The organism is Pseudomonas sp. GM78, assembly GCF_000282475.1.
Lineage (GTDB): Bacteria > Pseudomonadota > Gammaproteobacteria > Pseudomonadales > Pseudomonadaceae > Aquipseudomonas.
The window spans coordinates 1-57,241 of sequence record NZ_AKJF01000070.1; the positions used below are offsets into that span (position 1 = coordinate 1).

Genomic DNA, 57,241 nt, shown 5'->3' on the forward strand with positions numbered 1-57,241 from the left:
TGGGGTTTATGGAGCGCTTACGTTCTGACGGGCGCGCCGGGCTGTTGGATCCGGCGTTCAAGCAGAAGGTTGTGATCACACCTAAGCTTTTGGATCAGGAAGGCGTGTTGATTGGGTGGTGAGTTGGATCGGGAGCAACAGGATAAAAAATGCTGGCACCCACCTATGGTGGGGCCGGCACGAGTGACTACTGGTCCGATATCCGATATTTGCGATCGACTTTTTTATTTCTCCCGGAAGGAGAGGTGCCTGTGACCGAGGTAGCTGGTAAAGACCGGGACAACCACGCCTACCGCATGCGAAATCTCTTTGGCGAGGAGCGTGATGTTCAGTGCCGGCAGTAAGTAATAGGCCATGCCTAAACTGATGAAGTAGGTCTGCAATACCGCGACCACATTAACCAGCACAAAAAACAGAATCGAATGTTTCAGCGGCTGAGTGCTCTCTTTGAAGACGAACGCCTTGGCCAACAAAAACGCTGTTACCATGCCTGTTATATAGGCAAGTATCACCGCCGTGGAAAAATTCGTCCACTGGTTGTAAAGGATGCGCGAAAAGAAGTTGACAGCAGCCGCGGTCCCCCCGGTAACAAGAAATATTATAAATTGCTTGTTCATGAACATTTTGGTCAAGAAACTGCATCCTTCGCCAATTTTCGTCCAAAATCGATACTTTCAGAAATTCCGCGGTCTTCGGGGTAGTAATAAGATGTATCGGCTACCCATAGGCCTTTCACGGGTAGCTTGGCGTCCGGAATGGTGTCCAAGTATTCCGGGCCACAGATCGGCTGGGCATGGCGATAACGGCTCGCTCGAACATCCAGGAAGTCATCATCGCTAAGCGAAGGGTTGATTTTCTTGAGGTACTGCTTGACCTTGTTGATGAAAATCTCATCAGATTCCTGAAATTTGGGGTGTTCACCCGGCATGTAGAAGGGCACATAAACGATATGCTCGTTCAGCGGGCGAAGATTTGAATACTCCACTAGGCCCGGGATATCCATTTCAGGGTCATTGGTGTTGAGCCAGAAATTTTCAGTGACGGCTTTTTTCAATTTCGCGATCACACAAACCACGGCGATGTTTTTGGTGTTCTCGAATTTCCTGAGGATGTCCGCAGGCAGATCCGGCATGATACTTGGGATGTAGGGCAGTGGAATGGTGCTGATAACCTTGTCAAAGCTCTCCAGTTCGCCATTGCTCACGACGCCCTTGACATGACCCGATTCAATGACGACCTTTGAGATTCTGCTTGAGAGTCTAATTTCGCCACCGGCTTGTTTGATGGCTTCTGACATCGCATCGAGCAAAGTCGTGGAGCCACCATGCAGATACCCCAGTTTCTCTTTGAAGAGGCTGTAACGGGAGCGTCCGATACGGCGAATCCGGCTCCAGATCCACGCGGCGGACAGGTTGTCTTTGAAGTCGTAGAATTTGAAGTCGAACAGTCGGCGCCATAGCACCTCATAGGCCTCTGCACCCACCCAGCGCTTGATCCACCCAATTGCTTCCAGGTTGTCCAGAGGCTTCCAATCATTGCGCTTGGTGCACAGAAAGGCGTGTAGCCCGTACCGAAACTTGGCAAGTAGGCTAAGCCCGCGGAATTTCAACAATGCAGTGGGATTGCCCCAGGATTGCAATTCATTCTGATACCAATAGCCCATCTTGGTTTCGACCCAACGCATCTTGTTTTCGATGCCAAGCTCTTGCAGCATTTGCAGGAACGCGTGGTCCGAGATGCAATGGAAATGATAGTAGCGCTCAATGGTCAAACCAGAGAAATCGAAACCCGCGGTCATGCCGCCGACACGATCATCCGCTTCAAAAATGACCGGGTGCTTACCTTCTTTGGTCAACTGATAGGCAACCGCCAAACCCATTGGGCCCGCCCCCAGTACTGCAACGCGCTCTCCCATGATTAAAACTCCAGAATATATTTGCTGTACGTAGGGTCGTTGAATGTTTCGTTCAGCGCGTTTGAAAACGAAGTGCAGGGCACGTTGAAGATGGACGGCCAGTCAATCACTTCGAACTCATCCTTGGCGCTCAGCGCTTGAAGTTGCTGAGTGGTGAACGGAGGATTTTTGTCAAACAGCGACCAGGTCCAGATCAGGGAGTAGAAAAGGCCGTAAGGGATTCTCAGAATGATCGTGTTCGCGTGGATGGTTCTTTTGATTTCGCGAATGATATCGATGTAATCCACCTTCTCGTGCCCGGAGATGTTGTAGATCTTGTTCTCAATGTCATTTTCTATACAGCTGATAATGACGTTGCAAAAATCGCCGACATAGAGCGGTTGACGCATGTACTTGCCATTCCCTGGGATCGGGAATACAGGTACTTTTTTCATAAAGCGTGACAGCCATCCTAAGTGCTTTCTGTCGAACCAGCCGAACATCAGTGTCGGGCGCAGGATCGGGCATTTTACATCGCTTGCCAGAACCATCTGCTCTTGTGCGATTTTTGAGCGTGTATAAAAGTCATCTGCGACAGATTCGACAACTGACGAGCTGATATGAACGGTTTTGGTAATGTTGTATTGCTTGATCAGACTTAAGATGTTGTGCGTCGAATCAACATTGTTTTCAATGAATTCCTGGTAGTCCAAGCCGCCAATTTGTGCCTGCAGCATGACAACGACATCAGCATTCTCGAAATGACGGGCCCATTCACCCGGCTTCGCCAGATTGGCGAAGTGTGCCTCTATGCCGGGGTATGCCTGGCGCAGCACTTCAAGGTTTTTTTGGTGTTTGTCGATGACGACAATATTAGTGTAACCCCTGTCTTTCAGGCGAGCGACCAAGTTTTGACCCACCAGGCCGGCGCCGCCCGGTAGTACAATTTTCGATGACTTGTTCATTTTCATTCAGCTCCTACTTGCACACCGTACAGCGCCACACCCAGTTTTCTTGGGTCATCTGATAACCCTACCTCCCGGGGTGATACCGGTTTTTCTACATTGATGCTCAATTGAATCGTCTTGTACGCCCCATCTTTCACGTTAAAAGATATCTTTTGACGGGCGGTACTATTGTTGAATGTTTGAGTAGCCACAACTTGGTTGTCGTGATGGATCTCAACGTGTTGGCTGATTTTGGAATTGGGAACAAAGGCCCCTAAGTCTAGTGTGATTAGGCCTTTAAACCCTTCTGGCACCGGTATGCTGAGGGTGGCGATCTTGCTCATGGACCAGACGAAGTCTTGCTCAACTGCTGACCAGCCAGTGTCAAGAATATAGCGATTGAAAAGTTCCTGGTTTCCGTTAACGGTTATGAGGCCCTTGCCTGCAAAGTTAGGTGGCGTCATTTCGATAAAGAGCAAGCCTGGCGTACGGATGGCGACCTTTTCTACGCGCTGTGTCTCTGGGGAATTGCTCGTTACAAAGAGTCGCATGTTGTCTCTGACTTCGGCAGGTGTGCACATGGCTTCGTGAGTGAATAAAATATGCCAGTTCTTACTGATGCAGAAAAGTGATTTATTATTCCGGCGAGCATAGTTTTCTATGCCAACAACAGTCGACCATAGATAGTCCCAGTCATTTCCACTGTCGAGATCGAATACCATGCGCTTTGGATAGTTGAATTCTACGAGTGCATTATAGGACTCTATAATGTAGTCGTTTGTAGAGCTTGGCGGTTTGCTGATGTTATGGAGGGTCAGGGCGATACAAATGACAATCGCGACGATTGACGCGCTCTGCTTCTTGCTTTCTGGCACCAGTCCGCGGCAGACAAAGCACAGAATGGCCAGCGTCATGGCGGGTACTGAGTAGTAAAAGAAGCCGATGTAGGCGTGATCGAGCATGTCCACACCGTATTTTGCATAAAACAAAACGGCGCATGTTGCGGCTATGAAGGCTAGGCTGAGGGCTCTGATCCAATGGCTCTTGGCGTTGGATAGTTTTGTGTTGGCGAAGATCAGCGCTGATGCGCCTATCACGGCGGGCAGGATGCCGCCCCAGTAGACCGAGGTGAAACTGATGGCTTCACGAAGTGTATTCGGAGCACGCCCACCGCTGAAGGCGGCGTACGCCGCGATAGGACCAGGGAAGTGGATGAAGGTTTCTATCGCAAGAGGGACGAAAAAGAGTGCCAGGGTCACGATGCTGAGCAGAATGGGTCTGATGTTGTTCTGCACGAAGTCCTTGCTAGTGATGACCTTGGCGCGATCGCTTCTATAAAAGGCGATTCGGTTGAAGGCCAGTAGCAGAATGAGTGTGATGCCCAGGATGGCTACGAAGGAAACGTGACCGTTGACGAGAAAGCCGGAAGATAATGCCAGAGACTGTAGGGCATCTGTTCGTCCGTTAAACAGCGTCGAAATCGATATGACCATGACCGCGAAAGGCAGCATGTACAGGTGTGGGAACCACATGCCGGTCAGAAAGTTGGAGTCGCAAAACGTGATTACAGCGAGGAACAGGGCGGTAATCACTGCTGCATCACTCAGTTTTCCGGTGAGCTTTGTCAACAGTTTCAGGAGGAGGGTGATCCAGAAGGCGGAATACAGTGCGACTGCCAGCAATTGTCCGGAAATTGGCGAAGGCACGACTTTCAGGGTGTCGAAAAATACAAACTCACCAAATGCCAATACATACAGGATGGCGGGGCCGGGATGGTTAAAGCCTACCCGTGAGTAGTTGCCAACAAACAGCGCGAACTCTTTGGCTTTTAGGATTAATAGGCTATTGGCCGCCAAGTCGCTGGTTTCAATGGTATGCGTGCTGATAATCGGCCAATTCGAAACGGCTAGTACGACGGCAAGAACTGAAAAAAACAGAACGAACCAACCATTACTGACTTTCTTTTCAGTAGAGGAGAGTGTGGTGCTCAAGGTCAGGGCCTCAAATTCAAAGGTGAAAGTATAATTTTTATTAAAGGCTCAAACGCTTGAATACAAAATCAGGCACGCATTTAATAATCATCATGATTAATCGCCAGAAAGAAGGGGCGTAAACCACGGCTTTGCGATGATCAATACCGCGAAGGATGATTTCTGCGACGGTTTCCGGTTTGGCGACCAGTGCACCTGGCAATGGCAGACCTTGGGTCATTGGGGTGTCAACAAAGCCCGGCTTCACATCCATGACGTGTACACCCACTTTGAACATGCGAACCCGCAGGCCTTGGCAGAAGGTGGAAACAGCTGACTTTGCTGTTCCATATAGATAGTTGGATTGGCGCCCGCGATCGCCGGCCACGGAGGAGATAACGGCGATTATGCCGCATCGCTGCTTTTCGAAGTGGTTGCTGAAGTGAGTCAGCAGCGAAATCACAGACGTTCCATTTGCGGAGAACTCTGCAAGTGCTTTTTCCACTTGGCTTTCACAAGCTTTCTGATCTGGCAACGTGCCATGAGCGATCAAGAGCACGTCGATTTGATTCAGCGTATTGACAGCTTCTTGAAGCAAAGCGGCATGAAGGCTGTAATCGGTTACATCCTGGGTGCGATAGTGAACCGTTTTCGCACCACGCCCCAACAGGTCAGATCCTGTTTGATGCAACTTTTCCTCATTGCGCCCGACCAGAAAAAACTCCGCCCCCTGTTTTGCCCAGAGGCGTGCACACGCAGCGGCAATGGCGGACGTGGCGCCAACGATTACAATACGTTTCATTGAGTTACTCGTTTCCAGAAGAGGGAATTTAAATGCGGCGCGCGTAGGGCTTCCAGTTGTTCCCAGTTCGGGAAGAACGCCTGGAAGTCTGAGGCCGTCATATGAGCGTCTTTGGCGGGATAGAGCCGTCCCCCAGCTTCTCGAACGATGTGATCGAGTTTTGGGAACACGTGGTCGACGACTGACTTTTTCTGCGCGAAGTCCAGCGCCAAGGAAATACCAGGCATCGGGAAGGACAGTAGCCCAGGTGAGATGATGTCGCCGCAGCGCTTCAATACAGCCAAAAACGAACCTTCACCTGATTGTGAAATGCACTTGAGTATTTCATGCATCGCCGAGGAGGCGACCACCTCGGGGATAACGCACTGGTATTGCTGAAAGCCATTGCGCCCATAGATCCGGTTCCAGTTGGTCAGGGTGTCCAACGGGTAGAAAAAGGGTTCGTAATTGGAGCGGCCGAGGGCCAATGTCTTGGGGTGTTTATGCCAGTACAGGGTGTTGAATGCATGCAGTGAAAGATTGTTGATCAGCGAGAACGGTGCAGTGAGGGGGACATTGGTCTTTTTGGCCGTGCCCAGGGTTTTATCGCCGTATTCGGCGTGGTCGCCGACAAAAAAAACACCCCTTCCAATCTGATCGCCTTTGGCCACGCAGTCTATCCAGGCAACGCTGTACTCATGTTGCCTGTCGAGTTCGTTTGACAGGAGGAAAAAATCATTTAAGCAGTTGAATCGAATCGTTTTGGTGTTGATTTGTGCAGACTGGATCGGTGTGAGCTGGAATTCAACCCAAGTGATAATGCCGGTAAGGCCTAGGCCTCCGATGGTCGCGTTGTACAGTATTTCGTTTTCGGTAGGTGAGCAGGTGATTTGTTCTTCAGCGCTGCGCAGCAATCCAAACCTAAGCGTATGGCACCCAAAGGTACCTTTAACATGATGGTTCTTGCCATGGACGTCATTGGCAATTGCACCTCCAACTGTCACGAACTGAGTGCCTGGCGTGACCGATAGGAACCAGCCTTGAGGGACGATAATCTGCAGAATTTCGTTCAAGGTAATGCCAGATTCAACCGTCAGCCTCCCTGTCTCGGGGTCAAAGTGGATGACCCGATCCATACCGCGCATGCAAATGACATGTCCGCTAGCAGCCAGGCAGCTGTCGCCATAACTACGCCCACTGCCATAGGCTAATGTCGTTTCGTGTTGGGCAATGACGTCGTTGCTGACACGGCCAATGTCGGCTCGCCAGTGAGGCGAATGTCCGGACTGGGGAGCATTTGGGACGCGCCCCCACGATTTGATATTGTTCATCAGGCGGCAATCCAGAACACAAGGCAGAACAATGCTCCAACAACAAGACTGGTTCTATCTTTTATCGCAAAGACGACTGGGTCATCGTGCATTTGTCCGCGGTGCGTCAATACCCAGACTCTCGTTATCCAGAACAGCAGCAGAGGGCACGCCATCCAAATGATTTGGGGGTGTTTATAGAGTTCGACTGTGACGTTGTCGTGAATGTACAGCGCGAGCACCATAATGGACAGGTAGCCCGCCGCAGCCCCGAGCGATGAGATCATTTCAAGGTCGTCAGGGTAATAACCACGCCCTCGGGTTTTTTCTTTGTGACCTTTTTTATGTGCCTCGCGAAGTTCAGCGTAGCGCTTGACCATTGCAAGGCTGAGAAACATGAACATGGAGAATGCGAGCATCCAGAACGTAAGGGTAAGTGCTAGGGCTGTGGCGCCGGCAATTATTCGAATAGTGTAGAGAAGTGCTAGTGCAATGACGTCTACTGCCATTATCCGTTTGAGGGAAAGTGAGTAGGCGAGTGTCAAGATATAGTAGGCGAACAGGGCGCCAACGAATTCCAGTGGCATCAGGAATAGGGCGCCACCGAACGCCAGGATCAGTAGGGTCGGAAACACCATGATCCCGGATTTCAAGCTTAAGCGACCCGCGGCAAAGGGGCGATTTTTCTTGGTCTTGTGATGCCTGTCGTCGGCAAGGTCAAGTAGATCGTTGAGCAGGTAGACGCTGGATGCGCAGATGCCAAATAATACGAATGCGATGACTGCCTTAAAAAGTAGCGAAAAATCACCTATTTTATGGGCGGCCAGCAAAGGAACGAAAATAAGCAGATTTTTCATCCACTGGTGCAGTCGCAAGGCTTTGAGCCAGTCTTTCAGCGGGGCGCGCGGAGTGCTGATCGTGAGGGCTGTTTTTTGCAGTTTGTTCGCGCGTTTTTCAACGCCATATTCAGGTTCGACGATATAGGCGTGACGTGCCGATTCCCAGACGATCAGGTCATCGCTGGAGTTCCCCAGGTAGTCATAGCCTTCTTCCCCGTAAAGTTGTACGAGCAGGTCACGCTTTTTATGGGCGCTCAGGTTGGTCTTGTCGTCGCTCGCCAATACCCCATGAAAGAGGTCGAGATGATCGGCTATTTTTTGCGCGAGACTGTGATGGGTTGCGGTAGCAAGTATGATTTGGCGCCCGGCCAGCTTTTCGGCTTTCAACAAATCCAGCACAGCGGCGTTATAGGGAAGCAGTGCCATGTCGATTTGGGTTGCCTGCGCCAGCTTTTCCTTAAGGACGCATTTGCCTTGCATCATCCACAAAAACGGGTTAAGGCAGCTCAGGGGCCGGGCTCGGACAAACGCCATGCCGGTTTCAAGCAACATGTCCGATGAGAGTAAAGTTCCGTCAAGATCTACGACGAGCGGAGGGGTATTCAAAACAAATGCTTCCCTGAAGTATGGATACCGTCGATATCAAGTGCGTGGATACAGAAAAGCCTACTAGCGTGGCTGAACTAGGAACTTGTCCAAATCGACACAAGGCTTTCATTTGGCCGCAAAACTAACATAAATGGTTATCAAAGCCCATACTGAGGGGGGGCTGGCATTTTGCTTCATCGAATAGTGCGCGCCGCCGATGCCCGCCGCCAACGTCCCGGGCTGGGTCGCGGGATTTGTCGCGCCTGCGCGATGGCGGGTGGCAGATTCAGCCGCCCGCGGTCATGGCCTGGCTTCAGCCTTGCCGCCCACGTAAAGGCGAATGATGTCATCGATTTCCCCTGACATCTTCATGCGCAGCAGGGTGCGCAGAATGCGCTGCACCGGCACCTTGGGATCGTTGCGTACGTAACAGCCGACGCGTTGCTCCTGCAGGAACGCCACGCCTTGCAGTTGCTGCTGCGGCAACAATCGCTGGTTGAACCAGTCCAGGGTCCATTGGTTGCTGACCGCATAGCGGTTGCGTCCGGCATGCAGCTTCTCCAGCACCTGTTCCTGGTTACGGGCGTCGTCCCGATACAGCCGGTTGGCGTCGAACAGCGGCTGCAGGGTCGGGTAGCTGTAGCCCAGGACCGTGCCGATCGATTGATGGGGCAAGTGTGCCGGGTTGACGGAGTCCTTCGCGTCAGGCCGGCTGACCAGCAGGTCGGGTTGAGTCCAGAGCGGAATGCTCCAGATATAGTCGCCGGACTGGTTCGGCGTCCAGGACTGTGCGGCGTAGCAGCGAATGTCGACCTCGCCCTGTTCCATGGCGTTCTGCACCCGGCCGCGGGGCAATACGTGGAACTGCGCCGGTACACCGACCTGGGTCGCGAGGCTGAGCATCACGTCATACAGGATGCCCTGGGTCGGTCGGCCACGCTCCAGTTGCACCATCGGCATGGCCCAACTGTCAGGCACTACGAAGCGCAACGGCGTGTCAGCGGCCACCCCGTCCAGGCTGATCAACAGCAGTGCCCCCCAGGCCAACCGCATAAACGCTCCACTATCCTTGAAGCAAAAGGCCCGCAAAATGCAGCTTAGCCAGATTAGACGAGCGCACCGGATGCAATTTGTGCCTTGCTCCGCTAGCATTAGCCGCTTCTGTTTCCTTCGCTGCGACGGTTTTCGATGAGTTATCAGGTTCTTGCACGTAAATGGCGTCCGCGCTCGTTCCGCGAAATGGTCGGCCAGACCCATGTGCTCAAGGCTCTGATCAATGCCTTGGACAGCCAGCGGCTGCACCACGCGTACCTGTTTACCGGGACGCGCGGGGTCGGCAAGACCACCATCGCGCGGATCATCGCCAAATGCCTGAACTGTGAAACAGGTATCACTTCAACGCCCTGCGGCGAGTGTTCGGTGTGCCGCGAAATCGATGAAGGCCGCTTCGTCGACCTGATCGAGATCGACGCTGCCAGCCGCACCAAGGTCGAAGACACCCGCGAGCTGCTCGACAACGTGCAGTACGCCCCCAGCCGCGGGCGTTTCAAGGTCTACCTGATCGACGAAGTGCACATGCTCTCCAGCCATTCTTTCAATGCGCTGCTGAAAACCCTCGAAGAGCCGCCACCCTACGTCAAGTTCATCCTGGCCACCACTGATCCGCAGAAACTTCCCGCAACGATTCTCTCGCGTTGCCTGCAGTTCTCCCTGAAGAACATGACCCCGGAACGGGTCGTCGAGCATTTGACCCATGTGCTCGGCGTCGAGAACGTGCCGTTCGAAGACGATGCGCTGTGGTTGCTCGGTCGCGCCGCCGACGGTTCGATGCGCGATGCCATGAGCCTCACCGACCAGGCGATCGCCTTCGGTGAAGGCAAGGTCATGGCCGCTGACGTGCGGGCGATGCTCGGCACCCTCGATCACGGCCAGGTCTATGACGTCCTGCATGCGCTGATCGAAGGCGACGCCAAGGCCCTGCTCGAAGCGGTCCGCCATCTGGCCGAACAGGGGCCGGACTGGAACGGCGTGCTCTCGGAAATCCTCAATGTGCTGCACCGGGTCGCCATTGCCCAGGCTTTGCCGGAAGGCGTCGACAACGGCCATGGCGACCGTGACCGGGTGCTGGCCCTGGCCCAGGCCTTGCCGGCCGAAGACGTTCAGTTCTATTACCAGATGGGGCTGATCGGCCGCCGCGACTTGCCGCTGGCTCCCGATCCCCGCGGCGGTTTTGAAATGGTGCTGTTGCGCATGCTGGCGTTCCGGCCCGCCGACACCACGGACGCGCCAAGTCAACCGCTAAAGCCAGTGGGGATCAGCCAGGCCACTGTTGATTCCGCCAAATCAGTGGCTGCCACGCCGGTCGTAGCAAAGGTCGTCGCTGCGCCCGTTGCACCTGTGGCGGCAGTGGCTCCGGCACCTGCGCCGGTTGCGCCTGTCGCAGCACTTCAGCCTGTACCTGAGCCTGAGCCGGTGGCCCCGGCAGTCGTGGTCGAAGAAGTGGTCGACCTGCCGTGGAATGATCCGGTCGAGCCAGCAGCCGTTCAGCAGCCAGCCGTCGAGCCGGTGCTGGAAACTGCCAGCGAGCAGCCCGAACTGCCGCCGATGCCGTTGCCGACCCCGGAAAGCGTGGTGCCGGACGCACCGGAGTGGGCCGCCGCGCCGATTCCGGAGCCGACGGTGGCCCAAGTCGATGCCGCCACCCCTGGCATGGACCTCGATGACGAGCCGCCGCTGGACGAGGATTACATCGAACCAGACATGGACTCGGCCTACAGCTACCTCGACGAATTGGCCAGTGAGCACGCCGCCGAGCCAGCCGCAGAACCCGAGCCTGAGCCCGCTGCAGCACCCGCCACGGGCCTGGCGCTGCAATGGCTGGAGCTGTTCCCGAAGCTGCCGATTTCCGGCATGACCGGCAGCATCGCCGCCAACTGCACGCTGATCGCGGTCGATGGCGACAATTGGTTGTTACACCTGGACCCGGCCCACAGCGCCTTGTTCAACGCCACTCAACAACGTCGTCTCAACGAAGCGTTGAACCAGTATCACGGGCGGACCCTGACCCTGACCATGGAGCTGATCAAGCCTCAGCAGGAAACACCGGCCCAGGCCGCGTCCCGTCGGCGTGCCGACCGTCAGCGCGAGGCCGAGGAATCGATCCACGGTGATCCGTTCATCCAGCAAATGATGCAGCAGTTCGGTGCGGTGGTCCGTAACGATACTATTGAACCTGTCGAGGCCCTGGCCAGTCAGGGCTAATAACTGAAGGCGCTTGCCCGCATGGGCGGGCGCCGTTTAATCCAAGTACTTTTGAGGTGATTCCCATGATGAAAGGTGGCATGGCCGGCCTGATGAAGCAGGCACAGCAGATGCAGGAAAAAATGGCCAAGATGCAGGAAGAGCTGGCCAACGCCGAAGTCACCGGTAAAGCCGGTGGCGACATGGTCACCGTGGTGATGACCGGTCGTCACGACGTCAAACGCGTGACCATCGACCCAAGCCTGGTCGAAGGCCTGAGCGAAGATGACAAGGAAATGCTCGAAGCGGTGTTCGCCGCGGCCGTCAACGACGCCGTGCGCAAGATCGAAGCCAACAGCCAGGACAAAATGGGCAGCATGACCGCCGGCATGCAACTGCCACCGGGCATGAAACTGCCATTCTGATTCGCCTTCAGGCGTCGGATGAGCTACAAAAAATGCCAGGCATCTTGCCTGGCATTTTTGTTTCTGCCTCACAGGGATGCGGCGCCTGTGAAGTCGCCTTCGCGGGCAAGCCCGCTCCCACAGGATTCGCGGCGTTCGCAAAACCTGTGGGAGCGGGCTTGCCCGCGATGAAGTCGCCTCGGTTCAACCGAATAGACATCGAACGCCAAACCAGTAAAAAGGTCTGCTCCCTATACCCCGTACCCATCGATCAAAGGAGACGCTGACATGTCCGACCCCATGACCCTCAACCAACGTATCGTCCTGGCCTCGCGCCCGGTCGGCGCACCGACGCCGGAGAATTTTCGCCTGGAGCGGGTCGCGCTACCCGATCTGGCCGAGGGTCAGGTGCTGCTCAAGACCCTTTATCTGTCGCTGGACCCCTACATGCGCGGGCGCATGAGTGATGCGCCGTCCTATGCCGCGCCGGTGGAGATCGGCGATGTGATGACCGGTGGTGCAGTCAGCCGGGTCGAGCGTTCGCGCCATCCCAAGTTTCATGAAGGTGACCTGGTGGTCGGCGCCACGGGATGGCAGAGCCACAGCATCAACGACGGTACCAGCATCATGGCGCTACCTTCGGGGCTGCCCAACCCCTCCATGGCCCTGGGTGTGCTGGGCATGCCGGGCATGACCGCCTACATGGGCTTGATGGACATCGGCCAGCCGAAAGAGGGCGAGACCCTGGTGGTGGCGGCAGCCTCGGGCGCCGTGGGGTCGGTGGTGGGCCAGGTGGCGAAGATCAAGGGCCTGCGCGTGGTCGGCGTGGCCGGCGGGGCGGAAAAATGTCGTTATGTCACTGAAGAGCTGGGTTTCGATGCCTGCATCGACCACAAGAGCCCGGACTTCGTCGACGAGCTGGCGAAGGCATGCCCCAAGGGTATCGATATCTATTATGAGAACGTCGGCGGCAAGGTGTTCGACGCCGTGGTGCCGTTGCTAAACCCCAAGGCGCGGATTCCGCTCTGTGGCCTGATTGCTTCCTACAACGCCAGCGAGGCACCGAGCGGCCCGGATCGCTTGCCGCAATTGCAGCGCACGTTGTTGACCAAGCGCGTGCGAATCCAGGGCTTTATCGTGTTCGACGACTACGGTGACCGTCAGCCGGAGTTCATCAGTGCGATGGCACCGTGGGTGCGTGATGGCAAGGTGAAGTTTCGCGAAGACGTGGTCGATGGCCTGGAGCAGGCGCCCGAGGCGTTCATCGGGCTGCTGGAAGGTCGCAACTTTGGCAAACTGGTGGTGCGGGTCGCGCCCAACGACTAATTGACGCTGTGAATTGACGCTCAACAGAGGCGCGGGTATAAACCGCGTCTCGTTGTTTTCGTCGGACTTTTCCCCATGAGCTTCAGCCCTTTGATTCGCCAACTGATCGACGCCCTGCGAGTTTTGCCAGGTGTGGGTCAGAAAACCGCCCAGCGCATGGCGTTGCAGTTGCTCGAGCGTGATCGCAGTGGCGGCTCGCGCCTGGCACTGGCCCTGAACCAGGCCATGGATGGGGTCGGTCACTGCCGTCAGTGCCGCACGCTGACCGAAGACGATCTCTGCCCGCAGTGCGCCGATACCCGCCGCGACGACACCTTGCTGTGCGTGGTGGAAGGGCCGATGGATGTCTACGCCGTGGAGCAGACCGGTTTCCGTGGCCGCTACTTCGTGCTCAAGGGGCATCTGTCGCCGCTCGACGGGCTGGGGCCGGAGGCGATCGGCATTCCGCAATTGATGGCGCGGATCGAGGAGGCGGGCACGTTCACCGAAGTCATCCTCGCCACCAACCCGACCGTGGAAGGCGAAGCCACTGCGCACTACATCGCCCAGCTGCTCAGCAGCAAAGGCCTGATCGCTTCGCGGATCGCCCATGGCGTGCCGCTGGGTGGCGAGCTGGAGTTGGTGGATGGCGGGACGCTGGCGCATTCGTTTGCGGGGCGTAAGCCGATCTCCCTCTAGTCCTGTAGCGCCTTCAGGGACGCCATCGCGAGCAAGCTTTGCTCCTACAGGTTTTGGGTTTGACTACTGTAGGAGCAAAGCTTGCTCGCGATGCAGGTGTCTCGGCATATCTGATTCACACAATCCTGTTGTAAACCAAGCAAGCGCTCGGTTAACTTCGCTGAACCCTTCAGTGGAGTTCGCCGATGCCTGCCTTCGAGGAATACTTCGACCCCAGCCACCAAATGGTCCGCGACAGCGTCAGGCGCTTCGTCGAGCGCGAGATTCTGCCGGGCATCGAGCAGTGGGAAGAAGCCGAAAACTTTCCCCGCGAGCTCTATCTGAAGGCCGGTGCGGCGGGCATCCTCGGCATCGGTTACCCCCAAAGCCTGGGCGGCAGCCACGAGGGCGATGTGTTCACCAAGATCGCCGCCAGCGAAGAGCTGATGCGCTGTGGCTCCGGTGGCCTGGTGGCGGGCCTGGGTTCGCTGGACATCGGCCTGCCGCCGATTCTCAAGTGGGCCAGCCCTTGCGTCCGTGATCGGGTGGTGCCACAGGTGTTGTCCGGCGAGAAAATCAGCGCCCTGGCCGTCACCGAACCCGGCGGCGGTTCCGACGTCGCCAACCTGCAAACCCGCGCCGTGCGTGAGGGCGATTTCTACCGGGTCAACGGCAGTAAAACCTTCATCACCAGCGGCGTGCGCGCGGACTACTACACCGTAGCGGTGCGCACCGGCGAGCCGGGTTTCGCTGGCATCAGCCTGTTGTTGATCGAAAAAGGCACCCCGGGTTTCACCGTGGGTCGGCAGTTGAAGAAAATGGGCTGGTGGGCGTCGGACACCGCCGAATTGTTCTTCGATGATTGTCAGGTTCCGGTAGGAAACCTGATCGGCAGCGAGAATATGGGTTTCGCCTGCATCATGGGCAATTTCCAGAACGAACGCCTGGCCCTGGCGTTGATGGCCAACATGACCGCGCAGCTTGCCCTGGAGGAAAGCCTCAAGTGGGCGCGCGAGCGTGAAGCCTTTGGTAAACCGATCGGCAAGTTCCAGGTGATCAAGCATCGCCTGGCGGAGATGGCCACGGCACTCGAAGTCTCACGGGAGTTCACCTACCGGCAGGCGGCGAAAATGGCGGCGGGCAAGAGCGTGATCAAGGAGATTTCCATGGCCAAGAATTTTGCCACGGACACGGCGGACCGGATCACCCACGATGCCGTGCAGATACTGGGTGGCCTGGGTTACATGCGTGAGAGCCTGGTGGAGCGGCTGTACCGGGATAACCGGATTCTGTCGATTGGCGGGGGGACGCGGGAAGTGATGAACGAGATTATCAGCAAGCAGATGGGGCTCTAGTGGGCGGTGTGGCGGATTACGCCATCGCTGGCGAGCCAGCTCCCACAGGGATCTGATGTGTACATAAATTCTGTGCACAACAAAGAACACTGTGGGAGTTGGCTTGCCAGCGATGGCGTCAGCACAAGCGCCGCTTACTTGTCGGAAAGGGCAAACTGCGTCAGGCAAAAAGTCGGAATCCCCATGTCTTCCAGGCGCTGCGAACCTCCCAGCTCCGGCAAATCGATGATCGCCGCCGCTTCATGCACCCGCGCGCCCATGCGTCGAATCAGGTTCGCCGCCGCAATCAGGGTACCGCCGGTGGCGATCAGGTCATCGAACATCACCACCGAATCGCCTTCGCACAGGCTGTCGGCGTGCACTTCAAGAAACGCTTCGCCGTACTCGGTCGCATAACCTTCAGCCAGAACGTCGGCCGGCAATTTGCCTTGCTTGCGAAACAGCACCAGCGGCTTGTTCAACTGATACGCCAGCACCGAGCCGATCAGGAAACCCCGGGCATCCATGGCGCCAATGTGGGTGAAATCCGCCTCGACATAGCGGTGGGCGAAGCTGTCCATCACCAGGCGCAGGGCCGTGGGCGACTGGAAGAGCGGGGTGATGTCGCGAAAGATCACGCCGGGCTTCGGAAAGTCGATCACGGGGCGGATGAGGGATTTGATGTCGAAGGAGTCGAAGACCATCGAAGGTGTCCTGGCAGGCTGCAAACGACACAGTATAACGGCGGCTGAACCGTTTCGCTCAGCCGCGATCGGCCTAATCAGCCTTCGAGGGAACCACCGGCCAGGGCGCACAGCTGGATCGGGTCGAGGATGCGGATTTCCTTGCCCTCGGCGGCGATCAGTTCGTTCTGCTGGAAGCGCGTGAACACCCGCGACACGGTTTCAACCGCCAGGCCCAGGTAGTTGCCGATTTCATTGCGCGACATGCTCAGGCGGAACTGATTGGCCGAGAAGCCCCGGGCACGGAAGCGCGCCGACAGGTTGACCAGGAAGGTGGCGATGCGCTCATCGGCGGTCTTTTTCGACAGCAGCAGCATCATCTGCTGATCGTCACGGATCTCGCGGCTCATCACGCGCATCAGCTGACGGCGCAACTGCGGCAGCTGCAGGGCCAGTTCGTCGAGGCGTTCAAAGGGTATTTCACAGACCGAAGTAGTTTCCAGCGCTTGCGCCGACACCGGGTGTTTTTCGGTGTCCATGCCCGACAGCCCGACCAGCTCGCTCGGCAAATGGAAGCCGGTGAGCTGTTCTTCGCCGGCATCGCTCAGGTTGAAGGTCTTCAGGGCGCCGGAGCGCACGGCGTAGACCGAGTCGAACTTGTCGCCCTGGCGGAACAGAAACTCACCCTTTTTCAGCGGGCGGCCACGTTTGACGATTTCGTCCAGCGCATCCATATCTTCCAGATTCAGAGAAAGTGGCAAACACAGCGGGGCCAGACTGCAATCCTTGCAATGGGCCTGATTGTGAGCGCGCAGTTTTACTGGCTCAGACATTTCTTCAATCCTTGTGGGAAATCACACATAAGACGTAAGGGTAACCCACTGCAGGACGTTGATGCCAGCACGCGGCGGATTTGCCGCAGGGTTTAGATCACTCGGGAAAACCGTTGGCGACTGTGTTGCTCGAAGTAGGCGTCAAACACCATGCACACCGAGCGCACCAGCAAGCGACCTGCCGGCAGCACAGTGATGCCCTGGCTATCCAGCTCAATCAGGCCATCCTTGGCCATGTCCTGCAGTTGTGGCCAAAGTTCGCCGAAATAACCTTGAAAATCGATATTGAAGGCCTGTTCGATCTGGGCGAATTCCAGGCTGAAATTGCAGATCAGCTGCTGGATCACCGCGCGGCGCAGACGGTCATCGGCGTTGCACGACAGGCCACGGCTGGTGGCCAATTGCGCAGAGGCCAAGGTGTTCTGGTATTGGGTCAGGTCGCTGTTGTTCTGGCAGTACAAATCACCGATCTGGCTGATCGCCGATACGCCCAGCCCGATCAAATCGCAATGGCCGTGGGTGGTGTAGCCCTGGAAGTTGCGTTGCAGGGTCGATTCCTCCTGGGCGATCGCCAGTTCATCGTCGGGCAGCGCGAAGTGGTCCATGCCGATGTAGCGGTAACCGGCGGCGGTCAGTTGCTCGATGGTGCGTTGCAGCATCTGCAGTTTTTGCGCCGGGGTCGGTAGCTCGTTGATATTGATCCGCCGTTGCGGCATGAAGCGGTCCGGCAGGTGCGCATAGTTGAACACCGAGAGGCGGTCCGGTTGCAGGCTGATGACTTCGTCGACGGTGCGGGCAAAGTTTTCCGGGGTCTGTTTGGGCAGTCCGTAGATCAGGTCGATGTTGATCGAGCGAAACTGCAGGGTCCGGGCGGCGTCGATCACCGCGCGGGTTTCTTCCAGGCTCTGCAGGCGATTGACCGCGCGCTGCACGGCCGGGTCAAGGTCTTGCAGGCCGATGCTGACCCGATTGAAACCCAGTTCGCGCAGCAGGCCCATGGTCGACCAGTCGGCTTCGCGTGGGTCGATTTCGATGCCGTAGTCACCGCTATCGTCATCGAGCAAGTTGAAGTGCTTGCGCAGGTGCGCCATCAGCTGACGCAGTTCGTCGTGGCTGAGAAAGGTCGGGGTGCCACCGCCGAAATGCAGTTGCTCGACTTTCTGCGCGGGGTCGAGGTGGCAGGCGATCAGCTGGATTTCCTGCTCCAGGCGCTGCAGGTAGGGCAGCGCCCGGCCGCGATCCTTGGTGATCACCTTGTTGCAGGCGCAGTAGTAGCAAATGTTCGCGCAAAACGGCACATGCACGTACAGCGACAGCGGGCGCACGGCCTTGCGGCTGTCGCGCAGGGCATGCAGCAGGTCGAACGGGCTGATCTGGCTGTGGAATTGCACCGCGGTCGGGTAGGAGGTGTAGCGCGGTCCCGCCAGGTCATAACGGCGGATCAGATCGGTGTCCCAACGAATGGCGTCGAGCATCATGCGGGCATTCCCCCGGATAGGCTGGCAGTGTTGGCCAGTCTAGGGGGTGGGGGATTTGGGGGTCTTGATTTACGTCAAGGGTGCAGAGTTGTGTCGTCTGTGCGGGCCTCTTCGCGGGCAAGCCCGCTCCCACAGGTTTTGAGTGAGCACAGGATTGTGGTTCAACGCCAACCCTGTGGGAGCGGGCTTGCCCGCGATGGGATCACCGCCGATCTAATGCCCCATGAGCCAATGCTGATGCGGCCCCGGTAAAGTCCAGATGCCAAACAACATCACCAACAACCCGCCCGCCATGCGCACACTGCGTTTACGCAACAACGCCGTGACTCGTTCAGCCGCCAACCCCGTGGCGAGCAGTACCGGCCAGGTGCCCAACCCGAACGCCAGCATCAGCAACGCACTGTCCAGCGCATTGCCCTGGCTGGCCGACCACAGCAGGGTGCTGTAGACCAGGCCGCACGGCAACCAGCCCCAGAGCCCGCCCAACAGCAGCGCACGGGGCAGGCTCGAGACCGGCAGCAGTCGGTTGGCGATCGGCTGGATATGCCGCCACAGGCCGCGACCGAGGCTTTCGATGCGCGTCAGCCCGCTCCACCAGCCGGCCAGGTACAAGCCCATGGCGATCAGCAACAGTCCGGCTAGCACGCGCATGAACATCGCCGCCGGGCTGTTGGCCACCGCCCAGCCGGCCAGGCCGATCAAAAGGCCCGCAGCGGCGTAGCTGAGGATGCGCCCCAGGTTGTACGCCAGCAGCAGGCGAAAGCGCCGGCTGCGTTGATCCTTGGGGATGGCCAGGGTCAAAGCGCCCATCAAGCCGCCGCACATGCCCAGGCAATGACCGCCACCGAGTAGACCAAGGATGACCGCCGACACCAGCAGCGGCGCCAATTCAAGCATGGGGCGGCGCCTTGTCGTCGGGTTTGGGCGGATGGCCGCTGGCCTCGTCGACCGCCGCAGTGTGGTTCGGATCCTGGTCGTCGAACAGGATGCTGTGGGCCGGGCCGTCAAGGTCGTCGTACTGACCGCTGTCGACTGCCCAGAAGAAGATGTAGACAGCAATGGCCACGATCAACAGCGCGGCCGGAATCATCACGTAGAGAGCTGGCATCTGGACTCCATGCCCGCGCGGCTCAGGCCGGCAGCGGGCGGGTTTCTGGCGTGGTGCGTGCAGCCGGCGCGCTCGGCAGGCGAGTCAGGCGCAGGGCGTTGAGCACCACGGTCAACGAACTGAGCGACATGCCGACCGCAGCCCACACCGGCGTGATCCAGCCGAGGGCGGCGAACGGCAACATGAGACCATTGTACAGCGCGGCCCACAGCAAGTTCTCGATGATCACCCGACGGGTGCGTCGCGCCAGGTTGAAGGCTTGCACCAGGGCATCGAGGCGGTTGGACAGGAGAACGGCGTCGGCGCTGGTTTTCGCAAGATCTGTGGCCGAGCCCATGGCCACGCTGATGTCGGCGGCGGCGAGTACCGGTACATCGTTGACCCCGTCACCGAGCATCAACACCTTGCGACCTTCCTTGTGCAGTTGTTGCAGGACCTGCAGCTTGTCGTCCGGACGCAAGCCGCCACGGGCTTCATCGATGCCCAGTTCGGCCGCGACACTGGCGACCATCGGCGAGCTGTCGCCGGACAACAACAGGGTGCGCCAGCCGCGTGCCTTGCAGGCCGCCAGCAGGTCGGGGGCATCGGCGCGCAAACGGTCGTCGAGAACCAGCCACGCCAGCGGCCCCTGGCTATCGCCGAGCAGCAGCCATTGGCCGGCTTCGTCCGGCATTGATGGCACCGCCGCGCCGCTGAGTGCGCAGACAAAACCGGGCTGGCCGATTCGCAGGCGCTGTTCGCCAACCCGTCCTTCAAGGCCAAGTCCCGGCGTGCTGTGCACTTCCTCGGCGGCCAGGGGCGCGCGGCCAAAAGCGCGGGCAATCGGGTGTTCGGAGCGGTTCTCAAGCGCGGCGGCGAGACTCAGGCATTGATCGCTGCCGAGGGCGCCGAGGGGGCGGATCGAGCGCAGCGCCAGGCGGCCTTCGGTGAGGGTGCCGGTCTTGTCGAAGATTACCGTGTCGATCTGGTTCAGGCCTTCCAGCACGTGGCCGCGGGTCAACAACAAACCCAGTTTGTGCAGGGTGCCGGTGGCGGCGGTCAGGGCGGTCGGCGTGGCCAGTGACAGGGCGCACGGGCAGGTTGCGACCAGCATCGCCAGCACAATCCAGAAGGCGCGTGACGGGTCCAGCTCCCACCACAACAGGCCAATACAGGCGCAGGCGATCAGTGTCAGCAACAGGAACCATTGTGCTGCGCGGTCGGCGATTTCCGCCAGCCGGGGTTTTTCCGCCTGGGCGCGGTCGAGCAGGCGCACGATGGCCGAAAGACGGGTGTCATGCCCGAGGGCCAGGACTTCAACGGTCAACGGGCCTTCCACATTCAGCGTGCCGGCGGTGACGGCGTCGCCCGGCGTGCGTGGCTGCGGCAGGTATTCGCCGGTCAACAGCGATTCGTCGATGCTCGACTGGCCATCGAGGATTTTGCCGTCGGCCGGGAGGATCGCCCCCGGATGCACCAGCACTTGATCACCAACCCGCAGTTCACTCAGCAGGATGCGCTCACTCTGGCCATCGGCGCCCAGGCGCAGGCAGGAAGCGGGGAGCAGGTTGACCAGTTGCGCGGTCGCGGCGGCGGTGCGCTCCCTGGCTCGTCGTTCCAGGTAGCGCCCGGCCAGCAGAAACAGGGCGAACATGCCGACGGCATCGAAATACAGCTCGCCGACGCCGGTGATCGAGGTCCAGATCCCGGCGATGTAGGCACTGCCTATGGCCAGCGACACCGAAACATCCATGGTCAAGTGTCGTGTGCGCAGATCGCGCATGGCGCCCTTGAAGAACGGTGCACAACTGTAGAATACGATCGGTGTGGTCAGGAATAGCGCGACCCAGCGCAGGATGGCGTGCAGCTCGGGGCTGAGGTCGATATTGAATTCCGGCCAAGTGGCCATGGTCGCCATCATCGCCTGGAACCACAGCAGCCCGGCTACGCCGAGCTGGCGCAGGGCCAGGCGGTTTTCGCTGGCCAGTTGTTCGCTGGCGCGGTCGGCCTGGTAGGGGTGGGCGGCGTAGCCGATGTGGCGCAGCTCGGCGAGCATCCGGCTCAGCGGCAATTGCCCGTCGGCCCAGCGCACGTGCAGGCGATGGTTGGACAGGTTCAGGCGCGCTTCGGCAACGGCGGGCAAGGTGCGCAGGTGTTTCTCGATCAGCCAGCCGCAGGCGGCGCAACTGATGCCTTCCATCAGCAGTGTGGTTTCGGCCAGTTCGCCTTCGTGGCGAACGAAGGGTTGCTGCACGTCGGCGCGGTCGTACAGCGCCAGTTCATCGACCAATTGCACTGGCAGCGCTTCGGGGTTGGCCGAGGCTTCGCTGCGATGCTGGTAATAGCTTTGCAGACCGCCTGCGACAATGGCCTCGGCCACGGCCTGGCATCCCGGGCAGCAGAATTCCCGTGACTCCCCGAGTACGACGGCGGTGAAGCGGCTGCCGGTGGGGACGGGCAGGGCGCAGTGGTAGCAGGGAAGTGGGGTGGTGGTCATGGAATATTCACTAGTACTGCTGAATCTCTATCGTCGGATAGGGCCTCTTCGCGGGCAAGCCCGCTCCCACATGGATCGGCGGTGAACTCAACTTCTGTGTTCGACCGTGATCACTGTGGGAGCGGGCTTGCCCGCGAATGCGCGAAGCGCGGCTTTTTATTTTTTCAGGTCTTCCGCGCCTTGCAACGGTTCATCACCGAGCAGCAATTCCTTGTCGTGGTTGACCAGTTCTTCCTCGAACATGCGCCAGATGTCGTCGTCCTGGCTGCCGAGCAATTCGATGAAGCGGCGGCCTTCGATCTTGTCGCTCAACTGGCCGATGTAGCGGCCCTGTTCGGTGTCGCTGCGGGTGAGGGTGATCTTGCGATCCTTCTCCGGTTGCGTTGGCGAGATCAGGTTAAGCTCAAGCGTGGCAGGCTGGCTATTGCCGCTCAGGCGCAGGTCGACTTCACCGGTCACGTCATCCAGATGAATGCTGGCGCGCATCAGCAGGGTCTGCGCCAGCAGTTCACGGTCCAGGGAGCGGTTGATGCCTTTGCCAGCCTCGTAGTAGTTGTCGTTGACCAGGTTGTCCGGGTTCTTAACCGCGATGGTCACCATGGACAAGGTCAGGGTCACCGAGCAGGCCAGGATCCCGATGATGATCCACGGCCAAAGGTGCTTGTACCAGGGACTTGCGGCAGTTGCTGCGGGCATGATCACTTCTCTCAACGATTTTGTGGGCCGATGAATCGGCTCTTGGCTTCAACGTGGATGCTGGCGTCATCGGCGTCCTTGAGGATGAATTTCACCTCGTTGGTGCTCGATGGCAATTGTTCCGGCGCCACCGACAGTTCCACCGGCTGGCTGATGATATCGCCGGCCGCGACCTTGATCTCGCGCCGGCCTTGCAGCTTGAGGTCCGGCAGGCCGGTGGCCTCGAGCACATAGGTGTGGTCGCGCTGGTCTTTGTTCATGACTTTCAGGCTGTAGACGTTTTCGATCCGGCCTTCGGCGTTCTCACGGTACAGCACGCGATCCTTGCTGACGTCGAAACCGACCAGCGAACGCATGAAGAACGCGGTCACCAGCGCCCCGATCATCACCATCAGCACCACGGCATAGCCGATCAGGCGCGGGCGCAGTTTATGGGTTTTCTGCCCGGACAGGTTGTGTTCGGTGGTGTAGCTGATCAGGCCGCGCGGGTACTCCATCTTGTCCATGATGGCGTCGCAGGCATCAATGCACGCCGCGCAGCCAATGCACTCGATCTGCAGGCCGTCGCGGATGTCGATGCCGGTCGGGCAGACCTGGACGCACATGGTGCAGTCGATGCAGTCACCCAGGCCCTGGGCCTTGTAGTCGATGCCTTTCTTGCGCGGGCCACGGCTTTCGCCACGGCGCGGGTCGTAGGAGACGATCAGCGTGTCCTTGTCGAACATCACGCTCTGGAAGCGTGCGTAAGGGCACATGTAGATGCACACCTGCTCACGCAGCCAGCCGGCGTTGCCGTAGGTGGCGAGCGTGAAGAAACCGACCCAGAAATACGACCAGCCATCGGCCTGGCCTGTGAAGAACTCGATCACCAGTTCGCGAATCGGCGAGAAGTAGCCGACGAAGGTCATGCCGGTGACGAAACCGATCAACAGCCACAGGCTGTGCTTGCTGAACTTGCGCAGGAACTTGTTGGCGCTCATCGGCGCCTTGTCGAGTTTGATGCGTTGGTTGCGGTCGCCTTCGGTGATCTTTTCGCACCACATGAAGATCCAGGTCCAGACGCTCTGCGGGCAGGTGTAGCCGCACCAGACGCGGCCGGCATACACAGTGATGAAAAACAGGCCGAAGGCGGCGATGATCAGCATGCCGGACAGCAGGATGAAATCCTGTGGCCAGAAGGTGGCGCCGAAGATGAAGAACTTGCGCTCCGGCAAGTTCCACCACACGGCCTGGTGCCCGCCCCAGTTGAGCCACACCGTGCCGAAATACAACAGGAACAGGAAAGCGCCGCCCGCCATGCGCAAGTTGCGAAACAGGCCAGTGAAGGCGCGGGTGTAGATTTTTTCCCTGGAGGCGTAGAGGTCGACGCTGTTGTTCGCGTTCTTGTTGGGTGGGGTGACGTCGTGTACCGGAATCTGGTTGCTCATCATTGCATCCCACGGCAGTGGAAAAATGCCTCGGTCAGTACGTGCCGACCGCGGTCAAAAAGAGGTGTTGCAGTGGCGCAATGATACGCCTGTCGCTCTAGCTCAAGGGTGCGACCTTTGGTCGCGTTGGGGAAAAAAACCGAATGGTGTAGCGAATGTAACAAAACATGATGCAGGTCAATTGACTATAGCTCACCGGTATTGCACGGCCTGGCTTCGGAGCGCAGCGGATGTCCGCTGCGCTCACGGGTCACGGCTTAAGGTTAGTCAATCCGCCACGAGCTTTCGTGCCCGCTACCCTCGCCTTCGGTGGGGGCGGCAAAGTTGGCACGACGCTGCGCAGGTTTCTCAGGTGCAGGCACCTCGGGTATCTCGCACTCGGTGATGACGCGCTCAACGGTCGGTACGATTTCTTCTTTGGTAGGCTCGGGTATTACCGGGCCCCTGCAGTCGTCGACGATGTGTTCTTGATCAGACATGGTATGCATTCCTTGTGTAATGACGTTTAACTTCCTTGTCCTGGCCAGCCCGCCTCATGCAGGTTGCCAGGTCAGACGACATTACCCCTGACCGGCCCGCAGTCCCATCGAATATAGGTTTCAGATTATGAAACAGGCGCCCAAAACAAAACGGCCCCGCCATTTTTCATTGGCGGGGCCGTTCGTTTTCGCGTCAGGCGTATGCCTTACTGGGCGTCCGCCACTGGTGCCTTCTCGCCATGAGACAGGCTGTAGACGTAAGCGGCCAGCAGGTGAACCTTGTCATTACCCTGCATTTGCTCTTGCGCAGGCATCTGGCCCTGACGGCCGTAACGGATGGTCTGCTGCAGTTGAGCGAAGCTCGAGCCGTAGATGAACGCGGCCGGGTGGGTCAGGTTGGGTGCGCCCATCGCCGGAGTACCTTTGCCTTCCGGACCGTGGCAAGCCACGCAGTTGGCCGCGAACAGCTTGCCACCGGCAACCGGGTCGGCTTTGGTGCCTTCCGGCAGCTTGCGGCCATCGAGGTTGGTCAGGACGAAAGCGGCAACGTCCGCCACGCCTTGCTCGCCAATCACTTCGGCCCACGCCGGCATCACCGCGTGGCGACCGCCCATAATGGTGGTCTTGATGGTTTCCGCTTCACCGCCCCAGCGCCAGTCGGCGTCGGTGAGGTTAGGGAAGCCGTAGGCACCCTTGGCGTCGGAACCATGGCAGACCGAGCAGTTGGAGGCGAACAGGCGGCCACCCATTTTCAGCGCTTGTGGATCCTTGGCCACTTCTTCGATTGGCATGGAAGCGAACTTGGCGAAGATCGGACCGAACTTGGCGTCCGAGCGGGCCATTTCCTTTTCCCATTCGTGAACGCCGGTCCAACCGGTCTGGCCGTTGGCGAACGCGGTCTGCTTCTCGTTATCGAGGTAGTTGTAGCCCGGCAGCAGGCCTTTCCAGTTACCCAGGCCCGGGTACAGCACCAGGTAGCCCAGGGCGAAGATGATGGTGCCCACGAACAGCATGAACCACCATTTCGGCAGGGGGTTGTCATACTCCTCGATCCCGTCGAAGGAGTGGCCAACCGTCTCTTCGGTCGACTCGGTGCGCTGGCCCTTGCGGGTCGACAGCAGCAGCCAGGTCAGGGAAAAGATCGTACCGAGACTGAGGACTGTGACATACAGACTCCAGAATGTAGTCATTCTTTGTTACTCCTAGAAGCTTGCTCGACGTGCTTGATGGCTTCGGGATCATCCGCGAAAGGCAGCAAGGTGGCGTCTTCAAACTCCGACTTGCGCTTGGGGCTGAACACCCACAAGGCCAGACCGACAAAGGCCACCATCACAACGACGGTGCCCAGGCCACGAATCATCCCGATATCCATTTAGATCACCGTTTGCTTTTGATGATGGTGCCCAGGCCTTGCAGATATGCCACCAGCGCGTCCATTTCGGTTTTGCCCTTCACGGCATCCTTGGCACCGGCGATGTCTTCGTCGGTGTAAGGGACGCCGAGCGCGCGCAACACTTCCATTTTCTTGGCGGTGTCTTTGCCGTCGAGCTTGTTTTCCACGAGGAACGGGTAGGCCGGCATTTTCGACTCAGGCACCACGTTGCGCGGGTTGTACAAGTGCGCACGCTGCCAGTCATCGGAGTAACGACCGCCGACACGGGCCAGGTCCGGACCGGTGCGCTTGGAACCCCACAGGAACGGGTGGTCCCACACGCTTTCACCGGCGACCGAGTAGTGGCCGTAACGTTCGGTTTCAGCACGGAACGGGCGGATCATCTGCGAGTGGCAGCTGACACAACCGTTGGCGATGTACACGTCCCGGCCTTCCAGTTCAAGGGCAGGGCGGGGCTTCATGCCCTCGACCGGCTTGTTGGTGACGTCCTGGAAAAACAGCGGAACGATCTGGGTCAGGCCGCCGACACTGACGGCGATAACCATGAAGAAGGCCAGCAGGCCAATGTTCTTCTCGACTGCTTCATGCTTCATCAGTGAGCTCCAACTACGGCAATCTGTTCGGCGGCTTTGGCTTCAGCCGGGTTCGAGGCGCGTACGGTACGCCATACGTTGTAGGCCATGAACAGCATGCCGGCGGCGAAGAATGCACCGCCCAGGGCGCGAACGATGAAGCCAGGGTGGCTGGCTTGCAGCGCTTCGACGAACGAGTAGGTGAGGGTGCCGTCATCGTTGATTGCACGCCACATCAGGCCTTGGGTAATGCCGTTGACCCACATCGAGGCGATGTACAGCACGGTACCGATGGTCGCGAGCCAGAAGTGCGTGTTGATCAGGCCGATGCTGTGCATCTGCGCGCGACCGAACAGTTTCGGGATCATGTGGTAGATCGCGCCGATCGAGATCATCGCTACCCAGCCGAGTGCACCGGCGTGTACGTGGCCGATGGTCCAGTCGGTGTAGTGCGACAGCGAGTTGACGGTCTTGATCGCCATCATCGGACCTTCGAAGGTCGACATGCCGTAGAACGCCAGGGACACCACCAGGAAACGCAGGATCGGGTCGGTGCGCAGCTTATGCCAGGCGCCCGACAGGGTCATCATGCCGTTGATCATGCCGCCCCAGCTTGGCGCCAGCAGGATGATCGACATGGCCATGCCCAGGGACTGAGCCCAGTCCGGCAGTGCGGTGTAGTGCAGGTGGTGCGGGCCGGCCCAGATGTAGAGGGTGATCAGCGCCCAGAAGTGCACGATGGACAGGCGATAGGAATAGATCGGACGCTCGGCCTGTTTCGGCACGAAGTAGTACATCATCCCCAGGAAGCCCGTGGTCAGGAAGAAGCCTACGGCGTTGTGGCCGTACCACCACTGGATCATCGCGTCGGTCGCGCCCGAGTAGGCCGAGTAGGACTTGAACAGGCTGACCGGCAGCGACATGTGGTTGACGATGTGCAGCATCGCGGTCACGACGATGAAGGCACCGTAGAACCAGTTGCCCACATAGATGTGCTTGGTCTTGCGCTTGACGATGGTGCCGAAGAACACCAGGCCGTAGGTGACCCAGACAATGGCCAGCAGAATAGCCAGCGGCCATTCCAGCTCAGCGTATTCCTTGGTGGTGGTGTAACCCAGCGGCAAGGTAACGATGGCGCCGACGATCACAGCTTGCCAACCCCAGAAGGTGAAGGCTGCGAGGCTGTCGGAAATCAGTCGCGTTTGGCAGGTTCGCTGCACGACGTAATAGGAAGTGGCAAACAGTGCACAACCACCGAAGGCAAAAATCACCAGGTTGGTGTGCAACGGGCGCAGGCGTCCAAAGCTCGTCCACGGCAGACCGAAGTTCAACTCCGGCCAGACCAGTTGCGAGGCGATGAAGACACCGAGCCCCATGCCAAGGATCCCCCAGACCACCGTCATGATGGCGAACTGGCGGACTACCTTATAGTTATAAGCAGTCGGACTGATTGCTGTGCTCATTCTAAGGTTCCACGGTTTGGGTGTTTTATTAGGATTAAAAATCGGCCGCAAGTATGGAGAAAGCAGGGGGTCATTGCAACGCGCCATGACCTGGGTCAATGCGTTCAAATGCTGATTCTGCGGCCTTTCCATGCGCCGCGTAAGGACAAAAATGGCCTCGGACAAAATGTCGCAGCGAACGGAAAAAGCGAGGGGGTTCAGGTCACTTGTAACGGGGTGTGTTCAAAAGCCCTGATCGGCGACCGACGGCATTTGGCACGACAGCCGGTATCTACCAGCGTTTGCGGCCTGTCAGTCAGCCGATGGGGCGAGCACATCGCGCAAGGATGACCTGGAACCGGCACGGGCCAGTTCGCATCGACCAAGCGTAGACCCGAATCCGGGGATTCGAAAGGTGAGGTTTGCAAGGGTGCGACAATGGGTCGCAAAGGGGAGGGGAACTACCGCATTCGAAAGAATGCGGTAGTGCCGGTGTTGCGGATCATTACTTTTTGCTTTCGACTTGCAGGTTTTGTGTATTCAGTCCGTGCGATAGGCTGTACACATAAGCAGCTAGCAATTGTACTTTGTCGTTGCCGAGCAACTCATTTTGCGCTGGCATGTGGCCTTGACGGCCGTGGCGGATGGTCTGCTCGAGCTGGGTCAGGCTGGTGCCGTAGATGAAGCCGGCCGGGTGCGTCAGGTTCGGTGCGCCCATGGCAGCAGTGCCTTGGCCGTTTGCACCGTGACAGGCGGTGCAGGTGGTGCTGAACGCTTGTTGTCCGGCTTGCAGATCCGCCTTGTTGTCCGCCGGCAATGGCAGCCCGGCCAGTTCGTGGCGCACATAGGCGGCGACGTTTTTCACCCCCGCGTCCCCCAGTACTTCGCCCCAGGCCGGCATCGCCGCCATGCGTCCACCCAGGATGGTGGTCTTGATGGTGTCGGCGTCGCCGCCCCAGCGCCAGTCACTGTCCGCCAGGTTGGGGAAGCCGAATGCACCCTTGGCATCCGAGCCGTGGCACACCGAACAGTTGGAGGCGAACAGGCGCCCACCCATTTTCAGCGCTTGCGGGTCCTTGGCCACTTCCTCCACCGGCATGGCGGCGAATTTGGCGAAGATCGGCCCGAATCGGGCGTCGGCCCTGTCCATCTCCTTTTCCCATTCGTGCACGCCGGTCCAGCCGTTCTCATAACCGGGCAGGATGCCTTTCCAGTTACCCAGGCCGGGATAGAGGATCAGGTAGCCGACGGCAAACACCAGGGTGCCGGCGAACAGCATGAACCACCATTGCGGCAACGGGTTGTCGTACTCCTCGATGCCGTCGAAGCTGTGGCCCATGGTCTGGTCGACGCTGCCCTTGGTTTCGCCCTTGCGGGTGCCGATCAGCAGCCAGGTCAGGCCGATCAGGCTGCCGATGGTCAGTACGCAGATCCACGTACTCCAGAAAGTGGTCATGGCCGGGTGCTCCTTGTGGCGGATTCTTCGGGGGTCTCGGCTTGTGGTTCATCGGCGAACGGCAGCAGGCGCGCTTCGGCGAATTGCGGGCTGCGCTTGGCGTTGAACACCCACAGCGTCAGGCCGACGAAGGCCACGAACACCACGACGGTGCCCAGGCCGCGGATCATTCCAGTACTTATTTCAACGACCATGGCTCACCTCTTGCTCTTGATCGCAGTGCCGAGCACTTGCAGGTAGGCGACCAGCGCGTCCATTTCGGATTTGCCCTTGAGCGAAGCGACGGCGCCGCTGATGTCTTCGTCGGTGTACGGCACACCCAGGGTGCGCATCGTCTTGAGCTTGGTTTCGGTGTGGCCGCTGTCGACCGGGTTGGCCACCAGCCACGGGTAGGCCGGCATCTTCGATTCCGGCACCACGTTGCGCGGGTTGTACAAGTGCGCGCGGTGCCAGTCATCGGAGTAACGCGCGCCCACCCGGGCCAGGTCCGGACCGGTGCGTTTCGAACCCCAGAGGAACGGGTGATCCCACACGCTTTCACCGGCTACCGAGTAGTGTCCGTAGCGTTCGGTCTCGGCGCGAAACGGGCGGATCATCTGCGAGTGGCAACCGACACAGCCTTCGCGGATATAGATGTCGCGACCTTCCAGTTGCAGTGCGGTGTAGGGCTTCATGCCTTCCACAGGTTTGTTGGTCACGTCCTGGAAGAACAGCGGGACGATCTGGGTCAGGCCGCCGACGCTCACGGCGAGGATCATCAGTAGCAGCAACAGGCCGACGTTTTTCTCGATTGTTTCGTGTTTCATGGCGGACTCCTCAGGCCATCTGCGCGGCAGCGACGACGTCGGCAGGCTGCGAGGCCCGCACGGTGCGCCAGGTGTTGTAGGCCATCAGCAACATGCCGCTGAGGAAAATCGCCCCGCCCACCAGCCGCACGACGAAGCCCGGATGGCTGGCCACCAGGGTCTCGACGAAGGAGTAGGTCAGCGTGCCGTCCTCGTTCACCGCACGCCACATCAGGCCTTGGGCGATGCCGTTGACCCACATCGAGGCGATGTACAGCACGGTGCCGATGGTGGCGAGCCAGAAGTGCGCGTTGATCAGGCCGATGCTGTGCATCTGCTCGCGCCCGAAGACTTTGGGGATCATGTGGTAAAGCGCACCGATGGAGATCATCGCCACCCAGCCAAGCGCGCCGGCATGCACGTGGCCGATGGTCCAGTCGGTGTAGTGGGAGAGGGCGTTGACGGTCTTGATCGCCATCATCGGCCCTTCGAAGGTCGACATGCCGTAGAACGCCAGCGACACTACGAGGAAACGCAGGATCGGGTCGCTGCGCAACTTATGCCAGGCGCCTGACAGCGTCATCATGCCGTTGATCATCCCGCCCCAGCTCGGCGCCAGGAGGATCAGCGACATCACCATGCCCAGCGACTGCGCCCAGTCCGGCAAGGCGGTGTAGTGCAGGTGGTGGGGACCGGCCCAGATGTACAGGGTGATCAGTGCCCAGAAGTGCACGATCGACAGGCGATAGGAATACACCGGACGCTCGGCCTGTTTCGGCACGAAGTAGTACATCATCCCGAGGAAGCCGGCGGTGAGGAAAAAGCCTACGGCGTTGTGGCCGTACCACCATTGCACCATCGCATCGGTGGCACCGGAGTACAGCGAGTAGGACTTGGTGAAGCTGACCGGCAATTCCATGTTGTTGACGATGTGCAGGATCGCCACGGTGACGATGAAGCCACCGAAGAACCAGTTGCCGACATAGATGTGCTTGGTCTTGCGCTGCATGATCGTGCCGAAGAACACGATGGCGTAGGCGACCCAGACGATGGTGATCAGGATGTCGATCGGCCATTCCAGCTCGGCGTATTCCTTGGAACTGGTGTAGCCCAATGGCAGGCTGATCGCCGCCAGGACAATCACCAGTTGCCAGCCCCAGAAGCAGAACGCGGCGATTTTCGGTGCAAACAGCTGGGCCTGGCAGGTGCGTTGCACTGAATAGAACGAACTGGCGAACAGGGCGCAGCCACCGAAGGCGAAGATCACCGCGTTAGTGTGCAGCGGGCGCAGGCGGCCGAAGCTGGTCCAGGGCAAATTGAAGTTGAGCTCGGGCCAAACCAATTGGGCCGCGAGAAAAACCCCGAGCCCCATGCCGACGATGCCCCACACCACCGTCATAATGGCGAATTGGCGGACCACCTTATAGTTGTAGGCGGTACTGATAGAAGTGTTCATGGTTCCCCATCCACGGTTCAGCCGAAGTGGGCGCGCAGCGCTTGGCAACGTCCCCTTCGCCTGGAGTTATAGGCAGACTAAAAGCGAGGCAAGCATGGACAAACAGCACAAGGCCGGTATTGACGGGGATCAATGGGCGCAGTGCGTACGCGAACAGGGATGGCTGTGGGATGCGGCTTCGGGCAAGGCCTCGGCGACCCTGATCCTGGCCCACGGCGCCGGTGCGCCGATGGACAGTGACTGGATGAACAACATGGCTGCACGCCTTGTGGCACAAGGCGTCAACGTATTGCGATTTGAATTTCCGTACATGGCGCAGCGGCGCGTCGACGGCGGCAAACGCCCGCCCAATCCGATGCCAAAGTTGCTGGAATGCTGGCGCGAGGTGTATGTCCAGGTGCGACGCCACGTCACTGGGCCTTTGGCCATTGGCGGCAAGTCCATGGGCGGGCGGGTGGCCAGTATGCTGGCCGATGAATTGGGTGCCGATGCGTTGGTGTGCCTGGGTTATCCGTTTTATGCGGTGGGCAAGCCGGAGAAACCGCGTGTGGAACATCTGGTGTCGCTGAAGACGCGTACGCTGATCGTGCAGGGGGAGCGCGATGCGTTGGGCAATCGTGAGGCGGTCGAGGGCTACACGCTGTCACCGAGTATCGAGGTGTTATGGCTGGAGGCGGGGGATCATGATTTGAAGCCTTTGAAGGCTTCCGGGTTTAGCCATGAACAGCATTTGGCGACTGCGGCGAGTCGGGTGGCTGCGTTTCTGTAGGGTACTCGTCCCGGTTCTCCGCACACTTTGTAGTTGTAAAAGTGTGCAGCGAAGTTCTGCCAGTTACGTATTTGTTCGAAAAGCGCAGAGATTGTGACGGTTGGCATCCAAGCCTACTTTGTAATAGGTAGCCTGCCAGTGATCACAAATTTATCGAACACTTTCTGCCCATCACGCGCGGCTTGCCGAACATCAAGGAATGTCAGCTCATCGCGGACAGCCTTTTTGTTGGGTTTGTCCTTTCTGGTGGTGGTCATATGAGACTCCGAAAGGTTAAGCATTTTACCGGCAAACAATAGAACTCGGTCCCGAGGCGGGCAAGTCGGTGGCTTCTGGCGCAATTGTAGGCAGGGGCTCATAGACGTGTAGTCTGGATATCGTCGCCAGCTTCCATGGCCTCTTCGCGGGCAAGCCCGCTCCCACATTGATTAGTGGTGCTGCTCGATTTTGTGAGCAATGCAAAACCCTGTGGGAGCGGGCTTGCCCGCGAAGGCGGCCTGATCGACAACATGTTTTTCAGAGTGATAAAAAACCCGGAAGCTTTCGCAATCCGGGTTTTGTTTTTCCAGCATCAGTCAGCGGTTAAACCGCTCCACCAACGAATACTGCGTATTCGCCGTCTTGGTCAGCTCTTCACTGAGCAACGCCGAGTTCTGCGCCTGTTCCGAGGTTTGGTCCGCCAGTGCCGAGATGTTGCTGATGTTGCGGCTGATTTCTTCGGCCACGGCGCTTTGCTCTTCGGTCGCGGCGGCGATCTGGGTGGTCATGTCGGTGATGTTGGCCACCGCTTCACTGATCCCCACCAGGGCCTGATCCGCTTCCAGCACCCGCGCCACGCCTTCTTCGGCCTGGCGATGCCCGGCTTCCATGGTTTGCACCGCGGTGCCCGCGGTTTGCTGGAGCTTGGCGATCAGGGCGTGGATCTGCCCGGTGGATTCGCTGGTGCGTTGGGCCAGCTGGCGAACTTCGTCGGCCACTACCGCAAAACCACGACCCATCTCGCCGGCACGCGCCGCTTCAATGGCCGCGTTCAGTGCCAGCAGGTTGGTCTGGTCGGCGATGCCTTTGATCACGTCGACCACGCCGCCGATTTCGTTGCTGTCCTTGGCCAGTTGCGTCACGGTCAGGCCGGTCTCGCCCACCACCACCGAGAGGCGCTGAATGGCTTCGCGGGTTTCCCCGGCGATATCGCGACCACGACCGGTCAGGCGGTTGGCTTCCTGGGTGGCGTCAGCGGTGCGTTGCACGTGGCTGGCGACTTCCTGGGTGGTGGCGGCCATCTGGTTGACGGCGGTGGCCACCTGTTCAGTCTCGATGCGTTGGCGTTCAAGGCCGCTGGAGCTGTTGTGCGCCAGGGCGTCGGATTGCTTCGCCTGGTCGGTCAGGTGCTCGGCGGTGTCCTGCAGGCGGGTCAGGCAGGTTTTCAGGCGGGCTTCCTGGCTGAGTATCGACATTTCCAGGCGTGCCTGGGCACCGCGGCTGTCGGTGTACATCTGCGCGATCAGCGGGTCGGACGTGGTCTGCTCGGCCAGGCGCAGCAAACGCTTGATGCCGCGTTGCTGCCAGCCCAGGCCCAACAGGCCCAGCGGCACCGAAAGAGCGGCCGCCAGGGCAAAGCCCCACTGCGAGTTCAGTGTCGCGCCGATCATGAAGCTCAACTGGCTGACCAGGATGAAAGGCAGCCAGTCCTGCAGCACCGGCAACCATTTATCGGTGGCCGGGATGGCGGGCTTGCCCTGGTTGATGCGTTGATACAGCGCTTCGGCGCGGCGAATCTGTTCGGCGGTGGGCTTGACCCGCACCGACTCGTAACCGATGACTTGATTGCCTTCGAAGACCGGCGTCACGTAGGCGTTAACCCAATAGTGGTCACCGCTCTTGCAGCGATTCTTGACAATGCCCATCCATGGCAAGCCTTGTTTGAGTGTGTCCCACATGTGCGCGAAGACCGCAGCGGGTACGTCTGGGTGACGCACCAGGTTATGCGGCGCCCGGATCAGTTCCTCACGCGAAAACCCGCTGATCTCGACGAAAGCGTCGTTGCAGTAGGTGATCATGCCCTTGGCATCGGTGGTGGAGATCAACCGTTGCTGAGCCGGAAAGGTCCGTTCGCGTTGGGTGATGGGCTGGTTATTACGCATATTTTTTAATCCACAAGGCTCTCAAGTGCTGTATCGGCATCATTAGCGATTTGTTGAGATTATTTTTCGATAATTAATGACGCGTCGCAAAATGACCATTGCGTCAGCCAGCCATCGGATACGTGAACAATCCGAAGTGCAGCAGGTTTAAGCCAAAGTGTGTGGCGATGGCGGCTGCCAGGCCGCCGAAGCGATATGCCAGTCCGTAGCCAATGCCCGCCAGGCTGGCCAGCACTGTCCATTCCCAGCCGGCGCCCCAATGCGCAAGCCCGAACAGCAGCGAAGCGATCAGCAGGGCAATGTGGTCGCCATGGGGCAGGTGTTCGAAGCGCCGGCTCAGGCCGCCTTGCAGGTAGCCGCGAAACAAGGCTTCTTCTACCACCGTCACCAGCAGGAGGTTGTTATTGAGCCATAGCCATGCTTGCGCCGGCCATTTTGGTGACCATTGCACGATGCCCAGCAGCCAGGCTCCCGCTAGCGTGACGAATGCGGTCAGGCTCAGCGCCAAGGCGCTTGCCTTTACAACCTGTGCCAGCGAGTGCCGCCCGACAATCCATGGGCATACGAGCAGTAGCCAGAAACCAATCAGCGGTTTGTCCAGATTGAGGTTCATTGAGAAGGGGACGGCGTTCTCGGTAAAGCGAACCTGGTCGATCATCCTGGCGTTGTAGAACCCCGGCCACCAATGGAGGGCAAGGGCGAGGGTCAGGAGGATGAACAGGGCATGGCCGAGGTATTGACCATAGTGAAAGCGTTGTTGCCGGGCGGCAAAGCCGGCGAGCAGCAAGAGGATGATAGCGGTGCTTGCGTGGACGGTCAGTTGACCATAGGTGAGTGCCAGGACGTACCCGGCAGACAGGAGTGTCAGGTACGGCCAGGGCAACACAAGCATGAACGGTTCCTTGTTAGGTCGAACACCCTTCCGAGTGCGTCAGCACAAGAGCGAGTCTCAATGCACGGCCGATGACCTTGGAACAGGAACGCGATCAAACCTGGAGACCTCTTTGATCCAGAATCGCCGATATTCAGTTTGGTCCGGCGGCAACGGCTTGTGATTTGACCAGGCGTGTCCTGTTTTCAAGCTTTCGCGATACGCCTCCCACTCTTTTTCCTCGGCGATTTCCTTCGCCGTTTTTTTATCCTCGAACCAACCAAGAACATAAACTTCGCCCTGATCAATGCCATGCTCGATCAAAAGATAGATCTCTTTCATACGCTAAACCCATAACGACAAATTCTAAAAATACCCTACCACAGCGTATTGGCCTGACTATCGGCAGGGATTTTCATTTCTTGAGCTTATGCATTGGCAGGGGAGCGTCAGGCGCCGTTACCGAAGTAGCGGCGCCTGAAGCAACAACACTATCGTTATAGGGTTACGACGCAATCAATTGCCGCAGCACGTAGTGCAAGATTCCCCCCGACTTGAAGTATTCCACCTCATTGAGCGTATCAATCCGGCACAACACTTCGATTTTTTCCCGGCTGCCGTTTTCCCGGGTGATGACCAGCGTCAGGTTCATCCGCGGTGTCAGTTCGACGCCGGTCAGGCCGAGGATGTCCAGGGTTTCGCGGCCGGTGAGGTTCAGGCTCTTGCGGTTCTGGTCGAGCTTGAACTGCAGGGGCAGTACGCCCATGCCCACCAGGTTGGAGCGGTGGATGCGTTCGAAGCTTTCGGCGATGACCGCCTTGATGCCCAGCAGGTTGGTGCCCTTGGCGGCCCAGTCGCGGCTTGAGCCGGTGCCGTATTCCTGGCCGGCGATCACCACCAGTGGGGTGCCTGAAGCTTGATAGCGCATGGCGGCGTCGTAGATTGCCAGTTTCTCGCCGGTGGGGATGTAGTAGGTGTTGCCGCCTTCTTCGCCGTGGAGCATTTCGTTGCGGATGCGGATGTTGGCGAAGGTGCCGCGCATCATCACCTGGTGGTTGCCGCGGCGTGAGCCGTAGGAGTTGAAGTCTCGCGGTTCCACGCCTTTGTCGCGCAGGTAGTGGCCTGCCGGGCTGTCGGCCTTGATGTTGCCGGCGGGGGAGATGTGGTCGGTGGTCACCGAGTCGCCGAGCAGGGCGAGGATGCGTGCGCCGCTGATGTCCTTGACCACCGGTGGCGGGCCGCCGATGTCGTCGAAGAACGGCGGATGCTGGATGTAGGTGGAGTCGTCCTGCCAGACGTAGGTGGCCGCTTGCGGCACTTCGATGGCTTGCCATTGTTCGTCGCCGGCGAACACTTCGGCGTATTCCTTGTGGAACATGGCGGTGTTGACCCGTTCGACGGCCTCGGCGATTTCCTGGCTGCTGGGCCAGATGTCGCGCAGGTACACCAGGTTGCCGTGCTGGTCTTCGCCCAGGGGCTCTTGGCTGAGGTCGATGCGTACGGTGCCGGCCAGGGCGTAGGCGACCACCAGTGGCGGTGAGGCCAGCCAGTTGGTTTTCACCAGCGGATGGACCCGGCCTTCGAAGTTGCGGTTGCCCGACAGCACCGAGGCCACGGTGAGGTCGGCTTTCTGGATGGCTTTTTCGATGGGCTCCGGCAGTGGCCCGGAGTTGCCGATGCAGGTGGTGCAGCCATAGCCGACCAGGGCAAAACCCAGGGCGTCGAGGTATTGCGTCAGGCCGGCGGCCTTGTAGTAGTCGGTGACCACCTTGGAGCCCGGGGCCAGGGAGCTTTTTACCCAGGGTTTGCGCCGCAGGCCTTTTTCCACGGCTTTTTTCGCCACCAGCCCGGCCGCCATCATCACGCTCGGGTTGGAGGTGTTGGTGCAGGAGGTGATGGCGGCGATCACCACCGCGCCGTTTTTCAGGCGCAGGGTCTGGCCTTCGAATTCGTAGTCCACTTCACCGGCCATGTCCGCGTTGCCCACGGCCACGCCGCCACCGCCTTCGCTTTCCAGGCGGCCTTCTTCCTTGCTGGTGGGTTTGAGTTGCAGGCCGACGAAGTCGCTGAAGGCTTGCGCGACGTTCGGCAGCGACACACGGTCTTGCGGGCGCTTGGGCCCGGCGAGGCTGGCTTCGACGCTGGCCAGGTCGAGGGCCAGGCTGTCGGTGAATTGCGGTTCCTTGCCCGGCAGGCGCCACAGACCTTGCGCCTTGCTGTAGGCCTCGACCAGTTGCACCGTGGCCTCGGGACGGCCGGACAGGCGCAGGTAGTTCAGGGTGACGTCGTCCACCGGGAAGAAGCCGCAGGTGGCGCCGTACTCCGGTGCCATGTTGGCGATGGTCGCGCGGTCGGCCAGGGGCAGGTCGGCCAGGCCGTCGCCGTAGAACTCGACGAATTTGCCGACCACGCCTTTCTTGCGCAGCATCTGGGTGACGGTCAGCACCAGGTCGGTGGCGGTGATGCCTTCCTTGAGTTTGCCGGTGAGCTTGAAGCCGATCACTTCGGGTATCAGCATCGACACCGGTTGGCCAAGCATCGCCGCTTCCGCTTCGATGCCGCCGACGCCCCAGCCGAGCACGCCGAGGCCGTTGATCATGGTGGTGTGGGAGTCGGTGCCGACCAGGGTGTCGGGGAAGGCGTAGGTGCGGCCGTCTTCGTCCTTGGTCCAGACGGTGCGGCCGAGGTATTCGAGGTTGACCTGGTGGCAGATGCCGGTGCCCGGCGGCACCACGCTGAAGTTGTCGAAGGCGCTCTGGCCCCAGCGCAGGAAGGCGTATCGTTCGCCGTTGCGCTGCATTTCGATGTCGACGTTCTGTTCGAAGGCGCTGCTGGTGGCGAACTTGTCGACCATCACCGAGTGGTCGATTACCAGATCCACCGGCGACAACGGGTTGATGCGCTGCGGGTCGCCGCCGGCCTTGGCCATCGCCGCGCGCATGGCGGCCAGGTCGACCACGGCGGGCACGCCGGTGAAGTCTTGCATCAGCACGCGCGCCGGGCGGTACTGGATCTCGCGGTCGGAGCGGCGCTCCTTGAGCCAGGCGGCAATGGCCTTGAGGTCGGCTTTGGAGACGGTCTTGGCGTCTTCCCAGCGCAGCAGGTTTTCCAGCAGCACTTTGAGCGACATGGGCAGAGCGTCCAGGTCGCCGAGGCTTCTGGCGGCCTCCGGCAGGCTGTAGTAGTGGTAAAGCTTGTCGTCGACTTGCAGGGTCTTGAGGGTCTTCAGGCTATCGAGGGACGGCATTACGATCACTCCTTTGAGTCCGCACGGCTACGGACTGAGGGAACGGGCAGAGCACTAAACCTAGCCCTGTTTTAAGTAGCTGGCTAATAACTGGACTCTATGGGCAAGTCCGAGGTTCCGAAGTCGGCTATCATGCGCCGGTTTTCGTGACAGGCTTTGCGCCAGCGCAAGTCTGGGCATCGCGCAGTGGTTGAATGTTTCGCCATCTGCCCAGGAGTAAGAATGAACACCCTTTTTATGCATTGCCGGCCGGGCTTCGAAGGTGAAGTCTGTTCCGAGATTTCCGACCTCGCCGCTCAACTGAACGTGGCCGGTTATGCCAAGGCCAAGGCCGCCAGCGCCTGCGCCGAGTTTGTCTGCACCGAGGAAGACGGTGCCGAGCGCCTGATGCGCGGGCAGCGGTTTGCCAATCTGATCTTCCCGCGCCAGTGGGCCCGGGGGATTTTCATCGACCTGCCGGAGAGTGATCGCATCAGCGTGATCCTCGCGCACCTGGCGGATTTTCCGACCTGCGGCAGCCTGTGGCTGGAAGTGGTCGACACCAATGATGGCAAGGAGCTGTCGAATTTCTGCAAGAAATTCGAAGGCCCGCTGCGCAAGGCGCTGACCGGCGCCGGCAAGCTGGTGGACGATGCGAACAAGCCGCGCTTGTTACTGACCTTCAAGAGCGGCCGCGAAGTGTTCGTCGGCCTGGCGGAGTCGAACAACTCGGCGATGTGGCCGATGGGCATCCCGCGCCTGAAATTCCCCCGCGAGGCGCCGAGCCGTTCGACCTTGAAGCTCGAGGAGGCCTGGCACCACTTCATCCCGCGGGATCAGTGGGACGAGCGCCTGCACAGCGACATGACCGGGGTCGACCTGGGCGCTGCGCCCGGCGGCTGGACCTGGCAGCTGGTCAACCGCGGCATGCTGGTGACCGCCATCGACAATGGGCCGATGGCTGAAAGTCTGATGGACACCGGCCTGGTGCAGCATTTGATGGCCGACGGTTTCACCTTCAAGCCCAAGCAGCCGGTGGACTGGATGGTCTGCGACATCGTCGAGAAACCGGCACGCAACGCGGCGATGCTGGAGGAGTGGATCGGCGAGGGGCATTGCCGCGAGGCGGTGGTCAACCTCAAGCTGCCGATGAAACAGCGCTACGCCGAAGTGAAGCGCTTGCTCGAGCGCATCGCCGATGGTTTCAAGGCGCGGGGCATTCGCGTGGAGATCGGCTGCAAGCAGCTGTACCACGACCGTGAGGAAGTGACCTGCCATTTGCGCCGGTTGGATGTAAAAAAGCCAAGATCCCGCTGACGTTTCCGCGACCTGCACCCTGTAGGAGCTGCCGCAGGCTGCGATCTTTTGATCTTGCTTTTAAAAGCCAAAGTCAAAAGATCGCAGCCTGCGGCAGCTCCTACAGGTGTCGCGGAATTTGTTAAAAGCAGCGGCAATGCGCGACAATACCGGCAAGTTTCAGGAGTTAATCATGAGTGAAATGCTTGATAAGCCGGTAGACGGCACCCTCGACGCCACCGGCCTCAATTGCCCGGAGCCGGTGATGATGCTGCACCAGCACATCCGTGACCTGGTGCCTGGCGGCCTGCTCAAGGTGATCGCCACCGATCCGTCGACCCGCCGCGACATTCCCAAGTTCTGCGTGTTTCTCGACCATGAACTGGTGGGGCAGCATGAAGACGCCGGCACCTACCTTTACTGGATTCGTAAGAAGTCCGTTTGACCCACACAAAACAACTGTGGGAGCCAGCCTGCTGGCGATTGCTGATTCAACTTCAACATCATTGTTGACTGAAGCACCGCAATCGCCAGCAGGCTGGCTCCCACAGGGTCAACTCAGGCCGTTGCGAATGCGTTTGCGCGCACTGCGCGTCAGGCGGATCGACAGCATCAGCGCCGCGCAGCTCAGGCCGACGATCAGGCCCTGCCACAGGCCGCTCGGGCCGCTTGGCGTGCCGAACCAGTCGGTCAGACCGAGGGCGTAGCCCACCGGCAGGCCGATGCCCCAGTAGGCGAACAGCGTCAGGATCATCGTCACCCGGGTGTCCTGATAGCCGCGCAACGCGCCGGCCGCCGTGACCTGGATCGCATCGGAAAACTGGAACAGCGCCGAATACACGATCAACATCGCCGCCACCTTGATCACCGTCGGGTCCGCCGTGTAGATCGTGGCGATGTGCTCGCGCAGCAACAGCATCATGCTCGCCGAGAGACAAGCGTATGCCAGCGCCGTGCCCATGCCCACACCCGCGGCGAAGCGCGCTTCACGGGGTTGCTCGCGCCCCAGTGCCTGGCCGACCCGCACGGTCACGGCCATGCCCAGGGAGTAGGGGATCATGAACACCAGCGAGCTGAAGTTCAGGGCGATCTGGTGCCCGGCGACCACGGTGGCGCCGAGGCTGCCGATCAACAGGGCGATGACCGCGAAAATGCTCGACTCGGCGAACACGGCAATGCCGATGGGCAGGCCGATGCCCAGCAGGCGCTTGATCACCGACCACTGCGGCCAGTCGAAACGGCTGAACAGCTGGCTCGATTGATACGCCGGCGCCCAGCGCTCCCAGCCGGCCATGCCCAGGGCCATCACCCACATCACGATCGCCGTGGCCCAGCCGCAACCGACGCCGCCCATGGCCGGCACACCGAAGTGGCCATAGATGAACACATAGTTCAGCGGGATGTTCAGCGCCAGGCCGCACAGGCCCAGGACCATCGCCGGGCGGGTGCGACCCAGGCCGTCGCTGAAGCAGCGCAGCACATGGTAGAGCGCGACCGCGGGCAGTCCGCTGGCGATGCCGTGCAGGTACTGCATGCAGGGGCCGATCAGTTCGGGATCGACCTTCATCACCCGCAAGATGGGTTCGGCGCACAGCAGCATACCGGTCGCCAGCAGGCCCACCACCAGGGCCAGCCACAGTGCCTGGCGCACGATCGGGCCGATTTCGCTGTGCGTACCGGCACCGAAGCGCTGGGCGACTTTCGGCGTGGTGGCCAGCAACGTGCCGGTCATCAGCAGGAACACCGGCACCCAGATCGAGTTGCCCAGCGCCACCGCCGCCAGGTCGCGCGGCCCGACCCGCCCGGCCATCACCGCGTCGACGAAGCCCATCGCCGTGGTGGCCAGCTGCGCGATCATGATCGGCAAGGCCAGGCCGAGCAGGTTTTTCAGCTCCAGGCGGACCCGGGCGGGGCGGGAGAGGGTGGGGCTGGAGGTGTGTTCAGTCACGGAGTTCAAGGGCAAAACGTCCAAAGATATTCATGCGCGGGTGCGCATTCTACGCGTTGACGCTGCGGTCAGGAAAAGACTGTGTTGGGCATTTGTAATTCCACCCCCTGATTCCTTCTCCTCTGTAGGAGCGAGGCTTGCCCGCGAAGAACGATAACGCGGAGTGTCAGGAGGACCGCGACGTTCCGTTCGCGGGCAAGCCTCGCTCCTACAACAAGCGATGCGTGCTAGGCGCCAGGTACCCTCTACGCCTACACTGCCCGTCCGCCAAAGGAGCCTGACATGCTGATCGTTGCCGACGAAAATATCCCCCTGCTCGACGCCTTCTTCCAGACATTCGGTGAAATCCGCCGGGTGCCGGGGCGTGCCATCGACCGCGCCACCGTCGAACAGGCCGATGTACTGCTGGTGCGTTCGGTCACCCGCGTCGACCGTGCGTTGCTCGAAGGCAGCAAGGTACGTTTTGTCGGCACCTGCACCATCGGCACCGATCATCTGGACCTGGAATACTTTCAACAAGCCGGCATCACCTGGTCCAGCGCGCCGGGCTGCAACGCCCGCGGCGTGGTCGACTACGTGCTCGGCAGCCTGCTGACCCTGGCTGAAATCGAAGGCGCCGACCTGACCCAGCGCACCTACGGCGTGGTCGGTGCCGGTGAGGTAGGGGGGCGTCTGGTCAAGGTCCTGCAGGGCCTGGGCTGGAAGGTGCTGGTCTGCGATCCGCCACGCCAGGCTGCTGAAGGGAGCGATTACGTCAGCCTTGAGCAAATCATCGAGCAGTGCGACGTCATCAGCCTACACACCCCGCTGACCCGCAAGGGCGCCCAGTCGACCTGGCACCTGTTCGATCAACGCCGCCTGAACCAGCTCAAGCCCGGCACCTGGCTGATCAACGCCAGCCGTGGCCCGGTGGTGGACAACAGCGCTTTGCGAGAGGTGCTGCTGGAGCGCGAAGACTTGCAGGCGGTACTCGATGTCTGGGAGGGCGAGCCGGAAGTCGACGTGGCCCTGGCCGAGCTCTGCGTGCTGGCAACGCCGCACATCGCCGGGTACAGCCTCGATGGCAAGCAGCGCGGAACGGCGCAGATCTATCAGGCGTACTGCGAGTTTCTCGGGCAAGCGCCCTTGGTCAGCCTGAGCGACTTGCTGCCAGCCCCCTGGCTGTCGCAGGTGACCTTGAGTGGGGACACCGACCCGGCCTGGGCCCTGGCGATGTTGTGCCGTGGCGTGTACGACCCGCGCCGTGACGACGCGGATTTCCGTCGCAGCCTGGTCGGCAGTGTGAGCGAGCAGCGTGCGGCGTTCGATGTGTTGCGCAAGCAGTACCCGTCGCGACGGGAGATCGACGGGTTGCAAGTGCGTATCGATGGGGATGCGCCAGCGTTGCGGCAGATCGTGGCGGCGCTGGGCGCGACGGCTATCTGAAAATCAGGCAATAAAAAACCCGGCCCTCAAGGGCCGGGTTAATGAAAACCGTGGCTACATCACTTCTCTTCGGCAGGCTTGACCAATCGCTTCTCCAGTTCGCTGCACGCTTTCTGGATCATGTCTTCAGTGATCGGTACTTCGCGGCCCTGTTCATCGATAATCGAGCACCCCAGAGACTGGTCTGGCTGCGTGCGGATCACTTCAATCTTGTCATCGCTGCGTTGTTGCAAGGACATGGCCTGTCTCCTCATCAGGTTGTGTGCCTAGTGTAGAACCGTCAGGTGACCAGGCTATGACAACTCCCTGCGATCACTCCTTAACGGCACCGCCAGTCGACCAGAAATAGCCCAGCCTGGCTACCGCAACTTTAGACCAATAATGTCTAGGTACTAGACTGCACGGTCATAATTAACCTGACTCATTCTGATTCAGCCATTGCACCTCGTTGGTCGGTGTACGCTGGTCCTGTCAATGGCTCCATTGTGGATGATGCAAATGCTCACAGTACGTCACCGTCGCGCGATTCGCCTGGCCAGTCGCTTCATCGCCCCTTATCGCTGGCAAGCGCTGGGTGCCCTGTTCGCGCTGGTTGTCACGGCGGGCATTACCTTGTCCATGGGGCAGGGCATTCGCTTGTTGGTGGACCAGGGGTTCATGACCCAGTCGCCGCATTTGCTCAATCAGTCCATCGGTCTGTTCATGCTGCTGGTGATCGGCCTGGCGGTCGGCACTTTTGCACGGTTTTACCTGGTGTCGTGGATCGGTGAGCGTTGTGTCGCCGACATCCGCCGCCGGGTGTTCAATCATCTGGTTTACCTGCACCCGGGGTTCTACGAGGACAACCGCAGCTCCGAGATCCAGTCGCGCCTGACCGCCGATACCACGCTGCTGCAATCGGTGATCGGCTCCTCGCTGTCATTGTTTTTGCGCAACTTGCTGATGGTGATCGGCGGGATTGTCCTGCTGTTTGTCACCAATCCCAAGCTCACCAGCATCGTGGTGATTGCCTTGCCGCTGGTGATCGCGCCGATCCTGATTTTCGGCCGGCGGGTGCGCAGCCTGTCGCGCCTGAGCCAAGACCGGATTGCCGACATCGGTAGCTATGTTTCCGAGACCCTGGGCCAGATCAAGACCGTGCAGGCCTACAATCACCAGGCCCAGGACGAACAGCGCTTTGCAGTCACTGTGGAAGAGGCGTTCGACACGGCGCGCAAGCGCATTTTCCAGCGAGCCTGGCTGATTACCCTGGTGATTGTGCTGGTGCTGGGCGCCGTCGGCGTGATGCTCTGGGTCGGCGGCATGGATGTGATAGCCGGGCGGATTTCCGCGGGTGAGTTGGCGGCATTCGTCTTCTACAGCCTGATCGTCGGCAGTGCGTTCGGCACCCTGAGTGAGGTGATCGGCGAGTTGCAGCGCGCGGCGGGCGCGGCCGAGCGGATCGCGGAGTTGCTGCGCGCGCAGAACATCATCCAGCCACCGACCACTGGCCGGGTGTCCTTGCCCGAGCGGGTGCGGGGTGACCTGGTGTTGCAGGACGTGCGCTTCAGCTACCCCTCGCGCCCTGAAAGCTACGCGGTCGATGGCCTGAGCCTGAGCATCCAGGCCGGGGAAACCCTGGCGTTGGTCGGGCCTTCCGGGGCCGGCAAATCGACAGTCTATGACCTGCTGCTGCGCTTTTACGACCCCGCCGAGGGGCGCATCCTGCTCGACGGCATGCCCTTGACCCAACTCGATCCACTGGACCTGCGGCGTTGCTTCGCCCTGGTCTCGCAAACCCCCTCGCTGTTTTTCGGCAGCATCGAGGACAACCTGCGCTACGGCAACCCGACGGCGACCCTGGCCGAAGTCCGCGAGGCGGCAAAAATCGCCTACGCCCACGACTTCATCGAAGCCATGCCCAACGGTTACCAGACGCACCTGGGGGACGGCGGCCTCGGCCTGTCCGGCGGCCAGCGCCAGCGCCTGGCCATCGCCCGCGCGCTGCTGGTGGATGCGCCCATCCTGCTGCTGGACGAAGCCACCAGCGCCCTCGACGCCCAAAGCGAACACCTGATCCAGCAGGCATTGCCGAGCCTGATGAAAAACCGCACCACCCTGGTCATCGCCCACCGCCTGGCCACGGTCAAGAACGCCGATCGCATTGCGGTGATGGACCAGGGGAAACTGGTGGCGGTGGGAACGCACCAATCGCTGATCGCGAATAACGCGCTGTATGCGCGGTTGGCGGCGTTGCAGTTCAGTGATGAGCGCGAGGTTTCGTGAGTTGGCGCTGTTGAACAACCCAGTAGCCGACCTGGTAACGGCGCTCTGAAATATGCAGAAATCGCGGAGATCAGCGGCCTCATATAGGTGGGCTAACCTTGTGCAATCTGCATATACAGGGAGGGCAACGGAATGCCCATCGCCGCAAACGGGTGTCGCCTGCGCAAGTCCAGATTTGCTGAACAGGGTCGCCTTTAACTGCTGACGGCAGTCACTCATCAACGCCAACCGGTGTTTGCTGATTGGCGCTTGGGTCGCCTGTTGGTAGATCAACTGCGCTGCGCCGATGAAAGCGCTTCGGTCACTTCCATGGCCTGGGTCGTAATGCCGGATCACCTGCATTGGCTGATTGAATTGAAACATGGGACCCTGGCGGAGCTGATGTGCCGCATCAAGTCCAGAAGCAGCCGTTCGATCAATCTGGTGCGCGGTGAGCAGGGGCGATTGTGGCAGCGGGGGTATTACGATCGCGCGTTACGGCGTGATGAGGATATCAAGGGGGCGGCGCGGTATATCGTCATGAATCCGTTGCGGGCGGGGTTGGTTGCCAAAGTTGGCGACTATCCCTTGTGGGACGCCATTTGGATTTGAGGATCACAATCAAAAGATTGCAGCCTGCGGCAGCTCCTACAGGGTGTACACCGTCCCACTGTAGGAGCTGCCGCAGGCTGCGATCTTTTGATCTTGCTTCAACGAACCTCACTGATCATCAAAGTACCGCTCATGCCAATCCACCAGCGGCTGCGGTGAGTTGAGTTTCTGGCCGTAGATCACCGAATACGACAGCACGTTCTGTACGTACTGGCGGGTTTCGTCGAACGGGATGCTTTCTACCCAGACGTCGAAGCTCAGGTGATCGGCACCGCGCAGCCACTGGCGCACGCGGCCCGGACCTGCGTTGTAGGCGGCGGAGGCGAGGACGCGGTTGCCGTTGAACTGGCTGTGGACCTGGCTCAGGTAGGCCGCGCCGAGCTGGATGTTCTTGTCCGGTTCAAACAGTTGCTGCGGCGACGCATAAGGAATACTGAATTTTCGCGAAGTTTCCTTGGCGGTGGCGGGCATCAGTTGCATCAGGCCGCTGGCGCCGACGCTGGAGCGGGCGTCGTCCATGAAGGCGCTTTCCTGGCGGGTGATGGCGAACACCCAACTCGAATGCAAGCCACGGTTCTTGGCTTCACGCACCAGCGTGTTGCGGTGGGCCATCGGGAAGCGGATGTCCAGGTCGTCCCAGTACTGCGCCTGGCTGATGGTGCGAATCGCCGGGAAATACCATTTAAGGTCGTAGGCCAGCTTGGCCTGGGCGACCATTTCGTCGCGGCTGAAGTGGCGGCTGACGTGATACCACTCGCGGCGACCGTCGACGATTTGCCCGCGGGCATGGAATTCCAGGGCGCGGCGTATGCCAGGGGTGTTGCGCACTTTGTTGATGGTCGCCTGGCTCAGCACCAGCGGTTTGTTGTTCAGCGAATAGGGCGACTGCGAACGGTCGGCGGCGAGGAAACCATAGAAATCGCGCTCGCGGGCGAGGTTCTTGTAGAGGGTTTGCGCCTCGGGGTTTTGCGGTTGCGCCAGTTCCAGGCTGCGGGCCTGCCAGTAGCGCCAGCGGTTGGTGGTGGCCAGGTCCTGGGGCAGGCGGCGTGTCAGCTGGTAGGCATCGTCCCAGCGCGCCAGGCGCAGCAACAACCGCATGCGCCATTCAGACACGGTGTTATCGCGCAGTTCAGGGTCGTATTTGGTCATCATGTCCAGCGCGCGGCTGTCGTAACGTCGCGCCAGGGTCAGCCCGATTTCCCGGGCGATGGCCACTTTTTCGTCGCGCGAGAAGTGCATGCTGCTGGCGTAACCGTCGAGCAGGGCCATGGCCCTGTCCGGGTCCTGGCGGGCGAGGCGGCGCAGGCCGAGGCTGACCACGTCGGACATCGGTTCGTCGGCCGGAACGAAGCGCGACGGCGAATTGAGCAGCTCCGGATTCTGTGCCACATCGATCAGCAGGCGGCCACGGGGGGCGAGGGTGGTCAAGCCATTGACCAGGCTGCCGGCCAGTGGGTAGTTGCGCGCCTGGGCGGCGAGCTTAGTGCGTTCCCAGCGCTTCTGCTCGGTCAACTGGCCTTCGGCGGCCCACATGCCGAACAGGGCGTCACAGGCGGCCGGTTGCGTCTTGCCGGTCAGCCAGAGCTTGTTGGCGTTGGCGTAACCTTCGGTCTTGAGGTTGTGGCTGATCTGGTACTGCGCGTTCAGGCAGTCCAGTTCGGTGAAATTCATCTTCGGGTCGTAATACTTGACGAACGTTGCCCAGTCGCCGCGTTCGGCCAGCCAGCGCAACCAGCGCAGCTTCATCCAGTTGGCCTGTGGCAGGTCGCCGTGTTCGGCGAGGAACTTCTCGATCTCGGCATTGCTCGCGGTTTTCAGGCGCGCGGTCAGCTCGTCGTAGGCCAGGTACGGTTCCAGCGGATAGTCGGCCAGGGCCTGGCTGTAACGGAAGTACGGGCCGGTGTCGCCCTTGGCCAGAGCGCGCTTGGCCTCATCGTAGTACTGGCGTTGGGTGGACAGGTCCACCGCCTGGACGGATTGAACGGCAGCGGCAGAAAGTAAAAAACAGGACAAAAGATTGAGAAGGCGACTGCGCATGAGACGTCCGGACAGAAAAAACATGACAAGTGCTGGCGATGCCCACACTGAATTCTCCGTAGCTTAGCCTTTTGCCAGCAACCGGTGAAAGCTTTGCCGTCCCGTCTGCATCAGTTCGCAACATTTGTCGTGCAGAGTGTTGCCAGGGTGAAAATGCCGGCCTGCTGAGGCCCCAATTCAGGTAGAATGCGCGCCCGGTTTTTGGAGAAGCTCATGACCCTGCTCAAATTCAGCGATGTGTCCCTTGCTTTCGGCGCTATGCCGTTGTTGGACAAGGTGTCCTGGCAGATCGCCCGTGGAGAGCGGGTGTGCATCATCGGCCGCAACGGCACTGGCAAGTCCAGCATGATGAAGCTCGTCAAGGGCGACCAGAAGCCCGATGACGGCTCGGTTTGGCGCGCACCCGGGCTCAAGATTGGCGAATTGCCGCAAGAATTGCCGGTAGCCGACGAGCGGACAGTGTTCGACGTGGTTGCCGAAGGCCTGGACGGCGTTGGCGCCTTGCTCGCCGAATATCACCACCTGAGCCAGAACATCGTCACCGATGCCGACCTGGACAAGCTGATGCACGTCCAGCACGACCTCGAAGCCCGTGACGGCTGGCGTTTGCAGACCCTGGTCGACAGCACCCTGAGCCGCTTGCAGTTGCCGGCCGACAAGACCCTCGCCGAATTGTCCGGTGGCTGGCGTCGTCGCGTGCTGCTGGCCCAGGCCCTGGTGTCCGAGCCGGACCTGCTGCTGCTCGACGAACCAACCAACCACCTGGACATCGGTGCGATCGCCTGGCTGGAAGAAGCGCTGAAGGATTTCCAGGGCGCCGTGCTGTTCATCACGCACGACCGTTCTTTCCTGCAGAACCTGGCAACCCGCATCCTGGAACTGGATCGGGGTGGCCTGATCGACTGGAACGGCGACTACGCCAGTTTCCTGGTGCACAAGGAAGCCGAACTGGCCGCCGAAGCCACCGCCAACGCGCTGTTCGACAAGCGCCTGGCCCAGGAAGAAGTGTGGATTCGCCAGGGCATCAAGGCTCGTCGTACCCGTAACGAAGGCCGCGTACGCGCCCTGAAGGCCCTGCGCGTCGAGCGCAGCGAGCGTCGTGAGCGCACCGGCAAGGCCAATATCCAGCTGGAAACCGCCGACAAGTCTGGCAAGCAGGTGATGGTGCTCGAGAACGTGAGCTTCGCTCACCCGGGCGGTCCGTTCCTGATCAAGGACTTCTCCATGGTGCTGCAGCGCGGCGACCGCATCGGTCTGCTCGGCGCCAACGGCACCGGCAAGACCACGCTGCTCAAGCTGATGCTCAGCGGCCTGCAGCCCACCAGCGGCAAAGTGGAAGAGGGGACGAAGATCGACGTTGCCTACTTCGACCAGTTGCGCCACCAGCTGGACCTGGAAAAGACCGTGATCGATAACGTCGCCGAAGGTCGCGACTTCATCGATATCGACGGCCAGAGCCGCCACGTGCTGAGCTACCTCGGCGACTTCCTGTTCAGCCCGCAGCGTGCCCGCACGCCGGTCAAGGCGCTGTCCGGGGGCGAGCGTGCCCGTCTGTTGCTGGCCAAGCTGTTCAGCAAGCCGGCGAACCTGCTGGTGCTCGACGAACCGACCAACGACCTCGACGTTGAAACCCTCGAACTGCTCGAAGAAGTCTTGCTGACCTTCAACGGCACCGTGCTGATGGTCAGCCACGACCGGGCATTCCTCGACAACGTGGTCACCAGCACCCTGGTGTTCGAAGGTGAAGGCAAGGTTCGCGAATACGTCGGTGGTTACCAGGACTGGCTGCGCCAGGGCGGTTCACCGCGCCTGCTGGGCGTGACCGAGAGCAAGTCCGGCAAGGCCGACCTGAACTCCGCCGTGGTCAAGGCCGAGCCTGCTCCTGTTGCGGCCGCCGTCGAGGCGCCGTTGGCGAAGAAGAAGCTCAGCTACAAGCTGCAGCGTGAGCTGGAAGCGTTGCCGGGCCAGATCGAAGCCATGGAGCAGCAGATCGTCGCGGTTGAGGGTCAGATGGCCGATGCCGGCTTCTACCTGCGTCCGGCAACGGAAACCGCCGCCGTGATCGCGCAGCTGGCGCAGTTGCAGGCTGAACTCGACATCATGGTCGAGCGCTGGGCCGAGCTGGATGCCTGAATGATCCTGCAATAAAAAAGCCCGGCACTCAGTGATGAGCGCCGGGCTTTTCATATGCAGTGCAATCTGCGGATTACTGCGGATCCTTGTGGGAGCGAGCCTGCTCGCGAAAGCGGTTCAACATTCAACAAATTTGTCGATTGTCGCAACGCATTCGCGAGCAGGCTCGCTCCCACAGGAAGGGCAGGTGTTATCAGCTTTTGCTTTGCAGGCGCACTGCAAGCACATCGCAAGGCGCGCCGTGCAGGACGTCGTTGGCGGTGGAGCCCAGCAGCAGTGCCAGGCCATGGCGGCCGTGACTGCCGACCACGATCATGTCGCACCCTTGCTCCTTGGCCAGGTGGTGAATTTCCTGGCGTGGCTGGCCGTAGGTCAGGTGGCTGTATTCCCTGGAGAGCTCAGGGTATTTCAAGATCAGGCGATCGAGTCGCTCCTTGGCCTGGTCGAACTGCTGTTGTTGCAGTTGTGACAGGTCCATTGGCACATCGCCACCAAAGGCCATGGCCATCGGCTCGACGATGTGCACCAGGGACAATTTCGCCCCATTGCTCACCGCCAGCTCGCGAGCACGGTGGATGACAGGGTCGCACTCTTCGGTCAGGTCTACAGCGACCAGAATATGGTTGTAGGGCATGAGGTGCTCCTCCTGAGGATTGCAATATTGGTAAGTATGGCTGGTTTCAAGCGCATTGGCTCCAAAGTGACTCAATGCGCTCATCAAGAATCGGGAGTACAGATATGACGGTCTGGATAGTGGTGTCAATCCTGCTGGTGGTGCTGAGCCCCCTGGCATGGCTGCGACCCTCGCGCCATCAGAGCGGGCGCATGGCCCTGCGCATGGAGGCGCGACGCATTGGCCTGGCCATGCAGCTGGCGCCTCAGGAGTGGCCGCACTGGCTCAGCCAGGAGCCGCCAAACCCTTGCGCGCAGTACCATCGACCACGCCGGGGCAACCAACCGGCATGCTGGAGTTACTGGCAAAAATCACCGGGTCAGTGGGTTAACCAGTGGCAGGAGCCCTGCGACGATCCGGCGTTGCTCAATCATTTCGAAAAGTTGCCGGCCAATGTCTACAAGGTCGAGGCCGACAAGCAGATGATTACCCTGTATTGGGGTGAGAAGGGTGAAGCGACCGTTTTGCAAAATATCGATGCCACCCTCAAGGCCCTGGCCTGATTCCCGCGGACACCCCCATCCCCTGTAGGAGCTGCCGCAGGCTGCGATCTTTTGATTTTTTAAAAGCAAGATCAAAAGATCGCAGCCTGCGGCAGCTCCTACAAAGGTTCGCGTGGTTTTTTGCAGGCAATAAAAAGCCCGACAACGTCATCGGGCGGGATTGGCCAGGCAGGCCGGTAATTCGGTTTGGGCTGATCTTACGCTGGGCATTCGCCAAAAGCGTTCAATTTTTTCCCCAGGTTCCGCCAGCGTAGCCGGTTAAACACAGGCTGCCGCGAATTAGGGCGAATTTTCTAATCATTGATTCTATGAATGTCCGCTAATGCAGCCTCGTGTTGCAGGCCTTCGTCTTACAGAAATGACCGCCAAGTCGCCTCTCAACCCATACTTTGGGCGATTGACAATTGTCGGATTTTCCGTGAAGGTGGCGTACCCAAATCAAACGGGCGTATGAAATGAGCGTTTGTACGACAAACAGCTCCTACAGAATCCCGACTATCGCGTTGGCGGGTGTGCCGGGTGGATAGGCGTAGCATCGACGAGTGACGTCCCTGCCAGCCATCCGCCTGCGTCCGGCGTGTACTGTTCAGCTTCCATATCGTGGAGATCAGTTGATGATTTACGAAGGTAAAGCCATCACGGTTAAGGCTCTTGAAAGTGGCATCGTCGAACTGAAGTTCGACCTCAAGGGTGAGTCCGTCAACAAGTTCAACCGTCTAACCCTGAACGAACTGCGTCAGGCCGTGGACGCCATCAAGGCAGATGCTTCGATCAAGGGTGTGATCGTCAGCAGTGGCAAGGACGTGTTCATCGTCGGCGCCGACATCACCGAATTCGTCGACAACTTCAAGCTGCCGGATGCAGAGCTTGTGGCTGGCAACCTCGAAGCCAACAAGATTTTCAGCGATTTCGAAGACCTCAACGTCCCGACTGTCGTCGCGATCAACGGCATCGCGCTGGGTGGCGGTCTGGAAATGTGCCTGGCAGCGGACTACCGCGTCATGTCGACCAAGGCCAAGGTCGGTCTGCCGGAAGTCAAGCTGGGCATCTACCCGGGCTTTGGCGGCACCGTGCGCCTGCCGCGCCTGATCGGTACCGACAACGCCATCGAGTGGATTGCCGCCGGCAAGGAAAACCGTCCTGAAGACGCGCTGAAAGTCGGCGCCGTCGATGCCGTGGTTGCTCCTGAAAAACTGCAGGAAGCTGCGCTGGAACTGATCAAGCGCGCCATTTCCGGCGAGTTCGACTACAAGGCCAAGCGTCAGCCGAAGCTTGAAAAGCTCAAGCTGAACGCTATCGAGCAAATGATGGCCTTCGAAACCGCCAAGGGTTTCGTGGCAGGTCAAGCTGGCCCGAACTACCCGGCCCCGGTCGAAGCGATCAAGACCATCCAGAAAGCCGCGAACTTCGGTCGTGACAAGGCCCTGGAAATCGAAGCCGCCGGTTTCGTCAAACTGGCCAAGACCGCAGCTGCACAGAGCCTGATCGGCCTGTTCCTGAACGATCAGGAGCTGAAGAAAAAGGCCAAGGCCTACGACGAAATCGCCAAGGACGTGAAGCAGGCCGCCGTACTGGGCGCCGGCATCATGGGTGGCGGTATCGCCTATCAGTCGGCGTCCAAAGGCACGCCGATCCTGATGAAGGACATCAACGAGCACGGTATCGAGCAGGGTCTGGCCGAAGCCGCCAAGCTGCTGGTTGGCCGCGTTGACAAAGGCCGCATGACTGCCGCGAAAATGGCTGAAGTGCTCAACGGCATTCGTCCGACCCTGTCCTACGGTGATTTCGGTCACGTGGATCTGGTGGTCGAAGCGGTCGTCGAGAACCCGAAGGTCAAGCAAGCCGTACTGGCCGAAGTCGAAGACAAGGTCAAAGAGGACACCATCCTCGCCTCGAACACCTCGACCATTTCCATCAGCTTGCTGGCCAAGGCCCTCAAGCGTCCGGAAAACTTCGTCGGCATGCACTTCTTCAACCCGGTGCACATGATGCCGCTGGTGGAAGTGATCCGTGGCGAGAAGTCCAGCGAGCTGGCAGTGGCCACTACCGTTGCCTACGCCAAGAAAATGGGCAAGAACCCGATCGTGGTCAACGACTGCCCGGGCTTTTTGGTCAACCGCGTGCTGTTCCCGTATTTCGGCGGTTTCGCCAAGCTGGTCAGCGCCGGTGTGGACTTCGTGCGTATCGACAAGGTCATGGAGAAATTCGGCTGGCCAATGGGCCCGGCGTACCTGATGGACGTGGTCGGCATCGACACCGGCCACCACGGTCGCGACGTCATGGCTGAAGGCTTCCCGGATCGCATGAAGGACGACACCCGTTCGGCCGTGGACGTCCTCTACGAAGCCAAGCGCCTGGGCCAGAAGAACGGCAAGGGCTTCTACGCCTACGAGACCGACAAGAAGGGCAAGCAGAAGAAAGTCGCCGACCCGTCGGTACTGGAAGTGCTCAAGCCAATCGTCTTCGAACAGCGCGAAGTCAGCGACGAAGACATCATCAACTGGATGATGATCCCGCTGTGCCTGGAAACCGTGCGTTGCCTGGAAGACGGCATTGTCGAAACCGCCGCCGAAGCCGACATGGGCCTGGTCTACGGTATCGGTTTCCCTCCATTCCGTGGCGGTGCGCTGCGCTACATCGATTCGCTCGGTGTTGCAGAGTTCGTTGCCCTGGCTGACCAGTACGCTGATTTGGGCGCGCTGTACCACCCGACCGCAAAACTGCGTGAAATGGCCAAGACTGGCCAACGGTTCTTCGGTTAAGCGTCCCAACTTTTGAGCGAGAGTGAAATTTTATGAGCTTGAATCCAAGAGACGTCGTGATTGTCGACTTCGGTCGTACTCCGATGGGCCGCTCCAAGGGCGGCATGCACCGCAACACCCGCGCCGAAGACATGTCGGCGCACCTGATCAGCAAACTGCTGGAACGCAACGTCAAGGTCGACCCGAGTGAAGTCGAAGACGTGATCTGGGGCTGTGTGAACCAGACCCTGGAACAGGGCTGGAACATCGCGCGCATGGCGTCGCTGATGACCCAGATCCCGCACACCTCGGCCGGCCAGACCGTCAGCCGCCTGTGTGGCTCGTCGATGAGCGCCCTGCACACCGCTGCGCAAGCGATCATGACCGGCAACGGTGACGTTTTCGTGGTTGGCGGCGTCGAGCATATGGGTCACGTGAGCATGATGCACGGCGTGGATCCGAACCCGCACATGTCGCTGTACGCGGCAAAAGCGTCGGGCATGATGGGCCTGACCGCGGAAATGCTGGGCAAGATGCACGGCATCACCCGCGAACAGCAGGACGCCTTTGGCGTGCGCTCCCACCAACTCGCCCACAAGGCGACCGTGGAAGGCAAGTTCAAGGACGAAATCATCCCGATGCAGGGCTATGACGAGAACGGTTTCCTGAAAACCTTCGACTACGACGAAACCATTCGTCCGGAAACCACCCTGGAAAGCCTGGCGGCATTGAAGCCTGCTTTCAATCCGAAGGGCGGCACCGTGACGGCCGGTACTTCGTCGCAGATCACCGATGGTGCCTCGTGCATGATCGTGATGTCGGCGCAGCGTGCACAGGACCTGGGCATCCAGCCCCTGGCGGTGATCCGCTCGATGGCGGTGGCAGGTGTGGACCCGGCGATCATGGGCTATGGTCCAGTACCGGCTACACAGAAAGCATTGAAGCGTGCGGGTCTGAGTATCTCCGACATCGACTACTTCGAGCTCAACGAAGCTTTCGCCGCTCAGGCCTTGCCGGTGTTGAAAGATCTGAAAGTGCTCGACAAGATGAACGAGAAGGTTAACCTGCACGGCGGCGCGATCGCCCTGGGTCACCCGTTCGGCTGCTCCGGTGCGCGGATTTCCGGCACTTTGCTGAACGTGATGAAGCAGAATGGCGGCAACCTTGGGGTAGCCACCATGTGCATTGGTCTCGGCCAAGGCATCTCCACCGTCTTCGAACGCGTTTAAGCGTTGCGTTGACGGAAGCCGGGGCCAAGTGCCCCGGTTTTTGTTTTTGCGGATTTTTTATTTTTTATTTCAAACTGATTTGAGTGAGGGCCGAAGCATGCCGATACAACCTGGGCTCTACCAACATTACAAAGGTCCGCAGTACCGTGTGTTCAGTATCGCGCGGCATTCGGAAACCGAGGAAGAAGTGGTCTTCTACCAAGCCCTGTATGGCGATTACGGCTTTTGGGTGCGCCCCTTGAGCATGTTCCTGGAGTCGGTCGAAGTTGACGGCGAACAGGTGCCACGCTTTGCTTTGGTGCAGGCCGAACCGAGCATTTTTCCGCAGGTATAAGGGGAGTGCGCGCAGGACCCTGCGCTTGACCTCGCCTTGTAGCCACTATATATAGCGGTGCCGCGTCAGGCGCCAACCGCCTTTCACTTCTAGAATTCAGGAATTTTCTGATCCATGGGCAAATCGCTGGTCATTGTGGAATCCCCGGCTAAGGCCAAGACCATCAACAAGTATTTGGGCAACGAATACGTGGTGAAGTCGAGTATCGGCCATATCCGAGACCTGCCCACCAGCGGTTCGGCTAGCGCCAGCAAAGAGCCAGCCGCCAAGCGCGGCAAGGCTGCTGCGGGTGAAGCGCCGGCCTTGTCGCCGAAGGAAAAGGCGCGCAAGCAGCTGGTCGCGCGCATGGGTGTCGATCCCGATCATGGCTGGAAAGCCAAGTATGAGATCCTCCCGGGCAAGGAAAAGGTCATCGAAGAGCTGCGTCGGCTCGCCAAGGATGCTGACACCATCTATCTCGCAACCGACTTGGATCGCGAGGGGGAAGCCATTGCCTGGCACCTGCGCGAAGCCATCGGTGGTGACGACACCCGCTACAAGCGCGTGGTGTTCAACGAAATCACCAAGAAGGCAATCCAGGAAGCCTTCTCCCAGCCAGGCGAGCTGGACATCGATCGTGTCAACGCCCAGCAGGCGCGTCGCTTCCTCGACCGCGTGGTGGGTTACATGGTGTCGCCGCTGCTGTGGGCGAAGATCGCCCGTGGCCTGTCCGCCGGTCGGGTACAGTCGGTTGCCGTGAAGCTGGTGGTGGAGCGTGAGCGCGAAATCCGTGCGTTCATCCCGGAAGAGTACTGGGAAGTCCACGCCGACCTCGGCACCGCCAAGGGCGCGACCGTGCGTTTCGACGTCGCTCGCGAGAAAGGCGAAGCCTTCAAGCCGCTGAACGAAGCCCAGGCCATGGCTGCACTGGAAAAGCTCAAGGCGTCCAGCTACAGCATCGTCAAGCGCGAAGACAAGCCGACCAGCAGCAAGCCGTCGGCACCGTTCATCACGTCCACCCTGCAACAGGCCGCGAGCAACCGCCTGGGCTTTGGCGTGAAGAAAACCATGATGATGGCCCAGCGTCTGTACGAAGCCGGCTACATCACTTACATGCGTACCGACTCGACCAACCTCTCGGCCGATGCCGTGGCGATGGCGCGTACCTATATTGAAGGCGAGTTCGGCAAGAAGTACCTGCCGGAAAACCCGAACGTCTACAGCAGCAAGGAAGGCGCCCAGGAGGCTCACGAAGCGATTCGTCCGTCCGACGCCAACACCGAGCCAAGCAAGCTGTCGGGCATGGAGCGTGATGCAGAACGGCTGTACGAGCTGATCTGGCGCCAGTTCCTCGCCTGCCAGATGCTGCCGGCGCAATACCTGTCGACGACCGTCACCGTCGGTGCCGGTGACTTCGAGCTGCGTGCCAAGGGCCGTATCCTCAAGTTCGACGGTTATACCCGCGTCATGCCGCAAATCGCCAAGCCGGGCGATGACGACGTGCTG

At 59.8% G+C, this 57,241-nt stretch carries 50 protein-coding genes and 1 pseudogene (1 of these 51 cut by a window edge); 17 read left to right on the forward strand and 34 right to left on the reverse strand.

Annotated elements, in window-relative coordinates:
* Positions 1–224 precede the first annotated feature (224 nt).
* The 8 genes from PMI35_RS20755 to PMI35_RS20725 all read right to left on the reverse strand — a co-directional run bounded on the left by PMI35_RS20755 (position 225) and on the right by PMI35_RS20725 (position 9,382).
* Positions 225–623, reverse strand: a complete 399-nt coding sequence (locus PMI35_RS20755; RefSeq protein ID WP_032831507.1) for a GtrA family protein — start codon at positions 621–623, stop codon at positions 225–227.
* 5 nt (positions 624–628) lie between these two features.
* Positions 629–1,915 carry an NAD(P)/FAD-dependent oxidoreductase gene (locus tag PMI35_RS20750; protein WP_008057856.1) on the reverse strand — a complete coding sequence of 429 codons (1,287 nt, stop codon included), beginning with the start codon at positions 1,913–1,915 and terminating at the stop codon, positions 629–631.
* 2 nt (positions 1,916–1,917) lie between these two features.
* Positions 1,918–2,859, reverse strand: a complete 942-nt coding sequence (locus tag PMI35_RS20745; protein WP_008057857.1) for an NAD-dependent epimerase/dehydratase family protein — start codon at positions 2,857–2,859, stop codon at positions 1,918–1,920.
* Positions 2,860–2,861: 2 nt separating this feature from the next.
* On the reverse strand, positions 2,862–4,832 hold the full coding sequence (locus PMI35_RS0132490; protein WP_008057858.1) for a DUF7024 domain-containing protein: 1,971 nt from the start codon (positions 4,830–4,832) through the stop codon (positions 2,862–2,864).
* A 40-nt stretch (positions 4,833–4,872) separates the two neighbouring features.
* The gene (locus tag PMI35_RS20740) at positions 4,873–5,613 is read right to left on the reverse strand and encodes an SDR family oxidoreductase (protein WP_008057859.1); all 741 of its coding nucleotides are present in this window, start codon (positions 5,611–5,613) and stop codon (positions 4,873–4,875) included.
* Entirely contained in the window at positions 5,610–6,923 is a 1,314-nt protein-coding gene (locus PMI35_RS20735; RefSeq protein WP_008057860.1) for an FAD-binding oxidoreductase, read from the reverse strand. The genes PMI35_RS20740 and PMI35_RS20735 overlap by 4 nt, the downstream gene beginning before the upstream one ends.
* Entirely contained in the window at positions 6,923–8,293 is a 1,371-nt protein-coding gene (locus tag PMI35_RS20730; protein WP_008057862.1) for a UbiA family prenyltransferase, read from the reverse strand. Before PMI35_RS20730 ends, PMI35_RS20735 begins: the two co-directional genes overlap by 1 nt.
* Before the next feature lie 336 nt (positions 8,294–8,629).
* The gene (locus tag PMI35_RS20725) at positions 8,630–9,382 is read right to left on the reverse strand and encodes a substrate-binding periplasmic protein (RefSeq protein WP_008057864.1); all 753 of its coding nucleotides are present in this window, start codon (positions 9,380–9,382) and stop codon (positions 8,630–8,632) included.
* 135 nt (positions 9,383–9,517) lie between these two features.
* On the opposite strand from PMI35_RS20725, the gene dnaX reads away from it, so the two are divergent.
* The 5 genes from dnaX to PMI35_RS20700 all read left to right on the forward strand — a co-directional run bounded on the left by dnaX (position 9,518) and on the right by PMI35_RS20700 (position 15,311).
* Positions 9,518–11,590, forward strand: a complete 2,073-nt coding sequence (dnaX, locus tag PMI35_RS20720; protein ID WP_008057865.1) for a DNA polymerase III subunit gamma/tau — start codon at positions 9,518–9,520, stop codon at positions 11,588–11,590.
* A gap of 65 nt (positions 11,591–11,655) precedes the next feature.
* Positions 11,656–11,994, forward strand: a complete 339-nt coding sequence (locus PMI35_RS20715) for a YbaB/EbfC family nucleoid-associated protein (RefSeq protein WP_007933349.1) — start codon at positions 11,656–11,658, stop codon at positions 11,992–11,994.
* A 267-nt stretch (positions 11,995–12,261) separates the two neighbouring features.
* Entirely contained in the window at positions 12,262–13,299 is a 1,038-nt protein-coding gene (locus PMI35_RS20710; protein ID WP_008057866.1) for an NADP-dependent oxidoreductase, read from the forward strand.
* A 75-nt stretch (positions 13,300–13,374) separates the two neighbouring features.
* On the forward strand, positions 13,375–13,977 hold the full coding sequence (gene recR / locus PMI35_RS20705; protein WP_008057867.1) for a recombination mediator RecR: 603 nt from the start codon (positions 13,375–13,377) through the stop codon (positions 13,975–13,977).
* Positions 13,978–14,162: 185 nt separating this feature from the next.
* Positions 14,163–15,311 carry an acyl-CoA dehydrogenase family protein gene (locus PMI35_RS20700; protein WP_008057868.1) on the forward strand — a complete coding sequence of 383 codons (1,149 nt, stop codon included), beginning with the start codon at positions 14,163–14,165 and terminating at the stop codon, positions 15,309–15,311.
* 134 nt (positions 15,312–15,445) lie between these two features.
* On the opposite strand, the gene PMI35_RS20695 is transcribed toward PMI35_RS20700, so the two are convergent.
* From PMI35_RS20695 to ccoN (PMI35_RS20615), 17 genes are all read right to left on the reverse strand, one after another.
* Positions 15,446–15,994, reverse strand: a complete 549-nt coding sequence (locus tag PMI35_RS20695; protein WP_008057870.1) for an adenine phosphoribosyltransferase — start codon at positions 15,992–15,994, stop codon at positions 15,446–15,448.
* A 77-nt stretch (positions 15,995–16,071) separates the two neighbouring features.
* Positions 16,072–16,806, reverse strand: coding sequence for a fumarate/nitrate reduction transcriptional regulator Fnr (fnr, locus tag PMI35_RS20690; RefSeq protein WP_008057871.1), 735 nt, complete (start codon positions 16,804–16,806; stop codon positions 16,072–16,074).
* Between the two features lie 92 nt (positions 16,807–16,898).
* Positions 16,899–18,281, reverse strand: a complete 1,383-nt coding sequence (hemN, locus tag PMI35_RS20685) for an oxygen-independent coproporphyrinogen III oxidase (RefSeq protein WP_032831509.1) — start codon at positions 18,279–18,281, stop codon at positions 16,899–16,901.
* A gap of 216 nt (positions 18,282–18,497) precedes the next feature.
* Entirely contained in the window at positions 18,498–19,181 is a 684-nt protein-coding gene (locus tag PMI35_RS20680; protein ID WP_008057873.1) for a sulfite exporter TauE/SafE family protein, read from the reverse strand.
* Complete coding sequence (gene ccoS, locus PMI35_RS20675) at positions 19,174–19,392, reverse strand: cbb3-type cytochrome oxidase assembly protein CcoS (protein ID WP_008057874.1); 219 nt, start codon at positions 19,390–19,392, stop codon at positions 19,174–19,176. The genes PMI35_RS20680 and ccoS overlap by 8 nt, the downstream gene beginning before the upstream one ends.
* A 22-nt stretch (positions 19,393–19,414) precedes the next feature.
* Positions 19,415–21,868 carry a heavy metal translocating P-type ATPase gene (locus PMI35_RS20670; RefSeq protein ID WP_008057880.1) on the reverse strand — a complete coding sequence of 818 codons (2,454 nt, stop codon included), beginning with the start codon at positions 21,866–21,868 and terminating at the stop codon, positions 19,415–19,417.
* 156 nt (positions 21,869–22,024) lie between these two features.
* A complete protein-coding gene (locus PMI35_RS20665) occupies positions 22,025–22,564 on the reverse strand; it encodes a FixH family protein (RefSeq protein WP_008057882.1) in 540 nt (179 codons plus the stop codon).
* 11 nt (positions 22,565–22,575) lie between these two features.
* Positions 22,576–23,991, reverse strand: coding sequence for a cytochrome c oxidase accessory protein CcoG (gene ccoG / locus PMI35_RS20660; protein WP_008057884.1), 1,416 nt, complete (start codon positions 23,989–23,991; stop codon positions 22,576–22,578).
* Between the two features lie 263 nt (positions 23,992–24,254).
* Positions 24,255–24,470, reverse strand: coding sequence for a hypothetical protein (locus PMI35_RS20655; RefSeq protein WP_008057886.1), 216 nt, complete (start codon positions 24,468–24,470; stop codon positions 24,255–24,257).
* A 206-nt stretch (positions 24,471–24,676) separates the two neighbouring features.
* The gene (gene ccoP / locus PMI35_RS20650; protein WP_008057888.1) at positions 24,677–25,660 is read right to left on the reverse strand and encodes a cytochrome-c oxidase, cbb3-type subunit III; all 984 of its coding nucleotides are present in this window, start codon (positions 25,658–25,660) and stop codon (positions 24,677–24,679) included.
* Positions 25,657–25,842: a CcoQ/FixQ family Cbb3-type cytochrome c oxidase assembly chaperone gene (locus PMI35_RS20645; protein ID WP_032831505.1), complete on the reverse strand. Its 186-nt coding sequence runs from the start codon at positions 25,840–25,842 to the stop codon at positions 25,657–25,659. Before PMI35_RS20645 ends, ccoP (PMI35_RS20650) begins: the two co-directional genes overlap by 4 nt.
* A 5-nt stretch (positions 25,843–25,847) precedes the next feature.
* The gene (gene ccoO, locus PMI35_RS20640; protein ID WP_008057891.1) at positions 25,848–26,456 is read right to left on the reverse strand and encodes a cytochrome-c oxidase, cbb3-type subunit II; all 609 of its coding nucleotides are present in this window, start codon (positions 26,454–26,456) and stop codon (positions 25,848–25,850) included.
* Positions 26,456–27,898, reverse strand: coding sequence for a cytochrome-c oxidase, cbb3-type subunit I (gene ccoN, locus PMI35_RS20635; RefSeq protein ID WP_008057893.1), 1,443 nt, complete (start codon positions 27,896–27,898; stop codon positions 26,456–26,458). The genes ccoO (PMI35_RS20640) and ccoN (PMI35_RS20635) overlap by 1 nt, the downstream gene beginning before the upstream one ends.
* Positions 27,899–28,382: 484 nt before the next feature.
* Entirely contained in the window at positions 28,383–29,333 is a 951-nt protein-coding gene (gene ccoP, locus PMI35_RS20630) for a cytochrome-c oxidase, cbb3-type subunit III (protein ID WP_008057895.1), read from the reverse strand.
* Positions 29,330–29,527 carry a cbb3-type cytochrome oxidase subunit 3 gene (locus tag PMI35_RS20625; RefSeq protein ID WP_008057897.1) on the reverse strand — a complete coding sequence of 66 codons (198 nt, stop codon included), beginning with the start codon at positions 29,525–29,527 and terminating at the stop codon, positions 29,330–29,332. The genes ccoP (PMI35_RS20630) and PMI35_RS20625 overlap by 4 nt, the downstream gene beginning before the upstream one ends.
* A gap of 3 nt (positions 29,528–29,530) precedes the next feature.
* Positions 29,531–30,139, reverse strand: a complete 609-nt coding sequence (ccoO, locus tag PMI35_RS20620; protein WP_008057899.1) for a cytochrome-c oxidase, cbb3-type subunit II — start codon at positions 30,137–30,139, stop codon at positions 29,531–29,533.
* A 10-nt stretch (positions 30,140–30,149) separates the two neighbouring features.
* A complete protein-coding gene (gene ccoN / locus PMI35_RS20615; protein WP_008057902.1) occupies positions 30,150–31,574 on the reverse strand; it encodes a cytochrome-c oxidase, cbb3-type subunit I in 1,425 nt (474 codons plus the stop codon).
* A gap of 94 nt (positions 31,575–31,668) precedes the next feature.
* On the opposite strand from ccoN (PMI35_RS20615), the gene PMI35_RS20610 reads away from it, so the two are divergent.
* Complete coding sequence (locus PMI35_RS20610) at positions 31,669–32,343, forward strand: alpha/beta family hydrolase (RefSeq protein WP_008057904.1); 675 nt, start codon at positions 31,669–31,671, stop codon at positions 32,341–32,343.
* 113 nt (positions 32,344–32,456) lie between these two features.
* On the opposite strand, the gene PMI35_RS34935 is transcribed toward PMI35_RS20610, so the two are convergent.
* The 5 genes from PMI35_RS34935 to acnA form a co-directional block, all read right to left on the reverse strand.
* Positions 32,457–32,600: a hypothetical protein gene (locus PMI35_RS34935; RefSeq protein WP_008057906.1), complete on the reverse strand. Its 144-nt coding sequence runs from the start codon at positions 32,598–32,600 to the stop codon at positions 32,457–32,459.
* 318 nt (positions 32,601–32,918) lie between these two features.
* Positions 32,919–34,484 carry a methyl-accepting chemotaxis protein gene (locus tag PMI35_RS20605; protein ID WP_008057908.1) on the reverse strand — a complete coding sequence of 522 codons (1,566 nt, stop codon included), beginning with the start codon at positions 34,482–34,484 and terminating at the stop codon, positions 32,919–32,921.
* 103 nt (positions 34,485–34,587) lie between these two features.
* On the reverse strand, positions 34,588–35,376 hold the full coding sequence (locus PMI35_RS20600) for a CPBP family intramembrane glutamic endopeptidase (protein WP_008057910.1): 789 nt from the start codon (positions 35,374–35,376) through the stop codon (positions 34,588–34,590).
* Between the two features lie 57 nt (positions 35,377–35,433).
* Positions 35,434–35,697 carry a hypothetical protein gene (locus tag PMI35_RS0132495; protein ID WP_032831506.1) on the reverse strand — a complete coding sequence of 88 codons (264 nt, stop codon included), beginning with the start codon at positions 35,695–35,697 and terminating at the stop codon, positions 35,434–35,436.
* A 163-nt stretch (positions 35,698–35,860) separates the two neighbouring features.
* Complete coding sequence (gene acnA / locus PMI35_RS20595; protein ID WP_008057912.1) at positions 35,861–38,602, reverse strand: aconitate hydratase AcnA; 2,742 nt, start codon at positions 38,600–38,602, stop codon at positions 35,861–35,863.
* A gap of 222 nt (positions 38,603–38,824) precedes the next feature.
* Between acnA and rlmM the strand changes: the two genes are divergently transcribed.
* On the forward strand, positions 38,825–39,898 hold the full coding sequence (rlmM, locus tag PMI35_RS20590) for a 23S rRNA (cytidine(2498)-2'-O)-methyltransferase RlmM (RefSeq protein WP_008057919.1): 1,074 nt from the start codon (positions 38,825–38,827) through the stop codon (positions 39,896–39,898).
* 172 nt (positions 39,899–40,070) lie between these two features.
* Entirely contained in the window at positions 40,071–40,322 is a 252-nt protein-coding gene (gene tusA / locus PMI35_RS20585; protein WP_008057921.1) for a sulfurtransferase TusA, read from the forward strand.
* A 108-nt stretch (positions 40,323–40,430) separates the two neighbouring features.
* On the opposite strand, the gene PMI35_RS20580 is transcribed toward tusA, so the two are convergent.
* Positions 40,431–41,834, reverse strand: coding sequence for an MATE family efflux transporter (locus PMI35_RS20580; RefSeq protein ID WP_008057924.1), 1,404 nt, complete (start codon positions 41,832–41,834; stop codon positions 40,431–40,433).
* 273 nt (positions 41,835–42,107) lie between these two features.
* Between PMI35_RS20580 and pdxB the strand changes: the two genes are divergently transcribed.
* Positions 42,108–43,250 (forward strand): 4-phosphoerythronate dehydrogenase PdxB, encoded by a 1,143-nt coding sequence (gene pdxB / locus PMI35_RS20575; RefSeq protein WP_008057926.1) that lies wholly within the window; start codon positions 42,108–42,110, stop codon positions 43,248–43,250.
* 59 nt (positions 43,251–43,309) lie between these two features.
* On the opposite strand, the gene PMI35_RS20570 is transcribed toward pdxB, so the two are convergent.
* The gene (locus tag PMI35_RS20570; RefSeq protein ID WP_008057927.1) at positions 43,310–43,489 is read right to left on the reverse strand and encodes a PA1571 family protein; all 180 of its coding nucleotides are present in this window, start codon (positions 43,487–43,489) and stop codon (positions 43,310–43,312) included.
* 259 nt (positions 43,490–43,748) lie between these two features.
* On the opposite strand from PMI35_RS20570, the gene PMI35_RS20565 reads away from it, so the two are divergent.
* Both PMI35_RS20565 and PMI35_RS33820 read left to right on the forward strand, forming a co-directional pair.
* A complete protein-coding gene (locus PMI35_RS20565; RefSeq protein ID WP_008057928.1) occupies positions 43,749–45,515 on the forward strand; it encodes an ABC transporter transmembrane domain-containing protein in 1,767 nt (588 codons plus the stop codon).
* Positions 45,516–45,647: 132 nt separating this feature from the next.
* Positions 45,648–46,106: pseudogene (locus tag PMI35_RS33820) on the forward strand (REP-associated tyrosine transposase).
* Between the two features lie 108 nt (positions 46,107–46,214).
* On the opposite strand, the gene PMI35_RS20560 reads toward PMI35_RS33820, so the two are convergent.
* The gene (locus PMI35_RS20560; protein ID WP_008057930.1) at positions 46,215–48,143 is read right to left on the reverse strand and encodes a transglycosylase SLT domain-containing protein; all 1,929 of its coding nucleotides are present in this window, start codon (positions 48,141–48,143) and stop codon (positions 46,215–46,217) included.
* A gap of 213 nt (positions 48,144–48,356) precedes the next feature.
* On the opposite strand from PMI35_RS20560, the gene PMI35_RS20555 reads away from it, so the two are divergent.
* Positions 48,357–50,276 carry an ATP-binding cassette domain-containing protein gene (locus tag PMI35_RS20555; RefSeq protein ID WP_008057931.1) on the forward strand — a complete coding sequence of 640 codons (1,920 nt, stop codon included), beginning with the start codon at positions 48,357–48,359 and terminating at the stop codon, positions 50,274–50,276.
* A gap of 193 nt (positions 50,277–50,469) precedes the next feature.
* On the opposite strand, the gene PMI35_RS20550 is transcribed toward PMI35_RS20555, so the two are convergent.
* Positions 50,470–50,910, reverse strand: coding sequence for a universal stress protein (locus PMI35_RS20550; protein WP_008057932.1), 441 nt, complete (start codon positions 50,908–50,910; stop codon positions 50,470–50,472).
* A gap of 104 nt (positions 50,911–51,014) precedes the next feature.
* On the opposite strand from PMI35_RS20550, the gene PMI35_RS20545 reads away from it, so the two are divergent.
* The 5 genes from PMI35_RS20545 to topA all read left to right on the forward strand — a co-directional run.
* Positions 51,015–51,452: a hypothetical protein gene (locus tag PMI35_RS20545; RefSeq protein WP_008057940.1), complete on the forward strand. Its 438-nt coding sequence runs from the start codon at positions 51,015–51,017 to the stop codon at positions 51,450–51,452.
* A 614-nt stretch (positions 51,453–52,066) separates the two neighbouring features.
* Positions 52,067–54,214, forward strand: coding sequence for a fatty acid oxidation complex subunit alpha FadB (gene fadB, locus PMI35_RS20540; RefSeq protein WP_008057942.1), 2,148 nt, complete (start codon positions 52,067–52,069; stop codon positions 54,212–54,214).
* A gap of 32 nt (positions 54,215–54,246) precedes the next feature.
* Positions 54,247–55,422, forward strand: coding sequence for an acetyl-CoA C-acyltransferase FadA (gene fadA, locus PMI35_RS20535; protein WP_008057944.1), 1,176 nt, complete (start codon positions 54,247–54,249; stop codon positions 55,420–55,422).
* 97 nt (positions 55,423–55,519) lie between these two features.
* Positions 55,520–55,756, forward strand: a complete 237-nt coding sequence (locus tag PMI35_RS20530; protein WP_008057947.1) for a DUF1653 domain-containing protein — start codon at positions 55,520–55,522, stop codon at positions 55,754–55,756.
* A gap of 114 nt (positions 55,757–55,870) precedes the next feature.
* Positions 55,871–57,241, forward strand: the 5' portion of a protein-coding gene (gene topA / locus PMI35_RS20525; protein ID WP_008057949.1) for a type I DNA topoisomerase. 1,257 nt of this gene lie beyond the right edge of the window; 1,371 of the gene's 2,628 nt are visible here — the first part of the coding sequence; its start codon is at positions 55,871–55,873; its stop codon lies beyond the right edge, outside the window.

Excerpts from the sequence above, each read along its gene's own strand:
- PMI35_RS20755 (WP_032831507.1), bottom strand. The coding sequence starts at position 623 with ATGTTCATGAACAAGCAATTTATAATATTTCTTGTTACCGGGGGGACC.
- PMI35_RS20750 (WP_008057856.1), bottom strand. The coding sequence starts at position 1,915 with ATGGGAGAGCGCGTTGCAGTACTGGGGGCGGGCCCAATGGGTTTGGCG.
- PMI35_RS20745 (WP_008057857.1), bottom strand. The coding sequence starts at position 2,859 with ATGAACAAGTCATCGAAAATTGTACTACCGGGCGGCGCCGGCCTGGTG.
- PMI35_RS20740 (WP_008057859.1), bottom strand. The coding sequence starts at position 5,613 with ATGAAACGTATTGTAATCGTTGGCGCCACGTCCGCCATTGCCGCTGCG.
- PMI35_RS20735 (WP_008057860.1), bottom strand. The coding sequence starts at position 6,923 with ATGAACAATATCAAATCGTGGGGGCGCGTCCCAAATGCTCCCCAGTCC.
- PMI35_RS20730 (WP_008057862.1), bottom strand. The coding sequence starts at position 8,293 with ATGTTGCTTGAAACCGGCATGGCGTTTGTCCGAGCCCGGCCCCTGAGC.
- PMI35_RS20725 (WP_008057864.1), bottom strand. The coding sequence starts at position 9,382 with ATGCGGTTGGCCTGGGGGGCACTGCTGTTGATCAGCCTGGACGGGGTG.
- dnaX (WP_008057865.1), top strand. The coding sequence starts at position 9,518 with ATGAGTTATCAGGTTCTTGCACGTAAATGGCGTCCGCGCTCGTTCCGC.
- PMI35_RS20715 (WP_007933349.1), top strand. The coding sequence starts at position 11,656 with ATGATGAAAGGTGGCATGGCCGGCCTGATGAAGCAGGCACAGCAGATG.
- PMI35_RS20710 (WP_008057866.1), top strand. The coding sequence starts at position 12,262 with ATGTCCGACCCCATGACCCTCAACCAACGTATCGTCCTGGCCTCGCGC.
- recR (WP_008057867.1), top strand. The coding sequence starts at position 13,375 with ATGAGCTTCAGCCCTTTGATTCGCCAACTGATCGACGCCCTGCGAGTT.
- PMI35_RS20700 (WP_008057868.1), top strand. The coding sequence starts at position 14,163 with ATGCCTGCCTTCGAGGAATACTTCGACCCCAGCCACCAAATGGTCCGC.
- PMI35_RS20695 (WP_008057870.1), bottom strand. The coding sequence starts at position 15,994 with ATGGTCTTCGACTCCTTCGACATCAAATCCCTCATCCGCCCCGTGATC.
- fnr (WP_008057871.1), bottom strand. The coding sequence starts at position 16,806 with ATGTCTGAGCCAGTAAAACTGCGCGCTCACAATCAGGCCCATTGCAAG.
- hemN (WP_032831509.1), bottom strand. The coding sequence starts at position 18,281 with ATGCTCGACGCCATTCGTTGGGACACCGATCTGATCCGCCGTTATGAC.
- PMI35_RS20680 (WP_008057873.1), bottom strand. The coding sequence starts at position 19,181 with ATGCTTGAATTGGCGCCGCTGCTGGTGTCGGCGGTCATCCTTGGTCTA.
- ccoS (WP_008057874.1), bottom strand. The coding sequence starts at position 19,392 with ATGCCAGCTCTCTACGTGATGATTCCGGCCGCGCTGTTGATCGTGGCC.
- PMI35_RS20670 (WP_008057880.1), bottom strand. The coding sequence starts at position 21,868 with ATGACCACCACCCCACTTCCCTGCTACCACTGCGCCCTGCCCGTCCCC.
- PMI35_RS20665 (WP_008057882.1), bottom strand. The coding sequence starts at position 22,564 with ATGCCCGCAGCAACTGCCGCAAGTCCCTGGTACAAGCACCTTTGGCCG.
- ccoG (WP_008057884.1), bottom strand. The coding sequence starts at position 23,991 with ATGAGCAACCAGATTCCGGTACACGACGTCACCCCACCCAACAAGAAC.
- PMI35_RS20655 (WP_008057886.1), bottom strand. The coding sequence starts at position 24,470 with ATGTCTGATCAAGAACACATCGTCGACGACTGCAGGGGCCCGGTAATA.
- ccoP (WP_008057888.1), bottom strand. The coding sequence starts at position 25,660 with ATGACTACATTCTGGAGTCTGTATGTCACAGTCCTCAGTCTCGGTACG.
- PMI35_RS20645 (WP_032831505.1), bottom strand. The coding sequence starts at position 25,842 with ATGGATATCGGGATGATTCGTGGCCTGGGCACCGTCGTTGTGATGGTG.
- ccoO (WP_008057891.1), bottom strand. The coding sequence starts at position 26,456 with ATGAAGCATGAAGCAGTCGAGAAGAACATTGGCCTGCTGGCCTTCTTC.
- ccoN (WP_008057893.1), bottom strand. The coding sequence starts at position 27,898 with ATGAGCACAGCAATCAGTCCGACTGCTTATAACTATAAGGTAGTCCGC.
- ccoP (WP_008057895.1), bottom strand. The coding sequence starts at position 29,333 with ATGACCACTTTCTGGAGTACGTGGATCTGCGTACTGACCATCGGCAGC.
- PMI35_RS20625 (WP_008057897.1), bottom strand. The coding sequence starts at position 29,527 with ATGGTCGTTGAAATAAGTACTGGAATGATCCGCGGCCTGGGCACCGTC.
- ccoO (WP_008057899.1), bottom strand. The coding sequence starts at position 30,139 with ATGAAACACGAAACAATCGAGAAAAACGTCGGCCTGTTGCTGCTACTG.
- ccoN (WP_008057902.1), bottom strand. The coding sequence starts at position 31,574 with ATGAACACTTCTATCAGTACCGCCTACAACTATAAGGTGGTCCGCCAA.
- PMI35_RS20610 (WP_008057904.1), top strand. The coding sequence starts at position 31,669 with ATGGACAAACAGCACAAGGCCGGTATTGACGGGGATCAATGGGCGCAG.
- PMI35_RS34935 (WP_008057906.1), bottom strand. The coding sequence starts at position 32,600 with ATGACCACCACCAGAAAGGACAAACCCAACAAAAAGGCTGTCCGCGAT.
- PMI35_RS20605 (WP_008057908.1), bottom strand. The coding sequence starts at position 34,484 with ATGCGTAATAACCAGCCCATCACCCAACGCGAACGGACCTTTCCGGCT.
- PMI35_RS20600 (WP_008057910.1), bottom strand. The coding sequence starts at position 35,376 with ATGCTTGTGTTGCCCTGGCCGTACCTGACACTCCTGTCTGCCGGGTAC.
- PMI35_RS0132495 (WP_032831506.1), bottom strand. The coding sequence starts at position 35,697 with ATGAAAGAGATCTATCTTTTGATCGAGCATGGCATTGATCAGGGCGAA.
- acnA (WP_008057912.1), bottom strand. The coding sequence starts at position 38,602 with ATGCCGTCCCTCGATAGCCTGAAGACCCTCAAGACCCTGCAAGTCGAC.
- rlmM (WP_008057919.1), top strand. The coding sequence starts at position 38,825 with ATGAACACCCTTTTTATGCATTGCCGGCCGGGCTTCGAAGGTGAAGTC.
- tusA (WP_008057921.1), top strand. The coding sequence starts at position 40,071 with ATGAGTGAAATGCTTGATAAGCCGGTAGACGGCACCCTCGACGCCACC.
- pdxB (WP_008057926.1), top strand. The coding sequence starts at position 42,108 with ATGCTGATCGTTGCCGACGAAAATATCCCCCTGCTCGACGCCTTCTTC.
- PMI35_RS20570 (WP_008057927.1), bottom strand. The coding sequence starts at position 43,489 with ATGTCCTTGCAACAACGCAGCGATGACAAGATTGAAGTGATCCGCACG.
- PMI35_RS20565 (WP_008057928.1), top strand. The coding sequence starts at position 43,749 with ATGCTCACAGTACGTCACCGTCGCGCGATTCGCCTGGCCAGTCGCTTC.
- PMI35_RS20560 (WP_008057930.1), bottom strand. The coding sequence starts at position 48,143 with ATGCGCAGTCGCCTTCTCAATCTTTTGTCCTGTTTTTTACTTTCTGCC.
- PMI35_RS20555 (WP_008057931.1), top strand. The coding sequence starts at position 48,357 with ATGACCCTGCTCAAATTCAGCGATGTGTCCCTTGCTTTCGGCGCTATG.
- PMI35_RS20550 (WP_008057932.1), bottom strand. The coding sequence starts at position 50,910 with ATGCCCTACAACCATATTCTGGTCGCTGTAGACCTGACCGAAGAGTGC.
- PMI35_RS20545 (WP_008057940.1), top strand. The coding sequence starts at position 51,015 with ATGACGGTCTGGATAGTGGTGTCAATCCTGCTGGTGGTGCTGAGCCCC.
- fadB (WP_008057942.1), top strand. The coding sequence starts at position 52,067 with ATGATTTACGAAGGTAAAGCCATCACGGTTAAGGCTCTTGAAAGTGGC.
- fadA (WP_008057944.1), top strand. The coding sequence starts at position 54,247 with ATGAGCTTGAATCCAAGAGACGTCGTGATTGTCGACTTCGGTCGTACT.
- PMI35_RS20530 (WP_008057947.1), top strand. The coding sequence starts at position 55,520 with ATGCCGATACAACCTGGGCTCTACCAACATTACAAAGGTCCGCAGTAC.